General features: G+C 74.1%; 40 protein-coding genes and 1 pseudogene (2 of these 41 cut by a window edge). 14 read left to right on the top strand and 27 right to left on the bottom strand.

All coding sequences use genetic code 11. The features are described from left to right. Together ACZ7RU_RS00740 and leuA are read right to left on the bottom strand one after the other, a co-directional pair. Nucleotides 1-289: the beginning of a TerB family tellurite resistance protein gene (locus tag ACZ7RU_RS00740; protein WP_470338795.1), read on the bottom strand. The gene continues 377 nt to the left of window position 1, outside the view; only the first 289 of its 666 coding nucleotides appear in the window; the start codon lies at nt 287-289; the stop codon falls past the left edge of the window. A gap of 239 nt (nt 290-528) precedes the next feature. Further along, nucleotides 529-2,325 carry a 2-isopropylmalate synthase gene (gene leuA, locus ACZ7RU_RS00735; RefSeq protein WP_470338794.1) on the bottom strand — a complete coding sequence of 599 codons (1,797 nt, stop codon included), beginning with the start codon at nt 2,323-2,325 and terminating at the stop codon, nt 529-531. A 342-nt stretch (nt 2,326-2,667) separates the two neighbouring features. On the opposite strand from leuA, the gene ACZ7RU_RS00730 reads away from it, so the two are divergent. Next, complete coding sequence (locus ACZ7RU_RS00730; RefSeq protein WP_470338793.1) at nt 2,668-3,708, top strand: M4 family metallopeptidase; 1,041 nt, start codon at nt 2,668-2,670, stop codon at nt 3,706-3,708. 129 nt (nt 3,709-3,837) lie between these two features. Continuing rightward, a complete protein-coding gene (locus ACZ7RU_RS00725) occupies nt 3,838-4,104 on the top strand; it encodes a protealysin inhibitor emfourin (RefSeq protein ID WP_401107750.1) in 267 nt (88 codons plus the stop codon). 61 nt (nt 4,105-4,165) lie between these two features. Here the strand turns inward: ACZ7RU_RS00725 and ACZ7RU_RS00720 are convergent, their stop codons facing one another. The 16 genes from ACZ7RU_RS00720 to hrcA form a co-directional block, all read right to left on the bottom strand. Next, on the bottom strand, nt 4,166-4,870 hold the full coding sequence (locus ACZ7RU_RS00720) for an alpha/beta fold hydrolase (RefSeq protein ID WP_470338792.1): 705 nt from the start codon (nt 4,868-4,870) through the stop codon (nt 4,166-4,168). A gap of 130 nt (nt 4,871-5,000) precedes the next feature. After that, nucleotides 5,001-5,930: a GTPase Era gene (gene era / locus ACZ7RU_RS00715; RefSeq protein ID WP_470338791.1), complete on the bottom strand. Its 930-nt coding sequence runs from the start codon at nt 5,928-5,930 to the stop codon at nt 5,001-5,003. A gap of 70 nt (nt 5,931-6,000) precedes the next feature. After that, a complete protein-coding gene (locus ACZ7RU_RS00710; protein ID WP_470338790.1) occupies nt 6,001-6,177 on the bottom strand; it encodes a hypothetical protein in 177 nt (58 codons plus the stop codon). A gap of 130 nt (nt 6,178-6,307) precedes the next feature. Continuing rightward, nucleotides 6,308-6,661 (bottom strand): cytidine deaminase, encoded by a 354-nt coding sequence (locus tag ACZ7RU_RS00705; protein WP_355251546.1) that lies wholly within the window; start codon nt 6,659-6,661, stop codon nt 6,308-6,310. A gap of 28 nt (nt 6,662-6,689) precedes the next feature. After that, complete coding sequence (locus ACZ7RU_RS00700; protein WP_470338789.1) at nt 6,690-7,238, bottom strand: DUF4383 domain-containing protein; 549 nt, start codon at nt 7,236-7,238, stop codon at nt 6,690-6,692. A 36-nt stretch (nt 7,239-7,274) separates the two neighbouring features. Then, nucleotides 7,275-7,511 carry a hypothetical protein gene (locus ACZ7RU_RS00695; protein ID WP_470338788.1) on the bottom strand — a complete coding sequence of 79 codons (237 nt, stop codon included), beginning with the start codon at nt 7,509-7,511 and terminating at the stop codon, nt 7,275-7,277. A gap of 33 nt (nt 7,512-7,544) precedes the next feature. Beyond that, nucleotides 7,545-8,870 carry a hemolysin family protein gene (locus tag ACZ7RU_RS00690; RefSeq protein WP_470338787.1) on the bottom strand — a complete coding sequence of 442 codons (1,326 nt, stop codon included), beginning with the start codon at nt 8,868-8,870 and terminating at the stop codon, nt 7,545-7,547. A 19-nt stretch (nt 8,871-8,889) separates the two neighbouring features. Then, complete coding sequence (gene ybeY / locus ACZ7RU_RS00685) at nt 8,890-9,384, bottom strand: rRNA maturation RNase YbeY (RefSeq protein ID WP_030061268.1); 495 nt, start codon at nt 9,382-9,384, stop codon at nt 8,890-8,892. A gap of 14 nt (nt 9,385-9,398) precedes the next feature. Continuing rightward, nucleotides 9,399-10,532, bottom strand: coding sequence for a PhoH family protein (locus ACZ7RU_RS00680; RefSeq protein WP_470338786.1), 1,134 nt, complete (start codon nt 10,530-10,532; stop codon nt 9,399-9,401). 260 nt (nt 10,533-10,792) lie between these two features. Continuing rightward, entirely contained in the window at nt 10,793-11,716 is a 924-nt protein-coding gene (locus ACZ7RU_RS00675) for a ribonuclease Z (protein ID WP_470338785.1), read from the bottom strand. A 6-nt stretch (nt 11,717-11,722) separates the two neighbouring features. Continuing rightward, complete coding sequence (locus tag ACZ7RU_RS00670; protein ID WP_470338784.1) at nt 11,723-12,076, bottom strand: histidine triad nucleotide-binding protein; 354 nt, start codon at nt 12,074-12,076, stop codon at nt 11,723-11,725. 52 nt (nt 12,077-12,128) lie between these two features. Next, the gene (locus tag ACZ7RU_RS00665) at nt 12,129-12,806 is read right to left on the bottom strand and encodes an RDD family protein (RefSeq protein ID WP_470338783.1); all 678 of its coding nucleotides are present in this window, start codon (nt 12,804-12,806) and stop codon (nt 12,129-12,131) included. Between the two features lie 109 nt (nt 12,807-12,915). Continuing rightward, a complete protein-coding gene (locus ACZ7RU_RS00660) occupies nt 12,916-16,158 on the bottom strand; it encodes a S41 family peptidase (protein WP_470338782.1) in 3,243 nt (1,080 codons plus the stop codon). A 130-nt stretch (nt 16,159-16,288) separates the two neighbouring features. Continuing rightward, nucleotides 16,289-17,038 carry a 16S rRNA (uracil(1498)-N(3))-methyltransferase gene (locus ACZ7RU_RS00655; RefSeq protein ID WP_470338781.1) on the bottom strand — a complete coding sequence of 250 codons (750 nt, stop codon included), beginning with the start codon at nt 17,036-17,038 and terminating at the stop codon, nt 16,289-16,291. Nucleotides 17,039-17,132: 94 nt separating this feature from the next. Continuing rightward, nucleotides 17,133-18,272, bottom strand: coding sequence for a molecular chaperone DnaJ (gene dnaJ, locus ACZ7RU_RS00650; protein WP_470338780.1), 1,140 nt, complete (start codon nt 18,270-18,272; stop codon nt 17,133-17,135). A gap of 76 nt (nt 18,273-18,348) precedes the next feature. Next, nucleotides 18,349-19,383 carry a heat-inducible transcriptional repressor HrcA gene (hrcA, locus tag ACZ7RU_RS00645; RefSeq protein WP_470338779.1) on the bottom strand — a complete coding sequence of 345 codons (1,035 nt, stop codon included), beginning with the start codon at nt 19,381-19,383 and terminating at the stop codon, nt 18,349-18,351. A gap of 289 nt (nt 19,384-19,672) precedes the next feature. Between hrcA and htpX the strand changes: the two genes are divergently transcribed. The 5 genes and pseudogenes from htpX (at nt 19,673) to ACZ7RU_RS00620 (ending at nt 22,729) form a co-directional block, all read left to right on the top strand. Further along, nucleotides 19,673-20,593: a zinc metalloprotease HtpX gene (gene htpX, locus ACZ7RU_RS00640; protein WP_470338778.1), complete on the top strand. Its 921-nt coding sequence runs from the start codon at nt 19,673-19,675 to the stop codon at nt 20,591-20,593. Between the two features lie 36 nt (nt 20,594-20,629). Further along, nucleotides 20,630-21,220, top strand: a complete 591-nt coding sequence (gene pspAB / locus ACZ7RU_RS00635) for a PspA-associated protein PspAB (protein WP_470338777.1) — start codon at nt 20,630-20,632, stop codon at nt 21,218-21,220. 18 nt (nt 21,221-21,238) lie between these two features. Beyond that, nucleotides 21,239-21,634: a contact-dependent growth inhibition system immunity protein gene (locus tag ACZ7RU_RS00630; RefSeq protein WP_470338776.1), complete on the top strand. Its 396-nt coding sequence runs from the start codon at nt 21,239-21,241 to the stop codon at nt 21,632-21,634. A gap of 77 nt (nt 21,635-21,711) precedes the next feature. Beyond that, a pseudogene (pspAB, locus tag ACZ7RU_RS00625) lies at nt 21,712-21,864 on the top strand (PspA-associated protein PspAB); the annotation flags it as partial. A 31-nt stretch (nt 21,865-21,895) separates the two neighbouring features. Next, complete coding sequence (locus ACZ7RU_RS00620; protein ID WP_470338775.1) at nt 21,896-22,729, top strand: DUF3097 domain-containing protein; 834 nt, start codon at nt 21,896-21,898, stop codon at nt 22,727-22,729. Here the strand turns inward: ACZ7RU_RS00620 and ACZ7RU_RS00615 are convergent. The 3 genes from ACZ7RU_RS00615 to ACZ7RU_RS00605 are packed head-to-tail and all read right to left on the bottom strand — an operon-like array spanning nt 22,720 to nt 26,529. Then, on the bottom strand, nt 22,720-23,277 hold the full coding sequence (locus ACZ7RU_RS00615) for a Uma2 family endonuclease (RefSeq protein WP_401107784.1): 558 nt from the start codon (nt 23,275-23,277) through the stop codon (nt 22,720-22,722). The two genes, ACZ7RU_RS00620 and ACZ7RU_RS00615, sit on opposite strands and share 10 nt — an antisense overlap. Before the next feature lie 41 nt (nt 23,278-23,318). After that, the gene (hemW, locus tag ACZ7RU_RS00610; protein ID WP_470338774.1) at nt 23,319-24,548 is read right to left on the bottom strand and encodes a radical SAM family heme chaperone HemW; all 1,230 of its coding nucleotides are present in this window, start codon (nt 24,546-24,548) and stop codon (nt 23,319-23,321) included. Nucleotides 24,549-24,606: 58 nt separating this feature from the next. Then, nucleotides 24,607-26,529, bottom strand: coding sequence for an AMP-dependent synthetase/ligase (locus ACZ7RU_RS00605; protein ID WP_470338773.1), 1,923 nt, complete (start codon nt 26,527-26,529; stop codon nt 24,607-24,609). A 311-nt stretch (nt 26,530-26,840) separates the two neighbouring features. Here ACZ7RU_RS00605 and ACZ7RU_RS00600 point away from each other — a divergent pair, with 311 nt between their 5' ends. The 4 genes from ACZ7RU_RS00600 to ACZ7RU_RS00585 all read left to right on the top strand — a co-directional run bounded on the left by ACZ7RU_RS00600 (nt 26,841) and on the right by ACZ7RU_RS00585 (nt 32,975). Then, on the top strand, nt 26,841-28,574 hold the full coding sequence (locus ACZ7RU_RS00600) for an ABC transporter ATP-binding protein (protein WP_470338772.1): 1,734 nt from the start codon (nt 26,841-26,843) through the stop codon (nt 28,572-28,574). Between the two features lie 73 nt (nt 28,575-28,647). Beyond that, on the top strand, nt 28,648-30,708 hold the full coding sequence (locus ACZ7RU_RS00595; protein ID WP_470338771.1) for an ABC transporter ATP-binding protein: 2,061 nt from the start codon (nt 28,648-28,650) through the stop codon (nt 30,706-30,708). A 127-nt stretch (nt 30,709-30,835) separates the two neighbouring features. Further along, nucleotides 30,836-31,807 (top strand): RNA polymerase sigma factor SigJ, encoded by a 972-nt coding sequence (gene sigJ, locus ACZ7RU_RS00590; protein ID WP_470338770.1) that lies wholly within the window; start codon nt 30,836-30,838, stop codon nt 31,805-31,807. An 88-nt stretch (nt 31,808-31,895) separates the two neighbouring features. Beyond that, nucleotides 31,896-32,975 carry an NAD(P)/FAD-dependent oxidoreductase gene (locus ACZ7RU_RS00585; RefSeq protein WP_470338769.1) on the top strand — a complete coding sequence of 360 codons (1,080 nt, stop codon included), beginning with the start codon at nt 31,896-31,898 and terminating at the stop codon, nt 32,973-32,975. Between the two features lie 90 nt (nt 32,976-33,065). Here the strand turns inward: ACZ7RU_RS00585 and lepA are convergent, their stop codons facing one another. Continuing rightward, the gene (gene lepA / locus ACZ7RU_RS00580) at nt 33,066-34,934 is read right to left on the bottom strand and encodes a translation elongation factor 4 (RefSeq protein ID WP_470338768.1); all 1,869 of its coding nucleotides are present in this window, start codon (nt 34,932-34,934) and stop codon (nt 33,066-33,068) included. A gap of 297 nt (nt 34,935-35,231) precedes the next feature. On the opposite strand from lepA, the gene rpsT reads away from it, so the two are divergent. Both rpsT and ACZ7RU_RS00570 read left to right on the top strand, forming a co-directional pair. Further along, entirely contained in the window at nt 35,232-35,501 is a 270-nt protein-coding gene (gene rpsT / locus ACZ7RU_RS00575) for a 30S ribosomal protein S20 (protein ID WP_030309778.1), read from the top strand. Nucleotides 35,502-35,953: 452 nt separating this feature from the next. Continuing rightward, a complete protein-coding gene (locus ACZ7RU_RS00570; protein WP_470338767.1) occupies nt 35,954-36,643 on the top strand; it encodes a hypothetical protein in 690 nt (229 codons plus the stop codon). A 57-nt stretch (nt 36,644-36,700) separates the two neighbouring features. Here the strand turns inward: ACZ7RU_RS00570 and holA are convergent, their stop codons facing one another. After that, nucleotides 36,701-37,699: a DNA polymerase III subunit delta gene (holA, locus tag ACZ7RU_RS00565; protein ID WP_470338766.1), complete on the bottom strand. Its 999-nt coding sequence runs from the start codon at nt 37,697-37,699 to the stop codon at nt 36,701-36,703. 146 nt (nt 37,700-37,845) lie between these two features. Here holA and ACZ7RU_RS00560 point away from each other — a divergent pair, with 146 nt between their 5' ends. Further along, on the top strand, nt 37,846-38,082 hold the full coding sequence (locus ACZ7RU_RS00560) for a hypothetical protein (RefSeq protein ID WP_470339294.1): 237 nt from the start codon (nt 37,846-37,848) through the stop codon (nt 38,080-38,082). 50 nt (nt 38,083-38,132) lie between these two features. Here ACZ7RU_RS00560 and ACZ7RU_RS00555 read toward each other — a convergent pair whose 3' ends face one another. The 4 genes from ACZ7RU_RS00555 to ACZ7RU_RS00540 all read right to left on the bottom strand — a co-directional run. Next, nucleotides 38,133-39,293 carry an acyl-CoA dehydrogenase family protein gene (locus tag ACZ7RU_RS00555; RefSeq protein WP_470338765.1) on the bottom strand — a complete coding sequence of 387 codons (1,161 nt, stop codon included), beginning with the start codon at nt 39,291-39,293 and terminating at the stop codon, nt 38,133-38,135. A 64-nt stretch (nt 39,294-39,357) separates the two neighbouring features. Beyond that, nucleotides 39,358-46,317 (bottom strand): hybrid non-ribosomal peptide synthetase/type I polyketide synthase, encoded by a 6,960-nt coding sequence (locus ACZ7RU_RS00550; protein WP_470338764.1) that lies wholly within the window; start codon nt 46,315-46,317, stop codon nt 39,358-39,360. A gap of 59 nt (nt 46,318-46,376) precedes the next feature. Further along, nucleotides 46,377-55,961, bottom strand: a complete 9,585-nt coding sequence (locus ACZ7RU_RS00545; protein WP_470338763.1) for a type I polyketide synthase — start codon at nt 55,959-55,961, stop codon at nt 46,377-46,379. Between the two features lie 627 nt (nt 55,962-56,588). Beyond that, on the bottom strand, nt 56,589-57,671 hold the final stretch of the coding sequence (locus ACZ7RU_RS00540) for a ComEC/Rec2 family competence protein (protein WP_470338762.1). 1,560 nt of this gene lie beyond the right edge of the window; only the last 1,083 of its 2,643 coding nucleotides appear in the window; its start codon lies off the right edge, out of view; the stop codon is at nt 56,589-56,591.

Raw genomic sequence — 57,671 nt, 5'->3', positions numbered from 1 at the left:
CGGCCGCGAGCAGGGCCAGCGCGACGGTGTACTGGGCGTCCCGCAGCATCGCGCCGAGGCGCACGCAGGTGGGCTGCTCCAGGCTCTCGACGCCGTACCTGCCGTGGCAGCCGGTGCACTGCACACTGCCGATCACCGGGCCGAGCGGGACCACCGGGGCCCCCAGCAACCGCAGCCACCGCCGGCCGTGCTGCCGGCGGTAGTTGCGGTCCCCGCCACAGCCCGGGCAGAAGAAGTCACCGAGAACGTCAGTCCGCCACCGCGGGCGAACACCCCACAACCTGGTCACGGCGCCACTCCCCAGACATGGCAGGCGGCCTGCTCGACGATGGGCAGGTCACGCGACCGGACACCGAGGCCGTCCCACCGACCCGGCTTTCCGGTGGATCGATGTTGCCACGGTTACCGGCACGTGTCAGTACCTCGAACGGCTTCCGATTCGAAAAAATGTGGCGCAGGCCACAACGGCCGGTGGACGCGGCGAAGGGCCGCCCCGGGGGACGGCCCTTCGCACACCACCCGTTCGAATTAGGCGCGCTGCGAGCGGTTGACGGCGCTGATCATGGCCTTCAGCGAGGCCAGCACGGTGTTGCCGTCGATGCCCACGCCCCACAGCACCTTGCCGTCCACCGCGCACTCCACGTAGGCGGCGGCCTGGGCGTCGCCGCCCTCGCTCAGCGCGTGCTCGGCGTAGTCCAGGACGCGCACGTCCACGCCGATCCGGGCCAGCGCGTCGGCGAAGGCCGAGACCGGGCCGTTGCCGGCACCGGTCAGGGTCACCGGGGCGCCGTCCACCAGGGCCTCGGCGGTCAGCGCGTCCCGGCCGTCCTCGGTGGTCAGGGTGCGCGAGCCGCTCAGCGAGATCCGGCCCCACGGGTTGTCGGTGGTCGGCAGGTACTCGTCCTCGAAGACCCGCCAGATCTCGGCCGGGCTGACCTCGCCGCCCTCGGCGTCGGTCTTGGCCTGGATGATCCGGGAGAACTCGATCTGCATCCGGCGCGGCAGGTCCAGCTTGTGGTCGTTCTTCAGCACGTACGCCACGCCGCCCTTGCCGGACTGGCTGTTGACCCGGATGACCGCCTCGTAGGTGCGGCCGACGTCCTTCGGGTCGATCGGCAGGTACGGCACGCCCCAGGCGTGCTCCTCCACCGGCACGCCCGCGGCCGCGGCGTCCGCCTCCAGGGCGTCGAAGCCCTTCTTGATGGCGTCCTGGTGCGAGCCGGAGAAGGAGGTGTACACCAGGTCGCCGGCGTACGGGTGGCGCGGGTGCACCTCCATCTGGTTGCAGTACTCGGCGGTGCGGCGCACCTCGTCGATGTCGGAGAAGTCGATCTGCGGGTCGATGCCCTGCGAGAACAGGTTCATCCCCAGCGTCACCAGGTCGACGTTGCCGGTCCGCTCGCCCTGCCCGAACAGGCAGCCCTCGATCCGGTCGGCACCCGCCATGTAGGCCAGCTCGGCGGAGGCGACGGCGGTGCCGCGGTCGTTGTGCGGGTGCACCGACAGGCAGACGAACTCGCGCCGGGACAGGTGGCGCGACATCCACTCGAACTGGTCGGCCTGGACGTTCGGGGTGGCCCGCTCGACGGTGGCGGGCAGGTTCAGGATGATCTCGCGGCCCTCGCCCGGCTGCCAGACGTCCATGACCGCCTCGCAGACCTCCAGCGCGAAGTCCAGCTCGGTGTCGACGAAGATCTCCGGCGAGTACTGGTAGCCGAAGACGGTCTCGTCGCCCAGCAGCTTCTCCGCGTACTCCATCACCAGCCGGGTGCCCTCGGTGGCGATCGCCCTGGTGGCCGCCCGGTCGTTGCGGAACACCACCCGGCGGAACAGCGGTGCGGTCGCGTTGTACAGGTGGACGGTCGCCCGCGGTGCGCCGACCAGCGACTCCACGGTCTTCTCGATCAGTTCCTCGCGGGCCTGGGTCAGCACCGAGATGGTGACGTCCTCCGGGATCGCCCCCTCCTCGATCAGCGACCGTACGAAGGCGTGGTCGGTGGCCCCGGAGGAGGGGAAGCCGACCTCGATCTCCTTGTAGCCCATCTTCACCAGCAGGTCGAACATCATGCGCTTGCGGGCCGGCGACATCGGGTCGATCAGCGCCTGGTTGCCGTCCCGCAGGTCGGTGGACAGCCAGCGCGGCGCCTTGGTGATCACCTGGTCCGGCCAGGTGCGGTCCGGCAGGTCGACGGTGCCGAACGGCAGGTAGCGCCCGTACCGCATGCCGGAGGGGTGCTGGCGCACCGAGGCGGCGGTGATCGGGGTGGGACGGTCCACGAAGGGACGGCCGGCGGGGGCGGACGCGGCGGAGTTCTGCTCGGTCATGGAGGTGACTCGGCTTCCTGTGATGCGTGGAGCGGGCGGGTCGGGGGAGGTCAACACCTGGTTGACACCGACTGGCCGGCCTCTGCTGCCGCTCGCGATACACCGTCGGATCGCCGATCGCGCGCACAGCACGTTCCCCGCGGCGAGGGAGCCGGCCCCAGTGGACTACAGGCCCTCGACGCGGCAGCTAAGAAGAAGCAGCCCGATGCGCATGATGGCCCCAGCGTAACCCAGCGCCGCGCGCCCCCGAAGTGATCCGGCCCACCGTTCCACTCCTTGAGACACCGGCCGGTCCCGTCAAAGGTGGTGACAACCGGTCACCGATGCCTCACCCTGGGCAACATGACCGCAGCAGTAGCGATCTGCACGATCGTCCCGCCGTACGTCCTGGACCGCCTCGCCGAGGCCGGTCACGAGCCCGCCGTCCACTCCCTGGCCCTCGACGCCGCGCACCGCACGGCCCGCCTCTCCCCCGCCCCGCCGGCGGCCGCCGCCCCGCCGGTCGCCGCCGCCCCCGGCCTGAACCGGGTGGTCTACGACGCCGGCCACGGCCAGCGGCTGCCCGGACGCAGCGTGCGCGGCGAGGGCCGGCCCGCGTCCTCCGACCGCTCCGTCAACCAGGCCTACGACGGCCTCGGCGCCACCTTCGCGCTCTACGCGGACGTCTTCGGCCGGCACTCGATCGACGACCGGAACCTGCGGCTGGACGCCAGCGTCCACTACGGCCGCAACTACGACAACGCCTTCTGGAACGGCCACCAGATGGTGTTCGGCGACGGCGACAACGTGGTGTTCGGCGACTTCACCGCCTGCGTCGACGTCATCGGCCACGAACTCACCCACGGCGTCACCCAGTTCACCGCCGGGCTGGACTACCAGGACCAGCCCGGCGCGCTCAACGAGTCGGTCTCCGACGTCTTCGGCTCGCTGGTCAAGCAGTACGCGCTGCACCAGGGCGCCGCCGACGCCGACTGGCTGATCGGTGCCGGGCTGCTCGCCCCCGGCGTCCAGGGCGTGGCGCTGCGCTCGATGAAGGCGCCCGGCACCGCCTACGACGACCCGCAGCTCGGCAAGGACCCGCAGCCCGCGCACATGCGGGACTACGTGAACACCTCCCGGGACAACGGCGGGGTGCACATCAACTCCGGCATCCCCAACCACGCGTTCTACCTGCTGGCCACCGCGCTCGGCGGCTCGGCCTGGGAGCGCGCGGGGCGGATCTGGTACGACGCGCTGACCGGGGGCACGCTGCCCGCCACCGCCGACTTCACCGCGTTCGCCCGGGCCACCGTGGCCGCCGCCAGGGCCCGTCACCCCGACGACCGGTCGGTCGCGGACACCGTCACGGCCTCCTGGGCGCAGGTCGGGATCAGCCCGACCTGACCTCCGGCGCCGGTACGCGGCGGCCCCGGGCACGCCTGAAGGGTGGTCGGGACCGGGTTGAGGCGGGCTCGAGGTCACGGTCCGGGAAAAGCCCGGCAAATCCCCTCCCCGCGTAGCACCATGGACACCATGCGCATCCAGGTGACCCGGACCGGCGGCTTCGCGGGGATCGTCCGCCAGGCGGAGATCGACACCGCCGACCGCACGGACGCCCCGCACGTGCACGCACTCGCCCGCGAGGCCGTCGCGGGCGGGCTGCGCGCGCCCTCGTACGGGGTGCCGGACGGCTTCCACTACGAGATCACCGTCGACGGCCGGTCGGTGTACTGCGCCGACCCGAAGCTCACCGACTCGCAGCGGGAGCTGATCTCCCTGGTGCTGCGCGAGGGCGCGTAGCACCTGCGCGACGGCGCGCGGCACCCGGCGCGAGGCCGCGCGGCACCAGGGAGACCAGGGGTCAGAGCCAGCCGTCGAGCGCGGCCAGGAAGCCGGCCGGGTCGTCCCGGTGGACGGTGTGGCCCGTGCCGGGGACGGTGCGCACCTCGAAGCCCCGGGCGCGCAGCGCCTCGGCGCTCGCCGCGTCCACCAGCAGGCTGCGGTCGGCCAGCACCACCAGCGAGGGCACCGCCGGCCGGGCCGGCAGGTCCGATCCGGCCTCGGCCATGGCCTGCGCCGAGTCCGGGTCCCAGGCGGCCACGGCGGCGAGTTCGGCGTCCACGTCGGCCGGTTCCCACTTCGGGCTGAGCGCGACGACCTCCTCCCGGGTGAGGTGCCTCAGCTCCGCCATCACCCGCGGGTCCATCCCGGACTGGGCGAACCGCCAGGCCGGGTCGACGTACACCGCGCGGGCAGGCTTCAGCCGCTCGACCGCGTCGGCCAGCGCGATGCCGCCCAGCGAGTGGCCGATCGCCAGCTCCGGCCCGGCCGGCACGGTCTCCAGCAGGTCCTCGGCGTACGCCTCCAACGGGTAGCGCTCCCGCGGGCTCGCCCCGGTGCCGCGCGGGCTGGCCCCGTGCCCGCGCAGGTCGACGGCGACCACCCGGTAGCCCCGCTCGGCCAGCGCCGGGCCGACCAGCCGCCAGGTGCGGTGGTCGGACATGATGCCGTGCACCAGCACGGCCAGCCGGTCCCCGCTGCCCCACTCCCGGGTGTGCAACTTCATCGCGGTGTTCCCCTTCTGACGTCGCGTACGGGCGGGCCACGGCGAAGGCCCGCCCGGACGCACAACGTCCGGGCGGGCCCCAGGCCTCCCGGCGGCGCGAACTCCCGCGCGCCGGGCTCGGATTCCGGGCTCAGAAGCCCAGCTTGCGCAGCTGCTTGGGGTCGCGCTGCCAGTCCTTGGCGACCTTGACGTGCAGGTCCAGGTAGACCGGCGTGCCGAGCAGCGCCTCGATGTGCTTGCGGGCGGTGGTGCCGACGTGCTTGAGCCGCGAGCCCTTGGCGCCGATCACGATCGCCTTCTGGCTCTGCCGCTCGATGTAGACGTTGGCGTGGATGTCCAGCAGCGGGCGGTCCGCCGGGCGGCCCTCGCGCGGCAGCATCTCCTCGACCACCACGGCCAGCGAGTGCGGGAGTTCGTCGCGCACGCCCTCCAGCGCGGCCTCGCGGATCAGCTCGGCGACCATGACCTGCTCGGGCTCGTCGGTGAGGTCGCCGGCCGGGTAGAGCTGGTCGCCCTCCGGCAGCAGCTTGGTGAGCAGGTCGGCGACCAGCTCCACCTGCTTGTCGCCCACCGCGGAGACCGGGATGATCTCGGCCCACTCGAAGCCCAGCTCGACGCCGAGCTGCTGGATGGCGATGAGCTGCTCGGCCAGGCGCTTGGAGTCGACCAGGTCGGTCTTGGTGACGATGGCGACCTTCGGGGTCTTCTTGATCCCGGCGATCTCCTTGGCGATGAACTTGTCGCCGGGGCCGATCTTCTGGTCGGCGGGCAGGCAGAAACCGATCACGTCGACCTCGGCCCAGGTGGTGCGGACCAGGTCGTTGAGGCGCTCGCCGAGCAGGGTGCGCGGCTTGTGGAGACCGGGGGTGTCGACCAGCACGAGCTGGGCGTCCGGGCGGTGCACGATGCCGCGAACGGTGTGCCGGGTGGTCTGCGGGCGGTCGGAGGTGATCGCGACCTTCGTCCCCACCAGGGCGTTGGTCAGGGTCGACTTGCCCGCGTTGGGCCGGCCGACGAAGCACGCGAACCCGGAGCGGTACGAGGAGGAAGGGGCATTCATGGGCTCCATTCTCCCTGATCACCGGAGCCCCGCTGCCCGGGCCCACCCCCGGGGGCGCCCGGAGGCCCGCTCAGCCCTTCTTTCCGCCCTTCCCGCCGGTGCCGTCGGTGGGGATCAGCGAGACCACCACCAGCACCAGCAGGAAGCCGAGCGAGCCGAACAGCCAGGCCTCCGACCCCGTCTCCTGCCACTTGCCCAGCCCCATCACGAACAGCAGCAGCCCGGCGAAGAACGCCACCGCCCCCATGCCCCAGCCCCCTCACCCGGTCCCACTCCCCCGGTGAGATTATCTGCCGGACATGGGCGGGCGGTACCGCCGCCGAAGGCCCGCGCCACCCCCGCACCAGCCCCCGTACGAGCCCTCGCCGGGAACGGCCTCAGCGCGCCTCGGCGGACACCCGCAGCGTCCCGTCCGGGCCGGCCAGCAGCACCGGCGTCCCGGCCCCGCCCAGGTCCCGCACGGCCGCCAGGTCCGCCTCGGCCGGCTGCTCCGCCTCGCTCACCACGGCCGCCGCCTCCAGCGACCGAGCGCCGCTGGCCACCGCCATCGCCACCGCCGTCTGCAGGGCGCTCAGCCGCAGCGACTCCAGCGCGACCGTCCCGGCCACGTAGGTGCGTCCGGTCTCGTCACGCACCGCGGCCCCCTCGGCGACGCCGTTGCGGGCGCGGGCCGAGCGGGCCAGGGTGATGATCTTCTTGTCTTCGGGGTCGAGCTCGACGATGTCACTCATGCCGCCGAGCATAGGCACCCGGCGCCGGTCAGTGGCCGACCGGGTGGGTCCGCCCCGGGTTCGGCTTCAGGACCTTGACGAAGGTCTTCGGCCCGGTCGGCCGCGCCTCCTCGTTCTCGACGCGCTCGCGCCAGAACGGGTTGTCGTGCGGCAGGTGGCTGCTCACCCGGCCGTACATCCCGAAGGTCGTCAGGACGATCCCGAAGACGAACGCGAACAGCACGTTCGACATCCGGAAGTTGAGGATGTTCGCGTCCGGCCGCCCGAGCACCGCCAGCCCGTAGAAGCCGGACAGGACGAACAGCACGCCCGCCGCCATGTTGAGGTTGGACGCGAAGTTCCCGCCGACCACCGCCCCCAGCACCAGGATCGCGCCCACCACGATGGACAGGATGCTCAGCGCCCCGTTGGTCGACAGCCCGGCGATCCGGTCACCGTGGGTGGCCAGGAAGCCGGGGTGGTCGGCCAGCCCCAGGCACCCGAACACGATCAGGAAGATCCCCCCCAGCCCCGCCCCGATCCGCCACACCAGGGCGAGGCGGCGGTCGACGGGCTTCAGCGTGTCTTGCAGCTTCATGGCGACCTCCAGAGCTCGGCCATGGTCCAGCCGTGTCTAGCTGTAGGGATGGAGCCTCTCCATGTGCGGCGTCTCGTGCATGTAGAGCGAGCCGCACTGCTGGCAGCAGCGCAGCCCGGTGCCCCACTCCTCCTCGGGCCGCGTCTCTGCGTCGTCGGACATCGTCCGGCCGCAGAGCGCCACCGACAGGTCCTCGTCCCGCACCACGTGCCAGGACTTGACTCCGCCGGCCGCCCCCTGCGGGCCGTACTCCGCGCGAAGTTTGTGCGTCATGCCCTCCATGGTCGCTCGGCGACCGCGCACCCGCTACTCGCCCGCCGGGACCCCGGCCCCGTCGGTGCCCCGCACGGGGGCGGCGACCATGGAACCGATCCGGTTGCGGCGGCCGGCCGAGGACTCGGCGGTCAGCAGGATGCCGGTCAGACCGCCGTCGACCGGCTCGGGCAGCGGGATCTCGCAGGCCGAGCCGGGGATCGGCACCCGGCCCAGGTGCTTGGCCAGCAGGCCGCCGACGGTCTCGACGTCCTCGTCCTCCAGCTCGATGCCGAACAGCTCGCCCAGGTCCTCCACCAGCAGCCGGGCGGTGATCCGGTACGAGCCGTCGCCGAGGTCCTCCACCGGGGCGATCTCCCGGTCGTACTCGTCGGTGATCTCGCCGACGATCTCCTCCAGGATGTCCTCGATGGTGACCAGGCCGGCCGTGCCGCCGTACTCGTCGATCACGATCGCCACGTGCGAGCGGCGCTGCTGCATCTCGCGCAGCAGGTCGCCGGCCGGCTTGGAGTCCGGGACGAAGACGGCCGGGCGTATCACCGCGCCGACCTCCTCGGACTCCGCCTCCCGGTTGATGTGGGTGCGCCGCACCAGGTCCTTGAGGTAGACGATGCCGACCACGTCGTCCTCGTTGTCGCCGACCACCGGGATCCGCGAGAAGCCCGAGCGCAGCGCCAGGGTGAGCGCCTGCCGGACGGTCTTGTGCCGCTCGATCATCACCAGGTCGGTGCGCGGCACCATCACCTCGCGCACGATGGTGTCGCCCAGCTCGAAGACCGAGTGCACCATCCGGCGCTCCTCGTCCTCGATCAGGTCGTCCTTCTCGGCGAGGTCCACCAGGGACCGCAGCTCCGCCTCGGAGGCGAACGGGCCCTCCCGGTAGCCCTTGCCCGGGGTCAGCGCGTTGCCGAGCAGGATCAGCAGCCGCGGGATCGGGCCCAGCACCGCCGCCAGCGGCAGCAGCACGAAGGAGGCCGCGGTCGCGGTGGTGAGCGGGTGCTGACGCCCGATCGTGCGCGGCGAGACCCCCACCGCGACGAAGGACACCAGCACCATCACGCCGAACGCCAGCAGCACGGCCTGCCAGGTCGGGCTGACGTTGCGCACGCACACCACGGTGACCAGGACGGCCGCCGCCATCTCGCTGGCCACCCGGATCAGGGTGGCCAGGTTGAGGTAGCGGATCGGGTCGGAGGCGACGGTCAGCAGCCGCGCGGAGCCGCGCCGGCCGCTGCGCACCGCCTCCTCCGCCCGGAACCGGGAGACCCGGGAGATGCCCGCCTCGGCGCACGCGGCCAGCCAGCCGAGCACGACGAGCAGCACGGCACCGAGGATGAAGCTCGTACTCTCACCACTCACAGGGGTTCGGGCTCCGCGCTCAGTGGGTGGTGGGGGCCGGGGAGATGCCGCCGAGGCCGCGGCCCGCCCGCCAGTCGTCCAGGATGCGCTTCTGGAGGGCGAACATCTCCTCCTCTTCCTCCGGCTCCTCGTGGTCGTAGCCGAGGACGTGCAGCACGCCGTGCACGGTGAGCAGTTGCAGCTCCTCGTCCATCGAGTGCTTGGAGGGGGCCGCCTTGCCCTGCTGCTCGGCGACCTCGGGGCAGAGCACGATGTCCCCGAGCAGGCCCTGCGGCAGCTCCTCGCCCTCCTTGCCGGGACGCAGCTCGTCCATCGGGAAGGACATCACGTCCGTGGGCCCGGGGAGGTCCATCCACTGGATGTGCAGCTCCTCCATCGCCGCACCGTCCACCAGGATCACGGACAGTTCGGACTGCGGGTGGATCCGCATCTTGTCCAGGGCGAAGCGGGCGACGTCGAGGATGGCTTCCTCATCGGCGTCCCAACCGGACTCGTTGGCGATGTCGATCGACATGACGGGCTGTGTGCTCAGCTTTCGGTGCGATGGGACTGTCGGGGTGCGCGGGGCGCGGTGGTCTTGCCGGGGCGCCGCTGGGCGGGCTTGCGGGCCGCCGGAGCGGCGTCCTCGGCCTCCTGGCGGGCGTCCCAGCGCTCGTAGGCGTCCACGATCCGGCCGACCAGCTTGTGGCGGACCACGTCGGTGCTGGTGAGGACGGAGAAGTGGATGTCGGGCACGTCGGCCAGGATCTCCTGGACGACCTTGAGGCCGCTGCGGGTGCCGCCCGGGAGGTCGATCTGGCTGGTGTCGCCGGTGACCACCACCCGGGAGTTGAACCCGAGGCGGGTGAGGAACATCTTCATCTGCTCGGGCGAGGTGTTCTGGGCCTCGTCGAGGATGATGAAGGCGTCGTTGAGGGTGCGGCCGCGCATGTACGCGAGCGGGGCGACCTCGATGGTGCCGGCCGCCATCAGGCGCGGGATGGAGTCCGGGTCCATCATGTCGTGCAGCGCGTCGTACAGCGGGCGCAGGTACGGGTCGATCTTCTCGTAGAGGGTGCCGGGCAGGAAGCCCAGCCGCTCCCCCGCCTCGACCGCGGGGCGGGTCAGGATGATCCGGTTGACCTCCTTGGCCTGGAGGGCCTGGACGGCCTTGGCCATCGCCAGGTAGGTCTTGCCGGTACCGGCCGGGCCGAGGCCGAAGACGATCGTGTGCCGGTCGATCGCCTCGACGTAGCGCTGCTGGTTGAGGGTCTTGGGGCGGATCGTGCGGCCCCGGTTGGACAGGATGTTCGCGGTGAACACCTGGGAGGGCGCCGGGCTGTCCGGGTCCTGCTCCTGGCTGCGGAGCATGGCGATGGAGCGCTCCACGGAGTCCTCCGTCAGGGGCTGGCCGGTGCGCAGCACCAGCATCATCTCGTTGAAGAGCCGCTGCACGAGGGCGACCTCGGCCCGGGCCCCGGTGGCGGTCACCTCGTTGCCGCGCACGTGGATGTCGGCGGCGGGGAAGCCCTGCTCGATCACGCGCAGCAGCGAGTCCGCGGTGCCGAGCAGGGTGACCATCGGGTGCTTCTCGGGGATGACGATCCGGGCGCTGACGCGGCCGTCGTCGGCCGTTTCGGGGCGCGGCTGTCCGTTCGTACGGGTCTGCGATGTGTCACTCATAGGTCGGCGCTGGGGCCTGCCTCATCCCATCCGTGGTCTCGGGTGCCGCTCGGTGTCTCCGGGGCACCAGGGTACGCCGCGAGCGTGATCGCCGTGGCGGGCGGCGGGGCCGCACCCGACGATGCTGCGGCAGTTCGCGGGCCGACGCGAACCCTTTTTCCGGCTGTTCACGACCTTCACAGCGCTCGCGGCGCGCCCCGTCTTCCCGACGCCGGCGCCGGGGGTGCCCAGGACGGCCACGACGGCCACGGTCGCGGTGGTCACGACGGGCGGCGGGCCGGCACGGGCACCCGGTCGAGGTCGGCGGCCAGCACCAGCTCCCCGTCGAAGTGCTTGCGGGCGTCGGCCAGGTGCTGGCCGAGGTCCGGGTAGCGCTGGGAGAAGTGGGTCAGCACCAGGGTGCGCACCCCGGCCTCGGCGGCGACCTTGGCGGCCTGCCCGGCGGTGAGGTGGCCGTGCTCCTCGGCGAGCCGGGCGTCGGCGTCGGTGAAGGTCGCCTCGACGACCAGCAGGTCGGCGCCCTCGGCGAGCGCGTACACGCCCTCGCACAGCCGGGTGTCCATGACGAAGGCGAACTTCTGGCCCGGCCGCGGCTCGCTGACCTCACCCAGGGTGACGGTGCGGCCGTCCGCCTCGATCGCGCCCTCGTGCTGGAGCCGGCCCACCGCCGGGCCGCGCACGCCGAGCGCGGCGAGCCGCTCAGGCAGCAGCCGGCGGCCGTCCGGCTCGGACAGCCGGTAGCCGAAGGACTCCACCGGGTGGTCCAGCCGGACGGCGTCCAGCGCGAAGCGGGCGCCGGGCGCGGGCAGCGGCCCGGCCTCGTCGATCGGCCGGGGCCGCAGCACGGCCGTCTCGTGGTAGGCGGTGGAGTGCCGCAGCCGCTCGAAGTAGACCTCGCCGGAGGCCGGGAAGTAGACGTCGACCGGGTGCGGGACCCGGTCCAGGTTGATCCGCTGGATCACCCCGGCGAGCCCCAGGCAGTGGTCCCCGTGGAAGTGGGTGACCGCGATCCTGGTGATCTGGGTGGCGGTGACCCCGGCGTGCAGCATCTGGCGCTGGGTGCCCTCGCCGGGGTCGAACAGCAGGCCCTCGCCGTCCCAGCGCAGCAGGTAGCCGTTGTGGTTGCGGTGCCGGGTGGGCACCTGGCTGGCGGTGCCGAGGACGACCAGTTCGCGCTGGGACACCTGCGGTCAGACCATGCGCTCGGTCATCGGCTTGCCGCCGAGCACGTGGACGTGCGCGTGGAAGACGGTCTGCCCGGCGCCCGCACCCGTGTTGAAGATCAGCCGGTAGTCCTCGATGCCCTCGTCCCTGGCCACCGCGCCCGCCTCGGCGAGCAGTTCGCCGGCGGTCTCCGGCTCGGCGGCGGCCAGCGCGGCCGCGTTCGGGTAGTGGACGTGCGGGATCACCAGCACGTGCACGGGCGCCTTGGGGGCGATGTCGCGGAAGGCGAGGATGCGCTCGGTCTTGCGCACCACGGTCGCCGGGATCTCGCCCGCCACGATCTTGCAGAACAGGCAGTCGGACTGCGGCTCGCCGGCCATGGCTCTCTCCTCGGGATCGGTACGTCGGGTGGTGGGGCGGTACGGGCGCAGCCTAGCCGAGCCGGGCGACGGCCTGCTGGTACTCCTGGAGGTGCTTCCAGCGCACCGCGCGCATGCCGACGACGTCGCCGTCGTCGGTGTCGAAGTCCTCGGTGAGGAAGGCGACCGCGAGGATGACGAAGCCGATCAGCCAGCGCCTGGTGAGCCGCCAGGTGTTCGGCCGCATCACGCCCTTGCGGCGCACCACCCGCATCGCCATGATCCCCTTGCCCACGCTGAAGCCGGTGAGCCGGGCGAGCACCACCTGGTTGAGGAAGGACGCGCCGAGGCCGACCACCAGCAGCGCCACGAAGTAGGGCACCACCGGCCCGCCGCTCTGCACGGCGTGGCCGGCCACGTGCCGGGTCTTCGGGCGGCTGGCGGCGTTGGCGGCGACGAAGCCGAGGCCGATCGCGAACAGCCAGTCCAGCACGATCGCCAGGAACCGCCGGCCGCCGCCCGCCTCCTTGGGGCAGGGCGGCAACGCCGCCCGCCGCGGCTGCCCGGGCTGCGGGTAGGGGTTCGGGTACGGCTGGGCGTACCCCTGCGGCGGCTGGGCCTGCGGCACGTAGCCCTGCGGCGGGTACGGCTGGGCCGGCGGGTAGGCCTGCGGCTGCGCCGGCGGATAGGGCTGCGGCTGCTGTGCGTAAGGATTCTGGCCGTACTGCGGCGGCGGGTAGCCCTGCGCCATGGTGGTTCCCCCGTGTGCTGTGGATCAAGAGCAGCCCCGCATCCTACCCACGCCCCCGTGCTCCGGAGCAGGAGGTCGGACGGGCCGACTTCCCGCTCCGGAGCGGCGCTCAACCAACCCGTTGGAGCCAGGGCAGCGGCGGCGCCGTACGGGCCGGGGTCTCGGCGAGCCTCGCCAAGGCGATCCGGACGCCCTCGGACAGCTGAGGGTCCTCGCCGGCCGCCCAGTGGTGCGGGGCGAACGGCACCTCGACGTCCGGGTCGACGCCGTGGTTCTCCAGGCCCCAGCCGTAGTTCTCCAGCCAGATCGCGTACTTGGGCTGGGTGACCAGGGTGCCGTCGACCAGCCGGTAGCGGCTGTCGATGCCGATCACCCCGCCCCAGGTGCGGGTGCCGACCACCGGGCCGATCCCGAGCGCCTGGACGGCGGCGTTGACCACGTCCCCGTCCGAGCCGGTGAACTCGTCGGCGAGCGCGACCACCGGCCCGCGCGGGGCGTCCGCCGGGTAGGGCACCGGGTGGTCGGTGTCCCGGATGACGTCCCAGCCGATGATCCGGCGGGCCAGCTTCTCGATCACCAGCTGCGAGGTGTGGCCGCCGCGGTTCCCCCGGACGTCGACGACCAGGCCCTCCCTGGCCATCTCGCTGCTCAGGTCGCGGTGCAGCTGCGCCCAGCCGGCCGTCTGCATGTCGGGCAGGTGGAGGTAGCCCAGCCGCCCGCCGGACAGTTCGCGCACTACGGCCCGCCGCCCGGCCACCCAGTCGTGGTAGCGCAGCGCCTCCTCGTCGGCGAGCGGGACGACCACCGGGTGGCGCCGGTCGGTGCCGTCCTTCCCGGCCACGGTCAGCTCGACCGGCTGCCCGGCGGCGCCGGCCAGCAGCGGGGCCGGGCCGGTGACCGGGTCCACCGGGCGGCCGTTGACGGCGAGCAGCGCGTCGCCCGGGCGGATCGCGGCGCCGGGCGCGGCCAGCGGCGAGCGGGCCCTGGGGTCGGAGGACTCCCCGGGCAGGATCCGGCCGATCCGCCACCGTTCGCCGTCCCGGACCAGGTCGGCGCCGAGCAGGCCCTGCTGCCGGGCGGGCTCGGTGTACCGGCCGTACGGCATCACGTAGGCGTGCGAGGTGCCGAGTTCGCCGTGCACCTCCCAGAGCAGGTCGACCAGTTCGTCGTGCGAGCCGACCCGCTCGACCAGCGGCCGGTAGCGCTCCAGCACCCCGTCCCAGTCGACGCCGGAGAGGTCGGGGCGCCAGAAGTTGTCCCGCATCAGCCGGCCGTTCTCGGCGTACATCTGCTGCCACTCGGCGGCCGGGTCGACGGTCACCCGCAGCCGGGCGAGGTCGACGGTGGTCTCCTCGTCGTCGCCGCCCTTGTGGTCGGCCGGGACGACCCGCAGCTCGCCCTCGTCCAGCACGGCCACCCGGGTGCCGTCCGCGCTGACCGCGAAGTCGTCCAGGCCGTGCACCAGTTGCTCGACCCGGCGCTTCCTCAGGTCGAAGCGCTCCAGCACCGGGCGGGGCCGGTCGTCGTCCAGCGAGGCGGCCCCGTCACCGAGCTCCCCGGTCAGCGGGGCCCTGGTCCAGAGCACGCCGTCCTTGGCGGCGGCCAGTTCCTCGAAGCGGCCGCCCTCGACCGGGAAGGCGATGATCCGGTCGGCGATGCCGTCCAGGTCCACCCTGGTCGCCGGCGCGGCGTCGGCCGCCTCCTCGCCGTCCGCCTTCCCGGCCTTCTGCTCGTCCTCCTCCCCGCCGAGCGGGCGCCCGGCCCGCTGCGGGCCGAACGGGGACGGCGTGTCGGCGGCCAGCGTGACGAGGTAGGGGCGGCAGCCGTTCGGGAAGGACAGGTCGAAGACGTGCGCGTCGTAGACCGGGTCGAAGTTGCGCACCGACAGGAAGGCCAGGTAGCGGCCGTCCGCGGTGAAGGAGGGCGAGGTGTCCACGAAGCGCGGCTGGGTGACCTCGCCGACCGTCCGGGTGGCCAGGTTGGCCAGCACGATCTGGCGCAGCGAGTGCGGGCCCATCCCGCGCACCGGGCGCGACCAGGCCAGCCAGGCCGAGTCCGGGCTGAAGGCCGGCCCGCCGGGCTCGCCGTCGGCGCTGCGGTCCAGCTCGTGCACGGCGCCGTCGGCCAGCGAGACCAGCAGCAGCCGGCCGTCGTGCACGCCGAGCGCGGCCTGCTTGCCGTCCGGGGAGACCGCCAGCGAGTTGACCCTGCCGAGCAGCCCCGCGGCGAGCCGGCGGCGCTCCTCGCCGTGCAGGTCGGGGGCGAACTCCAGGGCGTCCTCGCCCTCGGCGTCGGTCACCCACAGCACGCCCTGGGCGCCGTCCTCGCCGGGCACCACCCGGACCAGGCGCCCGCGCACGCCCGGGGTCTCGTCCAGCACCCGGGCCGGGCCCTCGCGGTGGGTCAGCCAGTGCACGCTGCCGCGCACCACCACGGCGCTGCCCCGGCCGGTGCGGTCGGGGGCGACGGACTCCAGCCAGTGCGCGGCGGGCACCGGGCGGGGGCGGCGCCCGGCCCGGGGGCCGGCCAGCCGGACGTCCAGCCGGCGCGGCTCGGCGCCCTCCAGGTCGTCCAGCAGCCAGAGGTCGCCGGCCCGGTGGAAGACCACCCGGGTGCCGTCGGTGCCGGCGTTCCGGGCGTAGAAGCCGTCGGGGTCGGTGGTGTGGCGGCGCAGGTCGGTGCCGTCCGGGCGGCTGGACCACAGCTCGCCGACGCCCTCGTGGTCGGAGAGGAAGGCGATCCTCTCCCCCGCCCAGATCGGCGAGTCCAGCTGCCCGTCCAGCTCGGCGTGGACGCGGACGAACTCGTCCCGGCCGAGCCACAGCTTGCCGGCCCGCCCGCCCCGGTACCGCTTCCACCACGCCGGGTCGCGGCCGTTGACGCTGCCCAGCAGCACCCGGTCGCCGCCCGGCTCGAAGGCGAGCCCGCCGACCGGCCCGTACGGCAGCCGCCGCGGTTCGCCACCGTCCAGCGGCACGGCGTGCGCCCAGGTGCGGCGGAAGCTCGCCTCGCCGGCGGCGGTGGCGGCGATCGGGCGGCCGTCGGCGGTCCAGCCGAGCACCCGGGTCTGGTGGCTGCCCCAGTGGGTGAGCCGGCGCGACGGGCCGCCGTCCACCGGCACCACGTGCACCTCCGGGGCGCCGTCCCGGGTGGAGGTGAAGGCGAGGTGCCGCCCGTCCGGGGAGAACCTCGGGTGGTGGACCGGCAGGTGGTCCGCCGTCAGCCGCCAGGCCCGGCCGCCGTCCAGCGGGGCGAGCCAGAGGTCGTCCTCGGCGACGAAGGCGACCAGGTCGCCGTGCAGGTGGGGATGGCGCAGGTAGGCGCCGGCCGGGGTGCTCAGGGAGTCCGTCACCCGGCCAGCCTAGGCAGCCGCGCGTACGGGCCGCGCCGTTTTCGGCAGACTCCCGGCGCCGCCCGCGGACGGTCGTGACGCGCTCGCGCCGGGCGCCGTCCCGGGCGCCCTGAGCGCCCTCCGGGCGCCGTCAGGACCAGCGGCCGGTGCGCCCGAGCAGCAGTGCGCCGGCGGCCACCCCGGCGGTGGAGGTGCGCAGCACCGAGGGGCCCAGCCGGTACGGCGCGGCGCCCGCCTCGGCGAAGGCGGCCAGCTCCTCCGGGGAGACCCCGCCCTCGGGGCCGACCACCAGGACGATGTCCCCGGTCTCCGGCAGCCCGGCGTGCGCCAGCGGCTCGGCGCCCTCCTCGTGCAGCACGGCGGCGAACGCGGCCTGCGCCAGGACGGGGACCAGCTGCCGGGTGGTCATGACGTCCCGGACCAGGGGGAAGCGCAGCCGGCGGGACTGCTTGCCCGCCTCCCGGGCGGTGGCCCGCCACTTGGCGAGGGCCTTGCCGCCGCGCTCGCCCTTCCACTGGGTGATGCAGCGCGAGGCGGACCACGGGATCACCACGTCTACGCCGACCTCGGTCATGGTCTCCACGGCCAGCTCGCCGCGGTCGCCCTTGGGCAGCGCCTGGACGACCACGATCCGCGGCGCGGGCGCCGGCTCCCGGCGCACGGCCGCGACCGCCACGTCGATCTCGTCCTTGCCGAGCACCTCGGCGACCGTGCCGTCCACGCCGAGCCCCAGCCCGTCGGCCAGGGTCACCGCCTCGCCCGGCTGCAACCGCTTCACCGCGGCCGCGTGCCGCCCCTCCGGGCCGTCCAGGCGCACCACGGCCCCGGGGACGGCGGCGGCGATCAGCTCGGTCTCGACGAAGAAGACGGGCGCGGTCATGGCGGGGACCTTTCCAGGAGGGGCCTGCGGCCGGAGGGGGGAAACACGGGAGGGGTGCCGGGGGCTCAACCCCCCGGCACCCCTCCGCCGACGGCTACCGGCCGTTGAAGGCGTCCTTCAGCCGGGAGAACAGGCCCTGCTGGCCCGGCGCGAACTGGCCGGACGGCCGCTCCTCGCCGCGCAGCACCGCGAGGCGGCGCAGCAGGTCCTCCTGCTCGGCGTCGAGCTTGCTGGGCGTCTTCACCTCGACGTGCACTATCAGGTCGCCCCGGCCGCCGCCGCGCAGGTGGGTGATGCCCCGGCCGTGCAGCGGGATCGACTGGCCGGACTGGGTGCCGGGCCGGATGTCGACCTCCTCCAGGCCGTCCAGGGTCTGCAACGGCACCTGGGTGCCGAGCGCGGCCGCCGTCATCGGGATGGTGACGGTGCAGTGCAGGTCGTCCCCGCGCCGCTGGAAGATGTTGTGGCTGGTCTCGGCGATCTCCACGTACAGGTCGCCGGCCGGGCCGCCGCCGGGGCCGACCTCGCCCTCGCCGGCCAGCTGGATCCGGGTGCCGTTGTCGACACCGGCCGGGATCTTGACGGTCAGGGTGCGCCGGGCGCGGACCCGGCCGTCGCCGGCGCACTCCGGGCACGGGGTCGGCACGACGGTGCCGAAGCCCTGGCACTGCGGGCAGGGACGGGAGGTCATGACCTGGCCCAGGAAGGACCGGGTGACCTGGGAGACCTCGCCCTTGCCGCGGCACATGTCACAGGTCTGCGCCGAGGTGCCGGGGGCCGCGCCCTCGCCACTGCAGGTGGTGCAGGTGACGGCGGTGTCGACCTGGAGCTCCTTGGTGGTGCCGAAGGCGGCCTCCTCCAGGGTGATCTCCAGCCGGATCATGGCGTCCTGGCCGCGGCGGGTGCGCGAGCGCGGGCCGCGCTGGCCGGCCGCGGCGCCGAAGAAGGCGTCCATGATGTCGGAGAAGCCGAAGCCGGCCGCGCCGGCCCCGAAGCCGCCCGCTCCGCCGCCGCCCGGGGACAGCGGGTCCCCGCCGAGGTCGTAGACCTGGCGCTTCTGCGGATCGGAGAGCACCTCGTAGGCGGCGTTGATCTCCTTGAACCGCTCCTGCGTCTTCGGGTCCGGGTTGACGTCCGGGTGCAGTTCGCGTGCCAGGCGCCGGAACGCCTTCTTGATCTCGTCCTGCCCCGCATCCCGTCGGACGCCGAGTACCGCGTAGTAGTCCGTGGCCACCAAATGCTCCGCTTGTTCCGCCTGTAGTAGTGCTGCGACTGGATGAGCACCATCAGATCCGACGGTGCTCCTTGTGCTAGGACTCGGCCAGGATCTGACCCACGTACCGCGCCACCGCTCGCACCGCCCCCATTGTGCCCGGATAGTCCATCCGGGTCGGACCGATCACACCCAGTTTCGCCACGCTCTCGTCGCCCGAACCGTAGCCGACCGAGACGACCGAGGTGGAAGTCAGCCCCTCGTAGGCGTTCTCCCGCCCGATCCGGACCGTCATCGCGGCGTCCGCGGTCTCACCCAGGAGGCGGAGCAGGACGACCTGCTCCTCCAGGGCCTCCAGCACCGGCTGGATGGAGAGCGGGAAGTCGTGCCCGAAGCGGGTCAGGTTGGCCGTGCCGGCCAGCATGATCCGCTCCTCGTTCTGCTCGGCGAGCGTTTCGAACAGGGTCGCCAGGACCGTGCTGACGGTCGGCCGGTCGGCCTGCTCGAAGTGCGCCGGCAGCTCCTCCAGCAGCCCGGGGACCTCCGGGAGGCGCCGGCCGGCGGCTCTCGCGTTGATCCGGGCCCGGAGGTCCGCCAGCACCGTCTCGCCGACCGGGCCCGGGCAGTCGACCATCCGCTGCTCGACCCGGCCGGTGTTGGTGATCAGGACCAGCATGACCTTCGCCGGGGCGAGCGCCACCAGCTCGATGTGCCGGACGGTGGAGCGCGTCAACGAGGGGTACTGCACCACCGCGACCTGCCGGGTCAGCTGGGCGAGCAGCCGCACCGTGCGGGCGACCACGTCGTCCAGGTCGACCGCGCCGTCCAGGAAGTGCCGGATGGCCCGGCGCTCGGGGGCGCTCATCGGCTTGATCTCGGCGAGCTTGTCGACGAAGAGGCGGTACCCCTTGTCGGTCGGGATCCGGCCCGCGCTGGTGTGCGGCTGGTGGATGTAACCCTCCTCCTCCAGCGCCGCCATGTCGTTGCGGACGGTCGCCGGCGAGACCCCGAGGTTGTGCCGTTCCACCAGGGCCTTGGAGCCGACCGGCTCCTCGGTGCCCACGTAGTCCTGCACGATCGCGCGGAGCACGGCGAGCTTGCGTTCGTCGAGCTGGCGGACCTCACCGGCCATGGGGCACGCACCTCCGTCTTCGCACGTTGTCCGACTGTGTCCCTCGTTGCTGCGGGCCGCTCCGGGAGGCCCTCGGTCTTGGCACTCTGAACTCGCGAGTGCCAGAACCGTACCTGCCAGTGTAAGGCCCGGGTCCTACGGCAGGAACGGCCCGACCGGGGTGATCCTCCCCGCAGTTCCGCCCACGGCCCGCGAGGGCCCCGCGGTTCGATCCTCCCGACGCCGGGGTGGTGCCGGGAGGCCGTCCGGGTGGCAGCATCGAAGGCGACGGCGAACGGAGGAGCAAGCGATGTCGAGCTCGGGCCAGCACAACCGTTTCGCACCCGACCGCGGCCTGACCGGCCGCATGGTCGCCACGATGTTCGTGATCGGGCTGCTGTACGTCGGTTTCACGGGCCTGCTGATCGCGCTGATGCGCGGCGCCTGGCCGCTGATCGTACTGATCTCCGGCGGGCTGTTCGTGGCCCAGTTCTGGTTCAGCGACCGGATCACCGAGCGGGCGATGGGCGCCCACCGGGTGTCCCCCGAGGAGTTCCCCCAGCTGCACGGCACCGTCGACCGGCTCTGTGCCCTGGCCGACATGCCCAAGCCCCGGGTGGCGGTCGCCGACAACGACATGCCGAACGCCTTCGCCACCGGCCGCAACCCGCAGAACGCGGTGGTCTGCGTGACCACCGGGCTGCTGCGCCGGCTGGAGCCGGAGGAACTGGAGGGCGTCCTCGCGCACGAGCTGTCGCACGTCGCGCACCGGGACGTCGCGGTGATGACGATCGCCGGCTTCCTCGGCGTCCTCGCCGGGGCGATGACCCGGATCGCCGTGTACGGCGGGTTCATGGGCGGCGGGCGCAACAACAACGACCAGAACGCGGCCGTCCTGGCACTGATCATCCCGCTGGTGTCGATGGTCGTCTACGCGGTCAGCTTCCTGCTCACCCGGCTGCTGTCCCGCTACCGCGAGCTGGCCGCGGACCGGGCCGCCGCCCAGCTCACCGGCCGGCCCAGCGCGCTGGCCTCCGCGCTCACCAAGGTGACCGGGCAGATCGCGGCCATCCCCAGCAAGGACCTGCGCCAGGCCCAGCCGTACAACGCCTTCTACTTCGCCCCCGCGCTGAGCGCCCGGGAGACCGCCTCGCAGCTGCTGTCCACCCACCCGAGCCTGGAGAAGCGGCTGGAGCAGCTGGCGAGGATCTCCGGGCAGCTCGGCCGCTGACCCCGCCCGACGAGTTTCCGACCCGAGAGGACCGCCGTGGGAATCCTGGACGCCCTGTTCGGCCGCACCAAGCCCGTCAGGCCCGACCTCGACCAGCTGTTCGGCGTGCCGTCCGCCGCGCTCACCCTGGAGGCCGGGGCCGGGTTCACCCCCACCGGGCTCGGCTCGGTCTGCTTCGCGGCCGTCGAGGGCGCGGCCTTCGTCCAGGTCGAGCAGCAGGTCCGGGCGCTACTGGACGCCGACACCGGGCGCGGCGGCGTCCCGGTGGAGGCCTCCAAGGACGCCTACGGCTACTCCTGGCTGCTCGCCCGGCACCGGCCCGAGGAGCTGCCGGAGCTGGTGAACGACCTGCACGCGGTCAACAGCGAGCTGGAGGCGAACGGCTTCGGGCCGCAGCTGCTCTGCTCGCTGGTCGCCTTCCGGAACCCGGAGGGGCAGCCGCTGGCCCTGGTCTACCTGTACAAGCGCGGGACCTTCTACCCGCTGTGTATACGCCCTGGCGGCCAGGAGAAGCGGAACAACCCTCTGGAGATCGAGATCTCCAACATGCTCAAGAACGATCTTCGCATCGAACCAGACTTGAGCCGCTGGTTCCCCCTGTGGGGTGCACCGGGCATAGAGGCGTGAGCGTGGGACGATCCCTCGGTGACTCGACTCGTGAACCGTGACCGGTCCCTTGAGGAGCTTGAACGCGATCGTTGGCCGGCTCCATCGGGCGACGAGAGCCGTCTTGTGGCAACCGTGTACTCGCTTCGCCGTAAGCCGATTGGCGAGCTGAACGTCGAGGACCTGCGCCTGCTGATCAGACAGGACGTGGGTCTTTCCTACCTCTTGCCGCTGGCATTGGAGGTGCTCCGGGATGACCCGATGGCCGAGGGTGAGATGTACGCCGGCGATCTGCTGGCCGCCGTACTCACCAGGAGTCCCGAGACCTGGAGCGACTCACCCGAACTCGGACATGAGCTTCGTCTGATCGTCTCGCAGCTGAGCGATCTCACACCGTCCCTGAAACAAGCGGTAGAGCGCTTCCGCGCCCTGTAGGCCACCGCCAGGGCTCCGCCAGCGCTTGTGAGGTGCAGCGATCTTCGAGCTGCGTACAGGTACAAGGGTCAAACTGGGGGACGTTCTACCCCTTCGCCCCGGTGCCCGGTGGCGGGGAGAAGCGCAACAGCCCGCTGGAACTGCAGGTCAACGCGATGCTGGGGAACGACCTGCGGCTGGAGAAGGACCTCGGCCGCTGGTTCCCGGTCTGGGGCGCGCCGGGCCTCTGACGGGCCGTCCGCCGTCCCTATGATCACCCGTATGCGCAGCCGCCAGTACGGACCCGACCTGACCCCGCCGTGGAAGAAGCAGCAGCCCGCCCCGGAGGTGCCCGCCGAGCGGGACCTGGTGGTCGAGGAGGCGGCGACCGGCTTCTGCGGGGCGGTGGTGCGCTGCGAGAAGACCGCCGAGGGGTTCACCGTCACCCTGGAGGACCGGTTCGGCAAGCACCGGGTGTTCCCGCTGGTGCCGCGCGGCTTCCTGCTGGAGGGCAGGGCCGTCACCCTGGTCCGCCCGGCCGGCCCGGCGGCGCCCCGCACCCCGGGCCGTACCGCCTCGGGCTCGGTCGCCGTCCCCGGCGCCCGCGCCCGGGTCGCCCGCGAGTCGCGGATCTACGTCGAGGGGCGGCACGACGCCGAGCTGGTCGAGCGGGTCTGGGGCGACGACCTGCGGATCGAGGGCGTGGTCGTCGAGTACCTGCGCGGCATCGACGACCTGCCCGCGATCGTCGCCGACTTCGCCCCCGGCCCGGGCCGGCGCCTCGGCGTCCTGGTCGACCACCTGCTCCCCGGCACCAAGGAGCACCGCATCGCCGCCCAGGTCACCGGCGAGTCCGTGCTGGTCGTCGGCCACCCCTACATCGACATCTGGCAGGCCGTGAAGCCGTCGAGCGTCGGCATCCCCGCCTGGCCCGCCGTTCCGAGGGGCGAGGACTGGAAGGAGGGCACCTGCCGCCGCCTCGGCTGGCCGGTGGACGCCCCGGCGGCCTGGAAGCACATCCTGTCGAAGGTGAACTCCTACAAGGACCTGGAGCCCGAACTGCTGGGCCGGGTGGAGGAGTTGATCGACTTCACGGCCCTGCCGGGTCAGGAGTAGGTCTGGAACTCCGAGGTGTCGAGGGTGACGCCCAACAGGTCGAGTCGAATGGGATCACCGAACTTGCTGATCCGCTCGGACAAGTACCTCGGAAGGCCGGACCCGGGATCCTGGCCCAGTTCGGTCAGGAGCACGCACACTCCCCTGATCGGATCGACGATCAAGTACGCAGGGATGGTGCCCTCCGCGTAGAGCTCCCGCTTGGTCCGGTAGTCACGATCGACACTGGTCTTCGACACCACCTCGACCACCAGGGTGACGGCAGGCGACGGCAGCAGGCGACCGTGTTCCTCGACCGCCCCGCGTTCGAAGACCACCAGGTCGGGCTGGGGTTCGCTCGCCTGCCCGGGGATCCCCACGTCTTGGGTGGTGAGTGGACGCCACCGGCTGAGCGGAAGCTGGTACTGGATGGCCAGGACGATGAGGTTGTGGACCATGTCAGGCCCCGCCATCATCACGATTTCCCCCCTGATGAGCTCGGCCTTGACGCCTTCCGGCACCTCCAGGTTCTCGAAGATCCCGGTCATCCGGTCATCGATGGCGGTCATCGCACGCTCCCTCCGACGGCTGACGCCCACGTTAACGAATGTCAGTCCACCAGGTCACGCACGACGGCGTCGGCCAGCAGCCGGCCCTGGAGGGTGAGGGCGGCGCGGCCGTCGGCGTACGGGCCCGCGGCGAGGAGGCCGTCGGCGAGGTGCCGGTCCGCGGCCTTGCGGCCGGTGTCCGTCAGCAGGTCCAGGGGGATGCCGTCGACCAGGCGCAGTTCCAGGAGGATGCGCTCGACGCGGCGGTCCTCGTCGGCCAGCACCTCGCGGGCCAGGGCCGGGGTGCGGTCCTCGGCGAGGGCCCGCGCGTAGGCGGCGGGGTGCTTGGCGTTCCACCAGCGGACGCCGCCGACGTGGCTGTGGGCGCCGGGGCCGGCCCCCCACCAGTCGGCGCCGGTCCAGTAGAGCTCGTTGTGGCGGCAGCGGCCCTCCGGGGTGGTGGCCCAGTTGGAGACCTCGTACCAGGAGTAGCCGGCGGCGCCGAGCGCCTCCTCGGCGATCAGGTAGCGGTCGGCGTGGACGTCGTCGTCGATCATCGGCAGTTCGCCGCGCTTGACCCGGGCGGCGAGCCGGGTGCCCTCCTCGACGATCAGCGAGTACGCGGAGACGTGGTCGGGCCCGGCGCCGATGGCGGCGTCCAGGGAGGCCCGCCAGTCGTCGTCGGACTCGCCCGGGGTGCCGTAGATGAGGTCGAGGTTGACGTGGTCGAAGCCGGCCGCGCGGGCCTCGGCGACGCAGGCCTCGGGGCGGCCCGGGGTGTGGTGGCGGTCGAGCAGCCGCAGGACGTGCGGGCGGGCGCTCTGCATGCCGAAGGAGAGCCGGTTGTAGCCGCCCTCGCGCAGTTCGGCCAGGTAGGCCGGGTCCACCGACTCCGGGTTGGCCTCGGTGGTGACCTCGGCGCCCTCGGCCAGCCCGAACTCCTCGCGGATCGCGGCGAGCATCTTCACCAGGTCGCGGGCGGGCAGCAGGGTCGGGGTGCCGCCGCCGAGGAAGACGGTCCGCACCGGGAGGTCGGTGTCCCCGAGCACCCTGCGGGCGAGGCGGATCTCGGCGACCACGTTGTCCGCGTACGTCTCCTGCGAGGCGACCGCCCCGGAGGAACGCAGCTCGGTGGCGGTGTAGGTGTTGAAGTCGCAGTAGCCGCAGCGGCTGGCGCAGTACGGCACGTGCAGGTAGAAGCCGAAGGGTCGCGAGCCCAGCCCGGCGAGGGCGTGCGCGGGCAGGGAACCGTCGGACGGCACCGGATCGCCGTCGGGAAGTGCGGAGGGCATGGACCCATTGTCCCGTACGGCCCGACCTGACCGGCGGGCCGTACGGGAGCGGGGCGGATCAGGCCTCGTTGGCGCCCGCGTACATCGCGGTCACCGCGTCCGCGTAGGTCCGCTCGACCACCGGGCGCTTGATCTTCAGGCTCGGGGTGAGCTCGCCGTGCTCGATGTCGAGGTCGCGCGGCAGCAGGTGGAACTTCTTGATCGTCTGCCAGCGCTGGAGGTCGCCGTTGACCCGCTTGACGAAGCCCTCGATCAGCTCGTGCACGGCCGGCTCGGCGGCCAGCTCGGCGTAGCTGCGCCCGGCCAGGCCGTGCTCGGCGGCCCACGGCATCAGGACCGCCTCGTCCAGGCCGATCAGCGCGGTGCAGTAGTTGCGGCCGTTGCCGATCACCAGGATGTTGCTGACGAACGGGCAGACCGCCTTGAACTTGCCCTCGACCTCGCTGGGCGCCACGTACTTGCCGCCGGAGGTCTTGAACAGGTCCTTCTTGCGGTCGGTGATCCGCAGGAAGCCGTCCGGGGTGAGCTCGCCGATGTCCTCGGTGTGGAACCAGCCGTCCGGCTCCAGCACCTCGGCGGTCTTCTCCGGCAGGTTGTGGTAGCCGCGCATGACGCCCGGGCCGCGCAGCAGGATCTCGCCGTCCTCGGCGATCCGCACCTCGGTGCCGGGCAGCGGGCGGCCCACGGTGCCGATCCGGACGTCCTCCGCGCGGTTGACGCAGGAGCCGGCGCTGGTCTCGCTCAGGCCGTAGCCCTCCAGGATGGGCACCCCGGCGCCGAGGAAGAAGTAGCCGATCTCCGGGGCCAGCGCGGCACTGCCGGAGACGGCGCCGCGCATCCGCCCGCCGAAGGCCGCCCGGATCTTCGCGTACACCAGCCTGTCGGCCAGCGCGTGCTGCAACCGCAGGCCCAGCGGGGCGGTCCCGGCCCCGGTGGCGACCCGGTTCTCCTGGACCACCCGGGCGTACTCGCGGGCGACCTTGGCCGCCCACAGGAAGATCTTGTACTTGGCGCCGCCCTCGGCCCGGGCCCTGCCCGCGATGCCGTTGTAGACCTTCTCGAAGATGCGCGGCGCCGAGGCCATGATGGTCGGCCGGATCGCCGGCAGGTTGTGGATGATCCGGTCCACCCGGCCGTCCAGCGCCATCACGTGCCCGGTGGCGATCTGCCCGGAGATCAGCGTCTTGCCGAACACGTGCGACAGCGGCAGCCACATGAACTGGACGTCGTCGGGGCCCAGCAGCCCGCTGGCCTCCTGCGCCCGGCCCTCGTACGCCCAGCAGTCGTGCACCAGGCGCACGCCCTTGGGGCGGCCGGTGGTGCCGGAGGTGTAGATGAGGGTGGCCAGCTGCTCCTTGTCGAGCCCGTCGACGGTCTTCTCCACCGCGTCGGGGTGGTCCGCCAGGTACCGGGTGCCGCGCTCCTCCAGCTCGGCGAGGGTGATCAGCTCCAGGCCGGCGGCCTCGGGGGCCTCGGCGGGCGCGTCGAAGAGGATCACGGTGCGCAGCTCGGGCAGCTGGTCGATCTGCTCGACGGCCTTGGCCAGCTGGGCCGCGTTCTCGGCGAACATCGCCCGGCAGCCGGAGTCGGAGAGGATGAACGCGGTCTCGGCCGCGTTGGTGCTCGGGTAGACGGTGGTGATCGCGGCGCCCGCGCACATGGCGCCCAGGTCGGTGAGGACCCACTCGAGCCGGGTCGAGGAGGCCAGGGCCACCCGGTCCTCGGGCCGGATGCCGAGCGCCATCAGGCCGGCGGCCACCGCCTTGACCCGGGTCGCGGTCTGCGCCCAGGTGAGCGAGCGCCACTGCTCGGCGCCCGGCGCGCCGTCGGCGGCCTGCTCGTCCACCGGCGAGGGGTAGCGGTAGGCCTCGGCGTTCGGGGTCAGGGCGACCCGCTCCAGGAACAGGTGGGCGACGGAGGCGGGGCGCCCGGCGACGAGGTCGGGCCTGCCGGAGTCGATCAGGGACTGCGCGGAACTCAACGAGGACCTCCGGGGGCGGGTGGCCGTCTGAGGGATTGTCGCGGCGTCCGTGGGGGCGGTCGCCGGGCCCCCGGTTCACCTGAGCGGTACCGGTCAGTAACAAAGGGGCAATCAGCAGCCTAGGGGGAAACCGGTCATTCCGTAAGAGGGCAGCGCCCGACGGCACACCCCCGCGGTACCCGTGCCGCACCCGGCCGTTCGGCAAAAGCCCGGCAAACCTCCGGCGCCCGCACGCCGAATGGCCCGCGCGACGCCGGAGAACATCGAGAATTGGGGTGCGAACCCGACCGGCGACCGACAAGAGTGTGCTAGTGCTGATCAGACTGCTGAGGGCGTACCTGCGCCCGTACTCCCGACCGATCACCCTGCTGGTGCTGCTCCAGCTGGTGTCCACCCTGGCGGCGCTCTACCTGCCGACGCTCAACGCCGACATCATCGACGACGGGGTGGTCAAGGGCGACACCGGCTACATCCTGCGCGTCGGCGGGGTGATGATCGCGGTCACCGTCCTCCAGGCCCTCTGCTCCATCGGCGCCGTCTTCATCGGCGCCCGCACCGCCATGGCCTTCGGCCGGGACGTCCGCGCCGCCGTCTTCGACCGGGTGCAGAGCTTCTCCGCCCGGGAGGTCGGCCAGTTCGGCGCCCCCTCGCTGATCACCCGCACCACCAACGACGTCCAGCAGGTCCAGATGCTCGCCCTGATGAGCTTCACGCTCATGGTCGCCGCGCCGATCATGTGCGTCGGCGGCATCATCATGGCGCTCAACCAGGACGTCCCGCTGTCCGGCCTGCTGCTCGCCGTCATTCCGGCGCTCGGCGTCGTCGTGGTCCTGCTGGTCCGCGCGCTGCGCCCCAGGTTCCGCAGCATGCAGGAGCGGATCGACACCGTGAACCGGGTCCTGCGCGAGCAGATCACCGGCATCCGGGTCATCCGCGCCTTCGTCAAGGACGACCAGGAGCAGGCCCGCTTCGCCGGCGCCAACGAGGACCTCACCCAGGTCGCCCGCCAGGTCGGCCGGCTGATGTCCATCATGTTCCCCGCCGTCATGCTGGTGGTGAACGTCTCCAGCGTCGCCGTGCTCTGGTTCGGCGCCCACCGCATCGACGACGGCGCCATGGAGATCGGCGCGCTCACCGCGTTCCTCTCCTACCTGATGCAGATCCTGATGAGCGTCATGATGGCCACCTTCATGTTCATGATGGTGCCGCGCGCCGAGGTCTGCGCCGAACGCGTCGAGGAGGTCCTCGGCACCCGCAGCAGCGTCGTCCCGCCCGCCGCCCCCGTCACCGAGGTGCTGCGCCGCGGCAACCTGGAGCTGCGCGACGTCGCCTTCCGCTACCCCGGCGCCGAGGCCCCCGTGCTGCGCGGCATCGAGCTCACCGCCCGCCCCGGCGAGACCACCGCCATCATCGGCTCCACCGGCAGCGGCAAGTCCACCCTGCTCGGCCTCGTCCCCCGGCTCTTCGACGCCACCTCCGGACAGGTCCTGCTCGACGGCGTGGACGTCCGCGAACTCGACCCCGTCGTGCTCGCCGAGAACGTCGGCATCGTCCCGCAGAAGCCCTACCTCTTCTCCGGCACCGTCGCCAGCAACCTCCGCTACGGCCGGCCCGACGCCACCGACGAGGAGCTCTGGCACGCCCTGGAGATCGCCCAGGCCAAGGAGTTCGTCGAGAAGCTGCCCGAGGGCCTGGACGCCCCCATCGCCCAGGGCGGCGGCAACGTCTCCGGCGGCCAGCGCCAACGCCTGGCCATCGCCCGGACCCTGGTCCGGCGGCCCTCCGTCTACCTCTTCGACGACTCCTTCTCCGCGCTCGACTACGCCACCGACGCCAAGCTCCGCAAGGCCCTCGCCCGCGAGACCTCCGACGCCACCGTCCTGATCGTCGCCCAGCGCGTGTCCACCATCCGCGACGCCGACCGGATCATCGTCCTCGACGAGGGCGCCGTCGTCGGCACCGGAACCCACCACGAGCTGATGACCGACAACCCGACGTACCGGGAGATCGTGCTCTCCCAGCTCACGGAGCAGGAGGCGGCATGACCGAGCGAAGCGAACGAACCGTCAAGAGGTGCGCATGGGCGAACGCCCCTGCCGAGCGCAGCGAGGTGGGCGCATGAGCAGCCCCGGCAAGAAGCCCGACCTGAACAAGGGCCAGGGCCCGAGAGGCGCCGCCCCCGAGGACGCCCCGAAGAAGGACGCCGCGAAGGACGCCGAGCTGCCCAGCGACTCGCAGGCCGCCGCCGCCCGCCGCGGCCCGGCCGGCCCCGGCCGCTTCATGGGCGGCCAGGGCACCGAGAAGTCCATGGACTTCAAGGGCTCCGGCAAGCGCGTCCTCGGCCTGCTGCGCCCCGAACGCAACACCCTGATCGGCGTCCTGGTCCTCGGCGTGCTCGGCATCGGCTGCGCCGTCATCGGCCCCAAGATCCTCGGCGACGCCACCGACCTGATCTTCGCCGGCGTCGTCGGCGCCCGCTTCCAGACCGGCGCCTCCAAGGACCAGGTCGTCGACGGGCTGCGCGCCCACGGCGAGGGCGGCGTCGCCGACCTGCTCTCCTCCGTCGACTTCGTCCCCGGCCAGGGCATGGACTTCGGCGCCATCGGCTCCGTCCTGCTCTGGGTGCTCGGCGTCTACGTCGCCTCCGCCGTCCTCGGCGTCTTCCAGGGCCGGCTGGCCACCCACGCCATCCAGGCCGCCAGCTACCGGCTGCGCCAGGACGTCGAGGCCAAGCTCTCCCGGCTGCCGCTCAGCTACTTCGACAAGCAGCCGCGCGGCGAGGTGCTCAGCCGGGTCACCAACGACATCGACAACATCGGCCAGTCCATGCAGCAGACCCTCGGACAGGTCGTCAACTCGCTGCTCACCGTGGTCGGCGTGCTCGCGATGATGTTCTGGATCTCCCCGCTGCTCGCCCTGATCGCGCTGATCTCGGTGCCCGTCTCGGTGGTCGTCGCCACCAAGGTCGGCAAGCGGGCCCAGCCGCAGTTCGTCCAGCAGTGGAAGTCCACCGGCCAGCTCAACGCCCACATCGAGGAGATGTACACCGGCCACACCCTGGTCAAGGTGTTCGGGCGGCAGCACGAGTCCGCGGAGACCTTCCGCGAGCACAACGAGGCGCTCTACCAGGCCAGTTACAAGGCCCAGTTCATCTCCGGCATCATCCAGCCCGCGATGATGCTGATCGGCAACCTCCAGTACGTGCTGGTCGCCGTCGTCGGCGGCCTGCGGGTGGCCGGCGGCGCGCTGTCCATCGGTGACGTCCAGGCGTTCATCCAGTACTCCCGGCAGTTCAGCCAGCCGCTCACCCAGGTCGCCAGCATGGCCAACCTGGTGCAGTCCGGCGTCGCCTCCGCCGAGCGCGTCTTCGAGCTGCTGGACGCCCCCGAGCAGAGCGCCGAACCGGCCATGCCCGAACGGCCCGACGTGGTGCGCGGCCGGGTCGCCTTCCAGGACGTGACCTTCCGCTACGACCCCGGGAAGCCGCTCATCGAGGACCTCTCGCTGAAGGTCGAACCCGGTCAGACCGTCGCCATCGTCGGCCCCACCGGCGCCGGCAAGACCACCCTGGTCAACCTGCTGATGCGGTTCTACGAGGTCAGCTCCGGGCGGATCACCCTCGACGGCGTCGACATCGCCGCGATGTCCCGCGAGGAACTGCGCTCCGGCATCGGCATGGTGCTCCAGGACACCTGGCTGTTCGGCGGCACCATCGCCGACAACATCGCCTACGGCGCCGAGTCGGCCACCCGCGAGCAGGTCGTCGAGGCCGCCAGGGCCGCCCACGTCGACCGCTTCGTGCGCACCCTGCCGGACGGCTACGACACCGTCATCGACGACGAGGGCACCGGCGTCAGCACCGGCGAGAAGCAGCTGATCACCATCGCCCGGGCGTTCCTCGCCCAGCCGTCCATCCTGGTCCTGGACGAGGCGACCAGCTCCGTCGACACCCGCACCGAGGTGCTGATCCAGCGGGCCATGGCCCGGCTGCGCACCGGCCGCACCAGCTTCGTGATCGCCCACCGGCTCTCCACCATCCGGGACGCCGACGTGATCCTGGTGATGGAGAACGGCTCGATCGTCGAGCAGGGCTCGCACGACCGGCTGATCGCCGCCGACGGCGCCTACGCCCGGCTCTACCAGGCGCAGTTCGCCGAGGCCGCGGTCGAGGTCGACTGACGCCCGGCCGACCGGCGGGCCGGGGCGGGGACTTCCCGCCCCGGCCCTTCGCGTTCCGGCCCTTCGCGCTCCGGCCCTTCGCGCTCCGGGCACTTGCGTTCCGTACGCCGCGCGCTACCTTGGGCCCGTGATCGACGACCAGGCCCCCGACCACCCGGACGCCCCGGACACCCCGGAAATCCCGGACGCCCCGGACGCCCCGGACGCCTTCGAGGCGAACCGCCGCTACCTGGGCTCGGTCGCCTACCGGCTGCTCGGCTCGTTCACCGACGCCGAGGACGTCCTCCAGGACGCCTGGCTGCGCTGGCAGGGCGCCGACCGCGCCGCCGTCGCCGACCCGCGCGCCTTCCTCACCACCGTCGTCACCCGGCTCTGCTACGACCAGCTGGGCTCCGCCCGCGCACGCCGCGAGGCCTACTACGGCGAGTGGCTGCCCGAGCCGGCCGTCAGCTACGCCGACGTCCCCGACTCCCCCGCCGAACTGGCCGAACGCGGCGAGTCCGTCTCGCTCGCCCTGCTCGCCGTGCTGGAGCAGCTCACCCCCGCCGAGCGGGCCGCCTTCGTGCTGCACGACGTCTTCGCGGTCGGCTTCGAGGAGATCGGCGCCTCCCTGGAGCGCAGCCCCGCCGCCGTCCGCCAGCTCGCCTCCCGGGCCCGCCGCCGGGTCCGCGACGGCGGGCGGACGCGGGAGGGCGCCCGGCACACCGGCGGGGCGGGCCCGGCCGAGCACCGCCAGGCCGTCGAGGCCTTCGCCGCCGCCAGCGCCCGCGGCGACATCCTCGCCCTGATGGAGGTCCTCGACCCCGACGTGGTCTGGCACTCCGACGGCGGCGGCATCGTCCGCGCCGGGGTCCGTCCGGTCCTCGGCGCCGACCGGGTGTCCCGGATGGTGGCCGGCCTGGTCGCCAAGTGGTTCACGCCCGACGTGGCCATCGGCCCCGCCGTGGTCAACGGCGAACCCGGACTGGTCTGGTACGACCGGACCACCGGCCGGGTCGGCGGCGTCCTCGCCTTCACCGTGTCCGGCGGCCGGATCGCCGAGGCCTACGTCGTGCTCAACCCCGAGAAGCTCGCCCGCATCCCCGCCGTGGAGCTGTGACCCGGCTCACGGTCACACCCCAACCGGCCGCGTCGTCCCCTTCCCGAACAGCGCTCCACCGGAGCGCCCTCGCGAGGAGGCGGACGAGATGAGCAGCACCACCACCGGCCGACGGATCGTCGTCCTGGGCGCCGGGTACGCCGGACTCACCGCAGCCAACGGCGCCGGACGGCGCCACGCCGTCACCCTGGTCGCGCCGGAGGAGCGGATCCTGCACCGCATCCGCCAGCACGAGACCGCCGCCGGCCACGGCCGCGACCGGCCCACCATCGGCGAACTCACCCGCGGCCGCCGGATCACCCACCGCCGGGCCCGGGCCGTCGGCATCGACCCGGACGCCCGCGAGGTCCGGCTCGACGACGGCACCACCCTCGCGTACGACACCCTGGTCCACGCCCTCGGCAGCCGCACCGCCTGGCACGGCGTCCCCGGCGCCGAACGGCTCGCCTACTCGGCGGAGCGGGCGGCCGAGCTGCGGGGCCGGATCGACGGGCCCGACCGGCCCGGCACCCTGGCCGTGGTCGGCGGCGGCGCCACCGGCATCGAACTGGCCACCGAACTCGCCGAGGCCCACCCCGACCGGCAGGTCCGGATCGTCGCCTCCGGCCTGGTCGGCGGCGTCTACTCGGCCAAGGGCCGGGCCCACGTCCGGCGCGTCCTGGCCCGGCTCGGCGTGGCCGTCCACGAGAACACCACCGTCACCGAGGTCACCGCGGACGGGCTGCGCACCACCGCCGGGCCGGTCGCGGCCGACCTCGTCGTCTGGGCCGCCTCGCTGGAGCCGCACCCGCTGGCCGCCGAGGCCGGACTGGCCGTGGACGAGCGCGGCCGGGCCCTGGTGGACGACCACCTGCGGTCGGTATCCCACCCGGACGTCCACGTGGTCGGCGACGCCGCCGCGGTCACCGTCCCCGGCGTCGGCACCCTGCGGATGGGCTGCGCCACCGCCCTGCCCCAGGGCCGGTACGTCGGCAGGCTGCTGGCCGGGCGCACCGGGAAGCCGTTCTCGTTCCGGTACGCGGTGCAGTGCGTGAGCCTCGGCCGGCGGGACGGGCTGCTCCAGGTGGTCCGCCCGGACGACTCGATGCGGCCCACCGTGTTCACCGGCACCGCGGGGCGCCTCGCCAAGGCGGCGATCGTCTCCGCGGTCCGCCTCAGCCTGACGTAGGCCACCGGGGAGCCGGGGCGCCCCGGAGACGCCGGAAGGGCCCGGGCGGGTGCCCGGGCCCTTCCGGCGTGCGTCACCGCCCCGCTGTGCCTACTTCTTGTCCTTCGGCGTCTCGGCGTCGGTGGACAGCGCGGCGATGAAGGCCTCTTGCGGGACCTCCACGCTGCCGACCATCTTCATCCGCTTCTTGCCTTCCTTCTGCTTCTCCAGCAGCTTCCGCTTGCGGGAGATGTCACCGCCGTAGCACTTGGCGAGGACGTCCTTGCGGATCGCGCGGACCGTCTCACGGGCGATCACCCGGGAGCCGATCGCGGCCTGGATCGGCACCTCGAACTGCTGGCGGGGGATGAGCTTCTGGAGCTTGCCCGCCATCATCACGCCGTAGCCGTAGGCCTTGTCCTTGTGGACGATCGCGGAGAAGGCGTCGACCGCGTCGCCGTGCAGCAGGATGTCGACCTTCACCAGCTGGGCGGACTGCTCGCCGATGGGCTCGTAGTCCAGCGAGGCGTAGCCGCGGGTCTTGGACTTCAGCTGGTCGAAGAAGTCGAAGACGATCTCCGCGAGCGGCAGGGTGTAGCGCAGCTCGACCCGGTCCTCGGAGAGGTAGTCCATGCCCTGCAGGCTGCCGCGGCGGGACTGGCAGAGCTCCATGATCGCGCCGACGAACTCGTTCGGCGCCAGGATGGTGCCGCGCACGACCGGCTCGTAGACGTCGGAGATCTTGCCGGACGGGAACTCGCTCGGGTTGGTGACGGTGTGCTCGGTGCCGTCCTCCATCACCACCCGGTAGACCACGTTGGGGGCGGTGGAGATCAGGTCGAGGTTGAACTCGCGCTCCAGGCGCTCCCGGATGATCTCCAGGTGCAGCAGGCCGAGGAAGCCGCAGCGGTAGCCGAAGCCGAGCGCGACCGAGGTCTCCGGCTCGTACACCAGGGCGGCGTCGTTGAGCCGCAGCTTGTCCAGGGCGTCGCGCAGCAGCGGGTAGTCCGAGCCGTCCAGCGGGTAGAGGCCGGAGAACACCATCGGGCGCGGGTCCTTGTAGCCGCCGAGCGGCTCGGTGGCGCCCTTGTGCATCGAGGTGATCGTGTCACCGACCTTGGACTGCCGGACGTCCTTCACACCGGTGATGATGTAGCCCACCTCGCCGACGCCCAGGCCGTCGGCGACCTTCGGCTCGGGCGAGATGACGCCGATCTCCAGCAGCTCGTGGGTGGCGCCGGTGGACATCATCGAGATCCGCTCGCGCTTGGTGAGCTGCCCGTCCACCACACGGACGTAGGTGACCACGCCGCGGTAGGAGTCGTACACCGAGTCGAAGATCATCGCGCGGGCCGGGGCGTCCTTGACGCCGACCGGGGCCGGGATGGTGTTGACGATGTGGTCCAGCAGGTCCTCGACGCCCAGGCCGGTCTTGGCGCTGACCTGGAGCACGTCGGCCGGGTCGCAGCCGATGATGTGCGCGATCTCGGCCGCGTACTTCTCCGGCTGGGCGGCCGGGAGGTCGATCTTGTTGAGGACCGGGATGATCGTGAGGTCGTTCTCCAGCGCCAGGTACAGGTTGGCGAGGGTCTGTGCCTCGATGCCCTGGGCCGCGTCGACCACCAGGATGGTGCCCTCGCACGCGGCGAGGGAGCGGGACACCTCGTACGTGAAGTCCACGTGGCCGGGGGTGTCGATCATGTTGAGGATGTGCGTCGTCCCGGCGTCCGGCCCGGTCTTCGGCGCCCACGGGAGGCGGACCGCCTGCGACTTGATGGTGATGCCGCGCTCACGCTCGATGTCCATGCGGTCGAGGTACTGGGCGCGCATCTGCCGGGGGTCGACGACGCCGGTGATCTGCAGCATTCGGTCTGCGAGCGTCGACTTGCCGTGGTCGATGTGGGCGATGATGCAGAAGTTGCGGATCAGCGCCGGGTCGGTACGGCTGGGCTCTGGCACATTGCTGGGGGTCGCGGGCACCTTGGTCCGATTCTCCGTTGGTCCGGGGCCGGGGGTGTCCGGGTCATCGCTGACCGGTTTTCCCGGGGACCGGACGGTCTCGTCCGATCGAAATAGTTCCTCCCATCCTCCCACGAGCGCGGGGTGGACCGCCGGTCGGGCACCGGGGACGGCCGTCGGGGGCGGCCGGTTTGGGCCGCGCAGCGGGCCCCTGGTAGCGTGGTCAGCTGCACCTGGCCTCGGCATGCCCTCTCAGCTGGACCGAAGGCCGCCGGGTGCGACCCCGTTCAAACCTTTCAGACAGACTGAGGCTCCTTCGTGGCGAACATCAAGTCCCAGATCAAGCGCAACAAGACCAACGAGAAGGCGCGCCTGCGCAACAAGGCCGTCAAGTCCTCGCTGAAGACCGCTCTGCGCAAGGCCCGTGAGGCCGCTGCCGCCGGCGAGACCGAGAAGGCCACCGAGCTGGCCCGCGCCGCCTCCAAGGCGCTGGACAAGGCCGTGAGCAAGGGCGTCATCCACGCCAACCAGGCCGCCAACAAGAAGTCGGCCATCACCAAGCGCGTCAACACCGCCGTCCAGGCCTGACGCCCCCGGGGGCTCCGGCCCCCACCGCTTCGGGACGACCCGGCCCTCTACCCGGACCCCCGAGGCGCGCGAGACTCGCACCGCACGCGGCCTGCGTTCGCCACGCGGGTGCGGTGCAACGAAGCAGTACGGCAGGCGCCGCAGTCGGCCTCCTCCCCGGAGGCCGCTGCGGCGCCTGTCGCGTTCCGTGGTCCGGCGCTAGGGTCGGTGCTCAGGACCGGCCCTCGGGGTGGTCCTGTCCGATCGGGGCGCGGGGAGCGTCCCGGCGCCAGGCCCAGGGGGGAACTTCCATGTCGACGCCACCGCCGCCACCGGCACCGAACGGGCCGGGGTACGGCTACCCGCAGCAGCCGGGCGGGGGCGCGCAGCCCGTACCGGGCGCTCCCGGACCGGGGGGTGCTCCCGGACCCGGAGGTGCGGCCGGCTTCGGACCGCCGCCCGGGCTGCCGACCGTGCCCGGCCTGCCCGCCACTCCGGGGGGTGCCGCGGCGCCGCGGCCCGCCGCTCGCGGGAACCTGCGGCGCAACGCCGTCTGGGCGTTCGTCGGCGCGGTGATCGTCTCGGTCGGCTGGACCGCCGCCGTACTGGCCGTCCCCGGCCTGGTCAGCAGCGAGTCCTCGCCGCGCGGACTGCGCGGCTACCACCTCTCCGACGACTTCTGCACCACCGCGAAGCCCACCAGGATCCTCCAGGCGTACTCCGTCTCGGACACCACCGCGCCGACCCACCACACCGACCGGCACCCGGCGCTGGACAGCATGAACTGCTCGATGTCGCTCAAGCGCACCGGCGGCGGCAGCGACGGCGAGTACGCCAACCTCTACCTGCGCGCCGACCTGCACAAGGCGGTCAACCCGGCGCCCGAGCTGGAGGCCAACAAGGAGCTCTACCGGGCGCGCGGCTACCAGGTCACCACCATCTCGGGGCTCGGCGAGGAGGCGTACTTCCTGTACCAGGACGACGGCTCGGACCAGTACCACAGCGTCTACGCCGAGCTGGACGTCCGCGACGGCGGGATGACGTACTACATCAACTTCTCGGCCAGTTACACCGAGGGCAAGGGCAAGCCGCCGTCCCAGGAGGAGCTGCGCAGCGCCCTCCAGTCCGACGCGCAGGACGCCGTCCGGGCCATGAAGAAGTAGGCCCGGCCGGGCCGTCGGGCGGACCGGTCGGCCGGCCGGCCGTCAGTATGCGGGCCGTCAGTACGCGGGCCGGGAGCCGGCCCGGGCCGCGCGGGCGACGGCGACCACCGCGCGCTCCAGGGCGAAGGCCGGGTCGTCCGAGCCGCCCTTGACGGCGGCGTCGGCCTGGGCGATCGCGGTCAGCGCGGCGGCCACCCCGTCGCCCGTCCAGCCGCGCATCTGCTGGCGGACCCGGTCGACCTTCCACGGCGGCATGCCCAGCTCGCGGGCCAGGTCGCCCGGGCGCATGTTCCGCCCGGCGCTCGCCAGCCGGCCGATGCTGCGCACGCCGGACGCCAGCGCGTAGGTGATGCCGGTCGGCGGCTGGCCGACGGCCAGCGCCCAGCGCAGCCGCTCCAGCGCCTCCGCGGCCCGGCCGGTGACGGCCAGGTCGGCCACCTCGAAGCCGGTCGCCTCGGCCCGGCCGCTGTAGTAGCGGGCCACCACCGTCTCGTCGATCGCGCCCTCGACGTCCGAGGTCAGCTGGTGGCAGGCGGCCGCCAGCTCGCGCAGGTCGCTGCCGAGCGCGTCCAGCAGCGCCTGGCAGGCCTCCGGGGTCGCGGAGCGGCCCAGGGTGCGGAACTCGCCCTTGACGAAGGCCAGCCGCTCGCTCGCCTTGGCCAGCTTGGCGCAGGCCACCTCGCGCCCGCCGGCCTTGCGCCCGGCGTCCAGCAGGCCCTTGCCCTTGGCGCCGCCGGCGTGCACCAGGACCATGATCACTTCTTCGGCCGGCGCCTCGATGTACGCCCTGACCTCCTTCACCGAGTCGGCGGAGAGGTCCTGCGCGGCCCGGACCACGATCACCTTGCGCTCGGCGAACAGCGAGGGCGTGGTCAGCTCGGCCAGGCTGCCGGGCTGGAGGCCGCCGGGGGGGATGTCCCGTACGTCGGTGTCCGGGTCCGCCGCCTTCGCCGCCGCCACCACCTGGGCGACCGCGCGGTCCAGCAGCAGCTCCTCCTGGCCGACCGCGAGGGTCAGCGGGGCGAGCAGGTCGTCGGGTGCACTCTTCCTGGCCATCGCGTACCAGCATCCCACGGGCCGCGGACACTCCCGCCCGACGCGGTGGGCGGCCCGACCTGGACAATGGCCGGGTGACCGAGAACCACACCGCCGACCTCCCGACCGTCGACCAGCCTGCCGTCTCCGACCCGTACGCCCGGCATCTGCTCGTCCTGCCCGACCGCGACACCGCCGAGGAGGCCGCCGAGGAACTCGGCGCCACCCGGCCCGACCTCGGCGAGCTCGAAGTCGTCCGCGACGCGCTCGCGGGCGAGGACGACGCCGAGGACGCCCAGTGGCTGGTCGTGGCCGAGGCCCCGGAGAGCGGCTGGACCCCCGCCCTGCTGCACGTCCTCGACACCCTCGCGGCGGGCTACGAGGGCTGGCGCGAGGAGGCCTGACCTCTTCGGGCGCCCCCGGGGACTCACCGGGGGCGCCCGATCCGCTCCGGTCAGAAGTGCGGCGAGCTGGGGGTGCCCCCGAGCCGCAGGTCGCCGACCCCGTCGAGGATCCTCTCCGCCGAGGCGACGTGGCGGCCCGCGGTGATGACGTCGCGCAGGCAGCGGTCCAGCGGCGTGCGCTCGGTGTAGATCGCGGCCGATCCCACCACGTCGTACAGGAGTTGGACCGCCTCCCGGCAGGCAGTGTGCGCGAACCGGCGGGCCAGTGCGGCCGTGCCGCGTTCCGGCGCCAGGCCCGCCGCCTGGGCGGCCCAGGCCCGCTCCAGCGTGGCGTACACGTAGGCGTCCGCCGCGCCGATCAGCGACTCGGCGTGCGCGAGGTCGGCCGGGGCACCCGGGAAGGGCAGCGCGGTGCGCCGGGCGGAGAGCAGCTCCCGGGCGCAGTCCAGCGCGGCCCGGCCGATGCCCAGCGGCACGCCCGCCATCTTGAGGGCGAGGTTGTCGGCGCGCAGGTGGAGCGGCTCGGGCCGGGTGCCGGACGGCGCCAGGGCGAAGGTGTGCCGCTCCGGGACGAACAGGTCGGCCACCTCGAAGTCGTGCGAGCCGGTGCCGCGCAGCCCGGTGGTGTGCCAGGTGTCGAGCACCCGGGCGTGCGCGGCGTCGAAGACGGCGATCCGCGGGGTGCCCTCCGGGGTCTGGAACCCGGCCATCACCCGGTCGGCGTGGGTGATCCCGCTGGCGTGGGTCCAGCGGCCGGTCAGCAGGTAGCCCCCGCCGTGCCGGACCGCCCGCCCGGCCGGCGGCAGCACCGTCGCGGTGATCAGGTCCGGGTCCGGGAACAGCTCGGCGAACACGTCCTCGGGAAGCGAGACCACGGCCAGCGAGGCGTTCAGCGCGACGGACGCGCACCAGGCGACCGAGGCGTCTCCCGCGGCCAGCAGGTCGATCGCCCGGGTGGTCTCCGGCACGGTCATCTCGACCCCGCCCAGCCACGGCGGCAGGGCGGCCCGCAGCAGCCCGGTGGCCTTCAGGCCGTCGAGGACGTCGCCGGGGATCCGGCCCAGCCGCTCGGTCTCGGGCGCGGTGGCGGGCAGGCCGGCCGCGTAGGTCCGCACGCGCTCCAGGACCGATGCGGCGGTCCGGGCCGTCCCGGTACGGGCCGTCCCGGTACGGGCCGTCCCGGTCCGGGGCGGCAGTTCGAGGGTGGTCATCCGGTCCTCCGGGTTCGACGGGTTCGGGTGGTTCGGCTGCTTCGGGCCGTTCCGCTGCTTCGGGTCACAGGTCGTTCAGCGCCTTGTCGAGCTCGGCCGCCAGGGTGTGGAGGTACGGGGGACGCATGACGCTGTAGTGGTCGCCGGGCACGTCGACGCTCTCCGCCCGGTCGCCGAGCAGGTCCAGCCACTGCCGGGTGGCGGCGGTGGTGGCCCCGTCCATCGCCCGCAGCAGCCGGACCCGGCCCCGGTACGGGACGGGCTCGTGCTCGGCCAGCGCCCGGCTGAGGCGCAGGAACCGGCCCGCGAGCCGCTCCAGGGTGGCGGCGTCGATCTCCTCCGGCAGCACACCGGCCCGCCGGGCCCGGGTCAGCAGCTCCCCCATCGGGGAGCGGCCGCCGGTGGACTCGAACTCGGCCGGACCGGGGTTCCAGTCGCGGCCGGCCAGCCCGGCCAGGTCGCGGGCGAACCGGGCCAGCAGCGCCGACTCGGCGGCGGGCTCGGTGCGGCCGGGCGGTTCGAGCAGGTCCACGGCGGCGACCAGCTCGACCACCGCGCCCCGCCCGGTGAGCAGCCGGGCGGTCTCCAGGGCGATCACGCCGCCCATCGACCAGCCGCCGAGCCGGTACGGGCCCTCCGGGAACCGTGCGGTGATCGCGTCGGCGTAGTGCGCGGCGAGCTCGGCCACGGTGAGCGGCGCGGGTTCCGCGCCGGATCCCTGCTGGACGTTCTGCTCCGGGTCCTGCTCGGGGTACTGGAGGGCGTGGACCGGCTGGTCCTCGTCCAGCAGGGCGCCGAGTCCGGCGTAGCAGAGCACGTCGCCGCCGACCGGGTGGACCAGGAACAGCGGCGGCCTGGTCCCGGTGTCCCGGACGGTGACCAGGGCCGACCGGCCCTCGTCGCCGGTGGGGCCGCCTTCGCCCGCCCGGTCGCGCAGCACCTCGGCCAGTGCCTCGACGGTCGGCCGCGCGAGCAGCGCGGCCACCGGCAGTGAGCGGCCGGTGCGCTGCCGGATCCGGGCCATCATCCGCACCGCGAGCATCGAGTCGCCGCCGAGGTCGAAGAAGTTCGCGGTGACGTCGAAGGAGTCCGCACGGCCGCCGGAGGAGTCGGAGGGGTCGGAGGGGCCCGCGGCGGCGTCGCCGGCCGTCCCGCCGCCGGCCCCGAAGAACTCGGCCCAGATCCCGGCGAGCCGCCGCTCGGCCGTGTCGCGCGGGGCGACCGGCCCGCCGGAGCGCGGGGCCGCCTGCCCGGGCGAGGGCAGCCGGCGCCGGTCCACCTTGCCGTTGTCGGTCAGCGGCAGCTCCGCCAGCGGGACGATCCGGGCGGGCACCATGTAGCCGGGCAGCTCCCGGCCGAGCGCCGCGCGCAGCTCCTCCTCGGAGGCGTCCGCCACCGCGTACCCGACGAGCCGACGCGCTCCGCCGCGCTCGCCCTCGGCCACCACGGCCGCCGCCCGGACGTCCGGGTTGCGCAGCAGCGCCGCCTCGACCTCGCCGAGCTCGATCCGGTGGCCCTGGATCTTCACCTGGAAGTCGGCGCGTCCCAGGAACTCGATGTCGCCGTCCGGCAGGTAGCGGCCGAGGTCGCCGGTGCGGTAGAGCCGCTCCCCCGTCGCCGGGTGGCGCAGGAAGGCCGCGCGGGTCTTCGCCTCGTCGCCGAGGTAGCCGCGGGCCAGGCCGGTGCCGGCGATGTACAGCTCGCCGGGGACCCAGGTCGGGCGCGGCCGCAGCGCCTCGTCCAGCACATGGAAGCGCTGGTTCCGCATCGGCCGGCCGTACGGGATGCTCGTCCGGTCCGGGTCCACGTGGGTGACCGGGTGCAGGATCGACCAGATGGAGGCCTCGGTCGCGCCGCCCAGGCTGTGGATCCGCGCCTGCGGCAGGATCCCGGCGATCGCGCCGGGGAGCGTGACGGGGATCCAGTCGCCGCTCATCATCACCACCCGCAGCGAGGACGGGCCGCCGCCGAGCGCCCGCAGGTGCTCGACGAACATCTCCATCAGCGCGGGGACGCTGTTCCAGACCGTCACCCGGTGCCGGTGCACCAGCTCCAGCCAGGCGGCCGGCTCGCGCTGCGCCGAGGCGTCGGGCAGGACCACGGCACCGCCGGCCGCGAGCAGGCCGAACACGTCGTAGACCGAGAGGTCGAAGTTGAGCGCGGACAGCGCCAGCACCCGGTCGTGTTCGGTCACGCCGAAGCGGTCGTTGACGTCCTGGATCGTGTTGACCGCGCCGGTGTGCTCGATCATCACGCCCTTCGGCACCCCGGTGGAGCCCGAGGTGAAGATCACGTAGGCGAGGTCCTCGGGGCGGGCCGGGGAGGGCGGCAGCGGACCGTCCGCGCCGGTGTCCTCCGGTTCGGTGTCGACGTCCAGCGTGCGGACGCCGTCCGGCAGGTCGAGCCCGGCCGCGACGGCCGAGCGGGTCAGCACCAGGCCGATCCCGGCGCTCTCCACGATCATCCGCAGCCGGGGGCCGGGCATCGCGGCGTCGACCGGCACGTAGGCGGCCCCGGTCTTGAGGACGGCCAGCGCCGCGACGACCTGCTCCCAGCTCTTGTCCATCACGATGCCGACCAGTGCGCCCGGCCCGGCGCCGTACCCGATCAGCCGACGGGCGATCCGGTCGGAGCGGCGGTCCACCTCGCGGTAGCTGAGCGTCCGGGCGGCGGTGATCACGGCGGGCGCGTCCGGCCGGGCCGCGGCCTGCCGCAGGAACGCGTCGTGCAGCAGCTCGGCGGGAACGGGGCCGTCGGTGGCGTTGACGGCCCGGCGGACCTCCAGGTCGGCCGCCGGCGCGAGCACGGACGGCGGGCGGCGCCACGCCCCCTCGTCGCAGAGGTCCCGCACCAGGTCCAGGTAGGCCTCCCACATCCCGTCGACGACGCCGTCGGGGAACATCTCCTCCACCACGTCCCAGTTCAGGACCAGCTCCCCGGCCTCCTCCAGGGCCTGGTGGTCCAGCCACACCTGCGGGGTGCGCACCGAGCTGGAGGCCAGCTCGCCGGCGGTGCCGAGGGTGGTCAGCGCGGTGAGCGCCCCGCGCTCGGCGCGGGCCGCCCGGTCGCCGTCGCCGTCGCCGGCGAAGCCGTCTCCGTCGCCGGTGAGGCCGCCGCCGGAGAAGCCGATCGTGCTGGTGAAGACCACCGGCATGCCCGCCAGGCCCGTCCCGCCCCGGGTGCGGTTGAGCTCGCGCAGCACCTCGACGCCGCTGACGTGGCCGTGTTCGAGGTCGGCCAGCAGCTGGTCCTGCAGGCGCGTGGCGCCGTGGACGAAGGCCTCGCCGGGGGCGGCGTCGACCTCCAGCAGGGTGGTGGAGCTGAGGTTCCCGACCACCCGGCCGGCGTCCTCGTGCAGCGGCCGCCGGTGGAAGGCCAGCAGGTTGAGCGTGAAGCGCGGCGAGGCGCTCCAGGCCCCCAGCACCTGCGCGTACGCGGCGCACAGCGCGGCCGAGGGCGAGAGGCCCGCCACGGCGGCGTGCTCCTTGAAGCGCCGCCACGCCCCGGACTCCACCCGGGCCGTGCGGTGGACGAACACCGGCTGCCGGGGGGCCGGGCCCGGGCGCAGCGGAAGGGCCGGCGCGGGCGGCAGCGAGTCGACCCGGGCCCGCCAGTAGGCGAGCGAGGTCGCGCGCCGCGCGGCGTCCGTCTCGGCGGCGGCGAGCACGTAGTCGCGGTAGGTGACGGCCGGCGCGGGGGTCGCGGGCGTCCCGTCGCGGTAGGCCTGCGCCCACTCCCGGAACAGCAGCCCGGAGCTGCGGCCGTCGATGATCAGCGCGTCGAAGTTGAGGTGCAGCCGGGTGGTGCGGGCGTCGAGCAGGGTGGCCCGGACGTCGAACAGCGGCCAGACCTCGGTGTCGAAGACCTGGTCCCGCATCTCCCGGTGGATCCCGGCCAGGCGGCGCTCCCGTTCGGCCCGGTCGCAGGCCCGCAGGTCGACGGTGGCGATCCGGTAGTCGGGGACCTCGGCGAGCACCCGCTGGTGCCCGTCCCGGGAGACCACCGCGCGGAGCATGTCGTGCCGGTCGACGAGCTGCCGGAAGGAGGCGGCCAGTCGGTCGAGGTCGGTGTCCGTCAGGTCCACCTCGACCAGGAAGGAGGTGGAGACGTTGCCGAGTTCGAAGGCGTCGGTCCGGCCGACCAGGTAGGCCTGCTGGAGGTCGGTGAGCGGGAACGGCTCGTGGCGGGCCGCCGGGTCGGCGACCAGTGCCGCCCCGGGCCGGCCGCCTTCGCCGCCGTCGCTGCCGCCGTCACCGCTGACGCCGTCGCTGCTGCGGGCCGCCCGGGCGGCTTGGACGGCCTGGGCGATCGCGATGACGCTGCGGCCGTCCAGCAGCTCGCGCAGCGGCAGGTCCACGCCGAGCCGCCGGGCGAGGGTCTGCCGGATGTCCGTCGCGATCAGCGAGTCGACGGCCAGGCGCCGCAGCGGCAGGTCCCGGTCGTCACCGGTGACGGCGGCGCCGCGCGCCCGGCCGACGATGCCGGCCACCAGCTCGACCACGTCCTCGGCCTCGGGGGCGGCCGGCTCCCCCGGTGCCCGGGTGGGCGCGGGGGCGTCGGGGACGGCTTCCAGGCGCACCCCGTCGGCGAGCGCCACCGGTGTGCCGTCGGGGCCGACCAACCGCACCTGCGCGACCAGCGACCCGTCCGGGGCCGGCGCCCCGCCCCGGCGGGGGCCGCCGGTCCAGAGCCAGTAGCGCTCGCGCTGGAACGGGTAGCCGGGCAGCGGCACCGGCGGCCCGGCGGGCTCGCCGTGCACGCGCGCCCAGTCGATCCGCACCCCCCGGGTGTAGAGCGCGCCGAGGCTGTCCAGCAGGGTGCGCCGGGCGTCCTCCCCCGGGCGCAGCGACGGCAGGACCGCGGTGTGCCCGGTCGCCCGGACCTCGTCGAGCAGCGGCGAGGCGGGCCCGAGCTCCACGAAGGTGCGGTGGCCGTCCCGCAGCAGTGCGGCGAGGCCCGCGGCGAACCGCTCCGGCCCTGCGACGTCCGGCACGCTCCGGGCCGCCACCAGCGCGTCCTCCGGGCTCATCGTGCCCATGACGCACGCGGCCACCAGCTCGCCGGTGCCGTGGCCGAGGACGGCGGCGGGCCGCACCCCCCACGAGCGCCACAGCTCGGCGAGCGCGTACCCGACGGCGAACGGCGAGAGCCGCCCGCCGGGCGCCTCGGCGCACTGCTCCAGGGCGCGGCGGAAGACCGGCTCGGCCTCGGCCAGGGCGGTGACCGCCTCGGCGTCCGGCCCGTCCAGGGGGCCGTCGGACCCGGTCAGGAGGAACACCGGGCCCCGGGCGCTCTCCGGCGTCCGGGTGCCGACGCGGACGCCGGGCGGCGGCTCCTCGCCCCGGCGCGTCCGGAGGAGGAGGTCCCGCAGCTCGGAGCAGGAGGAGGCGACGGCCGTGAGCCGGTGCGGGAAGTGCGACCGGCCGAGAGCGGTGGCGCGGCAGATCGACCCGAGCGGATCACCGGCTCCGCCCGATCCGCCTGCTCCACCCGACCCGTCCGCTTCACCCGCTTCACCCGCGTCGCCGGCGAGCAACTCGGTGTAGCGGTCGGCGAGTTCGGCGAGCGCGGCGGGCGTCCTGGCCGACAGGGTCAGCAGCCGCGGACCGCCCGGCGCGGCCGCCGCGGACGGCTCCGCCTCCGGGACGGCCGGGGCCTCCTCGATGATCACGTGGGCATTGGTGCCGCTGATGCCCTGCGAGGACACCCCGGCCCGCCGGGGCCCCGGCGTCGCGGGCCACGCGGTCTGCTCGGCGACGAGTTCGACCGCGCCCGCCGACCAGTCGACGTGCGGGGTCGGATCGTCCGCGTACAGGGTGGCGGGGAGGGTGCCGTGACGCATCGACAGCACCGTCTTGATGACCCCGGCGACGCCCGCCGCCGCCTGGGAGTGCCCGATGTTGGGCTTCAGCGAGCCGAGCTTCAGCGGCCGCTCCCGGTCCCGGCCGTAGGCGGCCAGCAGGGCACGCGCCTCGATCGGGTCACCGAGCTCGGTGCCGGTGCTGCTCGCCTCCACCACCTGGACGTCCCCGGGCGACAGCCGCGCGTCCGCCAGCGCCTGCCGGATCACCCGCTGCTGCGCCGACCCGCTCGGCGCGGTGAAGCCGTTGCTGGCGCCGTCCTGGTTCACCGCGCTGCCGCGCACCACGGCCAGCACCCGGTGGCCGCGCCGCCGCGCGTCCGACAGCCGCTCCAGCAGCAGTACGCCCACGCCCTCGGAGAGCCCGCTGCCGGCGGCGGCGGCCGAGAAGGGGCGGCACCGGCCGTCCGGCGACACGCCCTGCATCCGGGTGAACTCGGTGAAGAGCTGCGGGGTGGACATGATCGTCGCGCCGCCCGCCAGCGCCATCGCGCACTCGCCGCCGCGCAGCGACCGGACGGCCAGGTGCAGCGCGACCAGCGAGGACGAACAGGCCGTCTCCACGGTCATCGCCGGGCCGCGCAGGCCGAAGGTGTAGGAGATCCGGCCGGACGCGGCGCCGCCCACCGCCCCGGTGGTCAGGAAGCCCTCGGCCTCCTCCGGCACCTCGCCGAGCCCCAGCCCGTAGTCGAGGTTCGACAGGCCGGTGAACACGCCGGTCTCGGTGTCGCGCACCGACTCCGGGTCGATCCCGGCGTCCTCGAAGGCCCGCCAGGCGGTCTCCAGCAGCAGCCGCTGCTGCGGGTCCATGGCCAGCGCCTCACGCGGGCTGATGCCGAAGAAGCCGGCGTCGAACTCGGCCGCGTCGTAGAGGAATCCGCCCGAGCCGGTCAGGCTCCGCCCGCCGTTGTCGGGGTCGTACAGGCCCTCCTCCCAGCCCCGGTCGCGGGGGAACGCGCCGACCGTCTCCCCGCCCGAGGCCAGCAGTCGCCACAGCGCCTCGGGCGAGTCGATCCCGCCCGGGTACCGGCACGCCATGCCGACGATCGCGATCGGCTCCCGCTCCCCCTCCTCCAGTTCTCGCAGGCGCCCGCGCGCCTCGTGCAGGTCGAGGGTGAGGCGCTTGAGGTATCCGAGCAGCTTCTCGTCCGATGCTGATGCCATGACGGATCGGTCCTTCCTCCGTGGGGGTGTGGTGGGCTCGCGGTGGGGTGGGGCGGGGGTCAGATCAGCTCGCGGTCGATGAAGTCGAGGAGTTCCTCGGCGGTCGCGGCCTCGACGAGCGCCGCCACGTCCTCGTCGGGGTCCCCGGCGGACGGCTGCTCGGGGGCGGACGGGGTGCCCTGGAGGGGCGTGGCGTCCTGGGCGGGCGTGTCCTGGGCGGGCGTGGCTTCCTGGACGGGCGTGGCTTCCCGGGCGGGCCCGGCGTCCTGGGCGGGCGGCACGAGTCCGTCGTCCAGGACGGCGACCAGCTCGGGCAGCGTCGGCGCCTCGAACAGCAGGGTGAGCGGGAGCTTGAGCCCCGTCGCCGTGCCCAGGCGGTTGCGGAACTCGACCGAGGTGAGCGAGTCGAACCCGAGCTCGCCGAACGGCCGGTCGTCCGGGATCGCCTCGGGCCGGGAGCCCAGGACGGCGGCCATGTGGGCCCGGACCAGGTCGGCCAGGACGTCGGCGCGTTCACCGGCGGTCAGGCCGCTCAGCTCCTCGCGCAACGGCCGGTTCCGCCGCGGACCGGGGCCGTTCCCGGCCCGCCCCGCCCCGGCGGCCGCCACGACCTCGCGCAGGACCGGTGGGAGGTCCGGCCCGAGGTCGCGCAGGACGTCCCGGTCGAGCCGGGCGGGCACCAGGACGGCGTGCGGCGACGGCAGCGCCGCGTCCAGCAGGGCCAGGCCGTGCTCGGGCGCGATCTCCACCAGCCCGGCCCGGGCGAACCGGGCCCGGTCGGCGTCACCGAGGGCGCCCAGCATGCCGTCCGGGTCGCCCCACAGGCCCCAGGCCAGCGCGAGGGCGGGCAGGCCCTGCGTCCGGCGGTGCCGGGCGAGCCCGTCGAGGAAGGCGTTGGCGGCGGTGTAGCCGCCCTGGCCGGCGCCGCCGAGCGTCCCCATCACCGAGGAGACCAGGACGAAGGCGGTGAGCGGGTGACCGGCGGTCAGCTCGTGCAGGTGCCAGGCGCCGTCGGCCTTGACCCGCATCACCCGGTCGATCTGCGCGGGGGTGAGCGAGGTGACCGGCGCGTCGTCGACCACGCCGGCCGCGTGGATCACGGCGGTCAGCGGGTGCCCGCCGGGGACGGCCGCGATCATCGCGGCGACGGCGGCCCGGTCCGCGACGTCCACGGCCGCGAACGCCACCTCGGCGCCGAGCCCGGTCAGCTCGGCCGCCAGCTCGGCGGCTCCCGGTGCGTCGCCGCCGCGGCGCCCGGCCAGCAGGAGCCGTCGGGCACCGTGCCCGGTGACCAGGTGCCGCGCCAGGGCCCGGCCGATGGCACCGGTCCCACCGGTGATCAGCACGGTTCCGTCCGGGTCGAGGACCGGCGGGACGGTGAGCACCACCTTGCCGACGTGGCTGCCCTGGCGCAGCAGCCCGAGGGCCTCGGGCGCCCGCCGGACGTCCAGGTCGGTGACGGCGGGCCAGCCGAACGCGCCCCGGGCGAACAGCTCGACCGTCCGGTCCAGCAGGCGCGCGAGGTGCTCGGGCGGCAGCTGGAGCAGGTTGAACGCCCGGTAGCGCACGCCGGGGTGCGCGGCGGCCACCTCGGCGGGGTCGCGCTGGTCGGTCCGGCCCAGTTCGACCAGGAGTCCGCCGGGTCGCAGCAGCCGCAGCGACTCGTCGACGAGCTCGCCGGTCAGCGAGTTCAGGACGAGCGCCATGCGCCGGCCGCCCGCGGCGAGGCGGGCGCCGAAACGGGCGCCGAAGCCCGGCTCGCGGGAGGAGGCGAGGTGGTCGTCGTCGAGGCCGAGGGCGCGCAGCGCGGGCCACTTGGCGGGGCTGGCGGTCGCGAAGACCTCCGCGCCCAGGTGCCGGGCCAGCTGGACGGCCGCCAGGCCGACGCCGCCCGCACCGGCGTGGATCAGCACCGGGTCGCCCGCGCCCACACCGCCCAGTTCGACCAGGGCGTGCAGGGCGGTCAGGTGGGCGACCGGCACGGCGGCGGCCCGGGTGAAGGACCAGTCGTCCGGGATCCTGACCAGGGTGCGGTGGTCGGCCTGGGCCACCGTGCCGAACGCGGCGGGGAACAGGCCCATCACCCGGTCGCCGACGGCCAGGCCGGTCACCCCGGGGCCGGTCGCGGTGACCACGCCCGCGCCCTCCAGGCCGAGCGGGCCGGGGTCGCCGGGGTGCATGTCGAGCGCGCCCAGGACGTCGTGGAAGTTGAGCCCGGCGGCGCGGACCGCGATCCGGACCCGGCCGGGGCCGGGTTCGGCGGCTGCCTCGGGGCAGGGGCGCAGCTCCAGGCCGCTGAGGGTGCCGCGCTCGGGGATGTCCAGGTTCCAGGCCGACGCGTCCTCCGGGGGCCGCAGCGCGGGGTCGCCCGCGGCGGAGACCAGTCGGGGCACCAGGACGGCGCCGTCGCGGACGGCCAGCTGGTTCTCCTGCGGGGTCAGTGCGGCGGCCGGGACCGCCGGGGTGCTCCGGGGGCTGCCCTGCGGGTCGTCCTCCGAGGTGGCGGTACCGGGGGCCAGGTCGACCAGGGTGAACCGGCCCGGGTGCTCGACCTGGGCGGTCCGCACCAGGCCCCAGACCGCCGCCTGGGCGAGGTCCCGGACGGTCTCGCCGGGCCGGACGGCGACCGCACCCCGGGTGACCAGCACCAGGCGGGCCCCGGCGAGCCGGTCCTCGGCGAGCCAGCGGCCGAGCAGGTCGCGGGTCCGGTGCACGGCGGTCCTGGCCGCCGTCGCCGGGTCGGGGGCGGCGGCGTTGTCCGCTCCGGCCTCTCCGGCTTCTCCGGCGCTTCCGGTGGGGCAGCTCACGGCGATGGGCCCGGCCGGGTCGAGGGTGTCGAGGTCCAGGGCGTCCCAGGCGACGACCGGCACCTCACCGGCCGTCGGTTCGGACGCCGGTCCGGACGCCGGTCCGGCGGTCGGCTCGGGCAGCGGTTCCCAGCCGAGGGCGAACAGCGAATCGCGCGCGGCAGCCGCCGGGTCGGCCGGGCGGCCCGCCGCGACCGGGCGCAGCTCCAGCGACTCGACCCGGCCCACCGGCTCCCCGGTGGCGTCGAACAGGGTCAGCGGGAGGCCGCCGTCCACGGCGGGCCCGGCGTGCACCCGCAGGGACGTACGGCTGCCCGTCACACCGGCCGTACCAGCCGTGCCGTTCGTACCGCTCGAACCGTTCGTACCGCTCGCCAGGGACACTCCGCGCCAGCGCAGCGGCTGGACGGGCCGCCCCTCGAGGCCTTCGGCGGCGGCGATCAGGCCGTGCAGGGACGCGTCGAGCAGGGCGGGGTGCAGCCGGTAGGCCCCGGCGTCGGCGGCCACCGGCTCGGGCAGGACGGCCTCGGTGTACTGCTCGCCGCCGTCGCGCCGCCAAGCGGCCCGCAGGCCCTGGAAAGCCGGCCCGTGCTGGTGGCCGCGCAGGACGAGGTCCTCGTACATCCGGGCCAGCGGCACCGGCGTCACGCCGGATGGCGGCCACGCGGCGGAGGCCGGCACCGTGCCCGGTGCCGACGCGGACGCCGGAGCGCGGTCGGTGCCCAGGGTGCCGGTGGCGTGCTCGGTCCACTCCCCGCCGGTCGCCCGGCCCGAGATCCGGCAGGTCCGCAGCCCGTTGCCGTCCGCACCCGACACCCGTACCCGCAGGTCGACGGCGCCGTCCGCGGGCAGTTCCATCGGTGTGGCGACGGTCAGTTCCTCGATCCGCGGCGTCCCGGCCCTGGCGCCCGCGTGCAGGGCCAGTTCCAGGAACGCGGTGCCCGGCACGACGACCGTCCCGTCGAGGGCGTGGTCGGCCAGCCAGGGGTGGCTGCGGGTCGACAGCCGTCCGGTGAACACCGTTTCGCCGTCGCCGAGTTCGACGGCCGCGCCGAGCAGCGGGTGGTCGGCCGGGGCCTGGCCGAGGTCGGCCGTGCCGGACGCTCCGGCCGCGGCGGTGAGCCAGTAGCGGCGGCCCTGGAACGGGTAGGTGGGCAGGTCGACGGGGCCGGCGGCCGTCCCGGTCAGCCGCTCCCAGGCGACGGGCAGGCCGCGGACGTGGGCCTCGGCAGCGGAGGTGAGGAAGCGGCGCAGGCCCCCGTCGTCGCGGCGCAGCGAGCCGGTCACGATCCCGTCGGCGCCGGCCTCCTCCAGGATCTGGCCGATGCTGCCGCTCAGCACCGGGTGCGGGCCGACCTCGACGAAGGTGGTGTGGCCGGAGGCGACCAGCGCCTCGACCGCCTCCTGGAAGCGCACGGTGTGCCGCAGGTTCCGGTACCAGTAGGAGGCGTCGAGCCCGGCGCCGTCCTGCCAGTCGGCGGTGACCGAGGACATCAGCGCGATCCCGCCGGTGCGCGGCGTCAACGGCGCCATCCCGGCCAGGAGCTTCTCCCGGATCGGCTCGACCGCCGGGCAGTGCGAGGCGTAGGCCGCCGGGATCACCCGGGCGTTGACGCCCTCGGCCCGGTACCCGTCGACCAGGGCGGTGATCGCGTCCGGGGCTCCGGCCACGGCGGTGGCGGCCGGCCCGTTGACCGCGGCGATGCTCAACGCGCCGGTCAACGCGCCGGTCAGCGCGCCGAGGCGTTCGCGCACCCGCGCCGCGGGGAGCGGGACGACGGCCATCATCCCCCGGCCCATCAGGTCGACGGCCAGGGCGCTGCGCAGCGCGATGGCACGGGCGCCGTCCTCCAGGGAGAGCGCCCCGGCCACGACGGCGGCGGCGATCTCGCCCTGGGAGTGGCCGACCACGGCGTCCGGGACGACCCCGGCCTCCCGCCACAGCTCGGCCAGCGACACCATCACCGCCCACAGCGCGGGCTGCACGACGTCGATCCGGTCGAGCAGCGGCGCGCCGGCCAGGACGTCGGTCAGCGACCAGTCGACGTACGGGGCGAGCGCCCGCTCGCACTCGGCCAGGCGGGCCGCGAACACCGGGCTCTCGGCGGCGAGTTGCGCCGCCATCCCGCGCCACTGGCCACCCTGCCCGGGGAAGACCAGGACGGTCCGGCCGGGTTCGCCGGCCCGGCCGGTGACCAGCCCGGGGGCCTCCTCGGCGCGGGCCAGCGCGGCCAGGGCCCGCTCGGCCTCCGACCGGTCGGCGGCGACCACCACGGCGCGCTCGTCCAGCGCGGCCCGGGCGGTCAGGGCCGGCGCCGCGGCCACCGGGTCGAGCCGCCCCGCCGCCAGCCGCCGGGCCTGCTCGCGCAGTGCGTCCGGGGTGCGGGCCGACAGGACGACCGGCACCACGGGCGGCCGCACCGGCTCGTCCGTAGCCTCCGCCCCGGGCTCGGCCGGCGGCTGGGTCAGGATCACGTGCGCGTTGGTGCCGCTGATCCCGAACGAGGAGACGCCGCCGCGCCGCGGCTCACCGGTCTCCGGCCAGGGCCTGGCCCGGTCGAGCAGGGCCACCGAGCCGGCCGTCCAGTCCACGTGCGCGGACGGCTCGTCGACGTGCAGCGTGGCGGGCAGCGTGGACTTCCGGATCGCCTGGACCATCTTGATCACGCCGCCGACGCCCGCCGCGGCCTGCGCGTGCCCGATGTTGGACTTGAGGGACCCGAGCCACAGCGGCCGCTCCCGGTCCCGGCCGTAGGCGGCCAGCAGGGCGTTGGCCTCGATCGGGTCGCCGAGGGCGGTGCCGGTCCCGTGCGCCTCCACGGCGTCGACCTGCCACGGCGCGAGCCCGGCGTCGGCGAGGGCGTCCTCGATCACGCGCTGCTGGGCGACACCGCTGGGCGCGGACAGCCCGTTGGAGGCGCCGTCGGAGTTGACGGCGCTGCCGGCCACGACCGCCAGCACCGGGTGGCCGTGCCGGCGGGCGTCCGAGAGCCGCTCGACCACGACCATGCCCGCGCCCTCGCCCCAGCCGGTGCCGTCCGCCCGGGCGGAGAAGGCCTTGCAGCGGCCGTCGGCGGCCAGCACCCGCTGGCGGGACAGCTCCACGAACATGCCGGGGGTCGCCATGACGGTGACCCCGCCGGCCAGGGCGAGCGAGCACTCGCCGGCCCGCACCGCCCGCACCGCCTGGTGCAGGGCGACCAGCGACGCCGAGCACGCGGTGTCCACGGTCAGCGCGGGCCCGTTCAGGCCGAGGACGTAGGCGATCCGTCCGGAGACCACGCTCACGCTGGTGCCGGTCAGCAGGTGCCCGGCGACGCCGTGCCCGGCCGTCTCCATGCTCGGCCCGTAGCCGGAGTGCATCGCCCCGGCGAACACGCCGGTCCGGCTGCCCTTCAGCGTCGTGGGGTCGATCCCGGCGCGCTCCAGCGCCTCCCAGCCGACCTCCAGCAGGAGCCGCTGCTGCGGGTCCATGGCGAGGGCCTCGCGCGGGCTGATCCCGAAGAACTCCGCGTCGAAGTCCGGCGCGTCCCGGACGAAGCCGCCCCGGCGGACGTAGGAGGTGCCGACCCGGTCCGGGTCCGGGTGGTGGAGCGCCGCCAGGTCCCAGCCGCGGTCGTCGGGGAAGTCGCCGATGGCGTCGGTGCCGGCGTCGACCAGGTCCCACAGGTCCTCGGGCGAGCGCACGCCGCCGGGGAAGCGGCAGGCCATGCCGACGATGACCACGGGGTCGTCGGTCTCGGCGGCGGTTTGTGCCGGTACGGCCGCTGCCGGAGCTGGGGCGGTGGCGGTGGCGGTGGCCGTGGCGGTGGCCGTGAGCCCGGCCACCGCGGCGGCCAGGGCGGCCGGGCTCGGGTGGTCGTACAGGACGGTGCTCTCCAGGTTCAGCCCTGTCGCGGCCGCCAACCGGTCGCGCAGTTCGAGCGTCATGGCCGAGTCCAGGCCCATCTCGCGGAACGTCCGCCCGGGCCGGACGTCGGCGGCCGAGCCGGCGCCCAGCACGACGGCGGTCAGGCTCCGGACCAGCTCCAGGGCCGACCGGTCGTCGGGGGGCGGGGTCTTCCCGGCCGGGTGTCCGGCCGTCTGCTCGGTCGGCTGCTCTACCGCCTGTCCGATCGGCTGTCCCGCCGCCTGCCCGGCCGCCTGCGCTGCCTCGGTGAGCCCGGCCCCGGGCATCCCGGACGGCCAGCAGGAGCGGCGCTGGAACGGGTAGGTCGGCAGGTCGGCGAGCGGCGCCGAGTCGGGCAGCAGCGCCGACCAGTCCACTGCGACACCGCGTACGAAGGCCTCGGCCGCCGCCGTGAGGAACCGGCGGCGGCCGCCGTGGCCGCGCCGGAGCGTGCTCAGCGCGGCGCCGTCCCCGCCGCGCAGGTCGATCGCCTGCCGGACGCCCATCGCCAGCACCGGGTGCGGGCTGATCTCCAGGAACGTCGAGTGGCCCGCGTTCAGCAGCTCCTCGACGGCCGGCCCGAACCGCACCGGCTCGCGCAGGTTGCGGAACCAGTACCCGGGGTCCAGCTCGGCGGTGTCGATCGGTGCGGCGGTGACGGTCGAGTGGAACGGCACGTCGGTGGAGCGGGGGGCTATCCCGGCGAAGGCGGCGAGCAGGTCCTCCCGCAGCCCCTCGACGGCCGTGCTGTGCGAGGCGTAGTCGATCGCGAGCCGCCGGGTGCGCACCTGCTGCCCGTAGTGGGCGTACTGCCCGTAGTGGGCGGCCAGCGCGTCCAGCGCGGCCGTCGGCCCCGCGACCACCGTGTGCGCGGGCCCGTTGACCGCCGCGATCGACAGCCCGGAGCCGCCGGCCACCGCCGGGGCGACCGTCGAGAGGTCCTTCTCCACCCGTTCGGCCGGCAGCTCCACCGACAGCAGGCCGCCGTCACCCGCGATCCGGTTCAGCACCCGGCTGCGCAGCGCCACGATCCGCGCACCGTCCCGCGGCGACAGGGCGCCCACGGCGGTGGCGGCCGCGATCTCGCCCTGCGAGTGGCCCACCACGGCGGCGGGCTCCACCCCGGCCGAGCGCCACAGCGCGGCCAGCGACACCATCACCGCCCACAGCGCGGGCTGGATCACCTCGTCGCCCTCCAGTGCCGGCGCGCCGGGAGCGCCGCGCAGCACGTCGGCCAACGACCAGTCCACGTAAGGGCGGAGGGCCTCGGCGCACTCGTCGATCCGCTCGGCGAAGAACGGGGAGGTCTCGATCAGCTCCGCCGCCATGCCCGTCCACTGCGAGCCCTGGCCGGGGAAGACGAAGACCGGCCGGACCGCCGGCCCCTCGTGACGGCCCTCCACCACGGCCGCCGACGGCCGCCCGGCCGACCGGGCCGCCAGTTCGGCGAGGAAGCCGTCCCGGTCGTCCGCGACGACGACGCAGCGGTGCTCGAACGCGGTGCGGGTCACGGCCAGCGACCGGGCCACCGAGGCCGACCCGAGCGCCGGACGCGCCGCCACATGGGCGCGCAGCCGGTCGGCCTGGTCGCGCAGCGCGGCCTCGTCCCGCCCGGACAGGACCCAGGGCAGCACCCCGGCCTCCTCCTGTCCGTCGGAGGCCGCCACAGACGGCCAATCCGACAGGATCACATGGCAGTTGGTGCCGCCGATGCCGAACGAGCTGACTCCCGCGACCAGTCGCCCGTCCGACTCCGACGGTTGCCCGTCCGACTTCGGCGGTGCGGGCCAGGGACGGGTCTCGGTGTTCACCCGCAGCCGCAGCTCGTCGAGCGGGACCCGCTCGCCCGGCCCGACGTGGTTCAGGCTGGGGACGAGCTCGCGCTCGCCGAGGCACAGGACGGTCTTGATGAACCCGGCGATCCCGGCCGCGCCCTCCAGATGGCCGATGTTCGTCTTCACCGACCCGATCAGCAGCGGGAGTTCTGCCGTACGGGCCGAGCCCAGCGCGGCACCGAGCGCGGCGGCCTCGACCGGGTCGCCGGCCCGCGTCCCCGAGCCGTGCAGCTCGACGTACTGGACCTCGCCCGGCTCGACGCCCGCGTCGGCGCAGGCCGCGAGGACCACCCGCTCCTGCGACGCGCGGCCCGGGGTCGGCAGCGTCTCGGTCGCGCCGTCGTTGTTCAGGGCGCTGCCGCGGATGACGGCGTGGATGCGGTCGCCGTCCCGGACGGCGGCCTCCAGGAGCTTGAGGACCACCACCCCGCCGCCCTCGCCCCGGACGTAGCCGTTGGCGCGGGCGTCGAAGGTGAAGCAGCGCCCGTCCGCCGACAGCGTTCCGGCCCGCTCCAGCGCCAGGGTGCTCTCCGGCGCGAGGATCAGACTCACCCCGCCGGCCAGGGCCAGCTCGGACTCGCCGCTGCGCAGGCTCGCGCACGCCAGGTGCACGGCGGCCAGCGAGGACGACTGGCCGGTGTCCACCACCAGGCTCGGGCCGTTCAGTCCCAGCGTGTAGGAGATCCGGTTGGCGGTCACCCCGCGCTGCAACCCGGTCAGCGTGTGCCCGGTCACCGCCTCGGGGCCCATCCCGTGCAGCAGCGTCGCGTAGTCGTCCGCGATCACCCCCAGGAACACGCCCGTCCGGCTGCCCGCCAGATCGCCCGGCAGGGTCCGGGCGTCCTCCAGCGCCTCCCAGGCCAGCTCCAGGGCCAGCCGCTGCTGCGGGTCCATCGCCACGGCCTCGCGACGCGAGACGCCGAAGAACTCGGGGTCGAACCCGTCCACCCGGTCCAGGAACCCCCCGCGTGCCGGCCCCCGGCCACCCCGCCGCTCGGACACCGCGTCACCGCCGCCGCGCAGCAGCCGCCAGAACGCCTCCGGCCCGTCCGCCTGCGGAAAGCGGCAGCCGATCCCGACCACCGCGACCGCGTGCGCCGGAAGATCACTCACGCCACGACAACCAGCACTGTCCACCATCGATGCACCCCGCAGTGAATCCAGAGAAAGGCCCCGACAAACCGCCGAACGGCCCACCCGGGGCCGCTCCTGAAATTCCTTCGGTTTCCGCGAACCGGCATGCCGAACTCACCGAGCGGCGACTCCGGTTACGAGAAACACCGGCCCCCACCTGGGCGCCGACACCCGCTCCACGAGGATGCCCCCGGGCCGAACACCACCGGAAGCCGTCCCGGGGGTTCATGATCGTGCGTTGCTGAACCCCGAAGGGGCCCACACATCCACGACATACCGGGCACAGCCACCCTCCGGCCCGCGCCCTCCCACCCCGAAACCCCCGGCCGCCACCTGGCCCGCCCGGCCAGGAGGGGCCGCTTTTCGCGGCGCGCTCCGGGCCTGCCCGGAGCCCGCCGCAACCGCCTTCCAGCTCTTTGCGATTCCTCCGGCAGATCGCTGCGGGGTGCCTTTGGCCCCGCGCTTGCTGCCTTTCTCCGGCGCGCTCCGGGCTGAGCCCGGAGCGCGCCGGAACGTTTCTGCTGGCTTCGCGCCGCACCTCCTCCCACAACCCCCTTCACCCTTCCCGTGCCCCACCTGGTTGATGAGAGGAGGTGAGCGCGGGGATCACGCGGGCGGGGCTCGCGGGGCGGAGGATGTCCGCTCGGGGTGGGTGCCGGCTACGGAGGCGTGAGCGGCGGACCCGCCGGGCCCGCCGTGGGTGCGGGGGCGGTGGGCGGTGTGGGCGGGCTGGGGGTGGACGGCCACGCCGAGGGTGGCCGGGGACTCGCCCGTCACCGCGATGTCCCCCTCCCGGTCGGTGCGCAGCACGGTGGCGCCGAGTGCGCGCAGGTGGTCGACCGTCTTCGGGGACGGGTGGCCGTACGCGTTGCCCTCTCCGCAGGAGATCAGGGCCAGTCGGGGCCGCAGGACGCCGGCCAGGTCCCAGTCCTGGTGGGCCGACCCGTGGTGCGCCACCTTCACGACGTCCGCCCTCCCCACCCGGCCCAACAGGGCCGACTGTGCCTGCGGTTCGAGATCTCCGAGCAGTGCCATCCGCAGTCCTCCTGCCAGTGACACCATCAATGCGACGCTTGCGTTGTTCGGCCCGGGCGCCTCGGTAGTCGCGCCGGGGACGGGCCACACCACGTCCCAGGCCAACTCCGCGCCGGCCGACCGCCTTTCACCCCGACCGACTCTCAGCAGCGGGAGGCCGGCACCCCCCGCCCAGCCCGCCACCCGAGCCGCCTCGCCCGGCGGGTCGTCCAGCGTGGTGCCCTCGACCGCGCCGACCCTGCGGCCCCGCAACACCCCCGGCACGCCCTCGACGTGGTCGGCGTGGAAGTGCGTCAGCAGCAGTAAGGGGACCGTCGTGACGCCGAGGTCGCGCAGGCACCTGTCCGCGGCGTTCGGATCCGGGCCGGTGTCGATCACCACCGCGCTGCCCGGCGTCCCCGTCGCGAGGGCCAGCATGTCGCCCTGCCCCACGTCGCACATCACCAGCCGCCACCCCGGCGGCGGCCAGCCGGTGGCGATCCGGGTGAGCTGTGGCGGGCGCAGCAGCACGGCCAGCAGGGCCGCCGTCAGCGCCCCAGCCGTCAGGGCTCGCACCCAGCGCCGGCGAGCGGGCGCCGGACTGCCCGGCTCCGGCCGTCGGGGCAGCAGGAGCGGTGCCGCCCAGCAGGCCCCCAGGACGGCCAGCGCGACCGT

It is taken from the genome of Kitasatospora sp. NPDC114501, assembly GCF_055633695.1.
The sequence above is the reverse complement of the archived record's forward strand: the minus strand, read 5'-3'. Positions and strand labels throughout refer to the sequence as shown.

Coding starts and splice junctions, on each gene's coding strand:
- ACZ7RU_RS00555 (WP_470338765.1), bottom strand. CDS start 39,293: ATGACCACCCTCGAACTGCCGCCCCGGACCGGGACGGCCCGTACCGGG.
- ACZ7RU_RS00695 (WP_470338788.1), bottom strand. CDS start 7,511: ATGACGCACAAACTTCGCGCGGAGTACGGCCCGCAGGGGGCGGCCGGC.
- ACZ7RU_RS00670 (WP_470338784.1), bottom strand. CDS start 12,076: ATGGCCGGCGAGCCGCAGTCCGACTGCCTGTTCTGCAAGATCGTGGCG.
- ACZ7RU_RS00730 (WP_470338793.1), top strand. CDS start 2,668: ATGACCGCAGCAGTAGCGATCTGCACGATCGTCCCGCCGTACGTCCTG.
- leuA (WP_470338794.1), bottom strand. CDS start 2,325: ATGACCGAGCAGAACTCCGCCGCGTCCGCCCCCGCCGGCCGTCCCTTC.
- ACZ7RU_RS00700 (WP_470338789.1), bottom strand. CDS start 7,238: ATGAAGCTGCAAGACACGCTGAAGCCCGTCGACCGCCGCCTCGCCCTG.
- holA (WP_470338766.1), bottom strand. CDS start 37,699: ATGGCCAGGAAGAGTGCACCCGACGACCTGCTCGCCCCGCTGACCCTC.
- ACZ7RU_RS00680 (WP_470338786.1), bottom strand. CDS start 10,532: ATGAGTGACACATCGCAGACCCGTACGAACGGACAGCCGCGCCCCGAA.
- ACZ7RU_RS00615 (WP_401107784.1), bottom strand. CDS start 23,277: ATGACCGCCATCGATGACCGGATGACCGGGATCTTCGAGAACCTGGAG.
- ACZ7RU_RS00655 (WP_470338781.1), bottom strand. CDS start 17,038: ATGACCGCGCCCGTCTTCTTCGTCGAGACCGAGCTGATCGCCGCCGCC.
- ACZ7RU_RS00720 (WP_470338792.1), bottom strand. CDS start 4,870: ATGAAGTTGCACACCCGGGAGTGGGGCAGCGGGGACCGGCTGGCCGTG.
- hrcA (WP_470338779.1), bottom strand. CDS start 19,383: ATGGCCGGTGAGGTCCGCCAGCTCGACGAACGCAAGCTCGCCGTGCTC.
- hemW (WP_470338774.1), bottom strand. CDS start 24,548: ATGCCCTCCGCACTTCCCGACGGCGATCCGGTGCCGTCCGACGGTTCC.
- ACZ7RU_RS00585 (WP_470338769.1), top strand. CDS start 31,896: ATGAGCAGCACCACCACCGGCCGACGGATCGTCGTCCTGGGCGCCGGG.
- ACZ7RU_RS00665 (WP_470338783.1), bottom strand. CDS start 12,806: ATGGCGCAGGGCTACCCGCCGCCGCAGTACGGCCAGAATCCTTACGCA.
- ACZ7RU_RS00705 (WP_355251546.1), bottom strand. CDS start 6,661: ATGAGTGACATCGTCGAGCTCGACCCCGAAGACAAGAAGATCATCACC.
- ACZ7RU_RS00550 (WP_470338764.1), bottom strand. CDS start 46,317: ATGGCATCAGCATCGGACGAGAAGCTGCTCGGATACCTCAAGCGCCTC.
- ACZ7RU_RS00620 (WP_470338775.1), top strand. CDS start 21,896: ATGCGCAGCCGCCAGTACGGACCCGACCTGACCCCGCCGTGGAAGAAG.
- htpX (WP_470338778.1), top strand. CDS start 19,673: ATGTCGAGCTCGGGCCAGCACAACCGTTTCGCACCCGACCGCGGCCTG.
- ybeY (WP_030061268.1), bottom strand. CDS start 9,384: ATGTCGATCGACATCGCCAACGAGTCCGGTTGGGACGCCGATGAGGAA.
- era (WP_470338791.1), bottom strand. CDS start 5,930: ATGAATGCCCCTTCCTCCTCGTACCGCTCCGGGTTCGCGTGCTTCGTC.
- ACZ7RU_RS00710 (WP_470338790.1), bottom strand. CDS start 6,177: ATGGGGGCGGTGGCGTTCTTCGCCGGGCTGCTGCTGTTCGTGATGGGG.
- ACZ7RU_RS00595 (WP_470338771.1), top strand. CDS start 28,648: ATGAGCAGCCCCGGCAAGAAGCCCGACCTGAACAAGGGCCAGGGCCCG.
- ACZ7RU_RS00725 (WP_401107750.1), top strand. CDS start 3,838: ATGCGCATCCAGGTGACCCGGACCGGCGGCTTCGCGGGGATCGTCCGC.